At 40.8% G+C, this 57,671-nt stretch carries 47 protein-coding genes (2 of these 47 running past the window's edge); 31 read left to right on the top strand and 16 right to left on the bottom strand.

Translation table 11 applies throughout. The annotated features are described in order from the left end of the window. From MFF31_RS08525 to MFF31_RS08500, 6 genes are all read right to left on the bottom strand, one after another. A protein-coding gene (locus MFF31_RS08525; protein WP_238187606.1) for a glycoside hydrolase family 3 N-terminal domain-containing protein crosses the window boundary here: on the bottom strand, positions 1-1,107 show its 5' portion. 1,659 nt of this gene lie to the left of the window's left edge; only the first 1,107 of its 2,766 coding nucleotides appear in the window; it begins with the start codon at positions 1,105-1,107; its stop codon lies beyond the left edge, outside the window. Between the two features lie 142 nt (positions 1,108-1,249). Further along, positions 1,250-3,523, bottom strand: a complete 2,274-nt coding sequence (locus tag MFF31_RS08520; protein ID WP_238187605.1) for a helix-turn-helix transcriptional regulator — start codon at positions 3,521-3,523, stop codon at positions 1,250-1,252. A gap of 71 nt (positions 3,524-3,594) precedes the next feature. Further along, positions 3,595-5,472, bottom strand: coding sequence for an FtsX-like permease family protein (locus tag MFF31_RS08515; protein ID WP_238187604.1), 1,878 nt, complete (start codon positions 5,470-5,472; stop codon positions 3,595-3,597). Continuing rightward, entirely contained in the window at positions 5,447-6,217 is a 771-nt protein-coding gene (locus MFF31_RS08510) for an ABC transporter ATP-binding protein (RefSeq protein WP_238187603.1), read from the bottom strand. The genes MFF31_RS08515 and MFF31_RS08510 overlap by 26 nt, the downstream gene beginning before the upstream one ends. 111 nt (positions 6,218-6,328) lie before the next feature. After that, positions 6,329-7,330 carry a sensor histidine kinase gene (locus MFF31_RS08505; protein WP_238187602.1) on the bottom strand — a complete coding sequence of 334 codons (1,002 nt, stop codon included), beginning with the start codon at positions 7,328-7,330 and terminating at the stop codon, positions 6,329-6,331. Beyond that, positions 7,327-8,037: a response regulator transcription factor gene (locus tag MFF31_RS08500; protein WP_238187601.1), complete on the bottom strand. Its 711-nt coding sequence runs from the start codon at positions 8,035-8,037 to the stop codon at positions 7,327-7,329. The genes MFF31_RS08505 and MFF31_RS08500 overlap by 4 nt, the downstream gene beginning before the upstream one ends. 234 nt (positions 8,038-8,271) lie before the next feature. Here MFF31_RS08500 and MFF31_RS08495 point away from each other — a divergent pair, with 234 nt between their 5' ends. After that, the gene (locus MFF31_RS08495; RefSeq protein WP_238187600.1) at positions 8,272-9,210 is read left to right on the top strand and encodes a YndJ family transporter; all 939 of its coding nucleotides are present in this window, start codon (positions 8,272-8,274) and stop codon (positions 9,208-9,210) included. A 383-nt stretch (positions 9,211-9,593) separates the two neighbouring features. Here the strand turns inward: MFF31_RS08495 and MFF31_RS08490 are convergent, their stop codons facing one another. The 3 genes from MFF31_RS08490 to MFF31_RS08480 all read right to left on the bottom strand — a co-directional run bounded on the left by MFF31_RS08490 (position 9,594) and on the right by MFF31_RS08480 (position 14,644). Further along, positions 9,594-13,481 carry a metallophosphoesterase gene (locus MFF31_RS08490; RefSeq protein WP_238187599.1) on the bottom strand — a complete coding sequence of 1,296 codons (3,888 nt, stop codon included), beginning with the start codon at positions 13,479-13,481 and terminating at the stop codon, positions 9,594-9,596. 323 nt (positions 13,482-13,804) lie between these two features. Beyond that, positions 13,805-14,032 (bottom strand): integrase core domain-containing protein, encoded by a 228-nt coding sequence (locus MFF31_RS25380; protein ID WP_375541306.1) that lies wholly within the window; start codon positions 14,030-14,032, stop codon positions 13,805-13,807. Positions 14,033-14,326: 294 nt separating this feature from the next. Continuing rightward, positions 14,327-14,644 (bottom strand): transposase, encoded by a 318-nt coding sequence (locus MFF31_RS08480; RefSeq protein ID WP_238187597.1) that lies wholly within the window; start codon positions 14,642-14,644, stop codon positions 14,327-14,329. 646 nt (positions 14,645-15,290) lie between these two features. On the opposite strand from MFF31_RS08480, the gene MFF31_RS08475 reads away from it, so the two are divergent. After that, complete coding sequence (locus MFF31_RS08475) at positions 15,291-17,645, top strand: M13-type metalloendopeptidase (protein WP_238187596.1); 2,355 nt, start codon at positions 15,291-15,293, stop codon at positions 17,643-17,645. A gap of 140 nt (positions 17,646-17,785) precedes the next feature. On the opposite strand, the gene MFF31_RS08470 is transcribed toward MFF31_RS08475, so the two are convergent. The 3 genes from MFF31_RS08470 to MFF31_RS08460 all read right to left on the bottom strand — a co-directional run bounded on the left by MFF31_RS08470 (position 17,786) and on the right by MFF31_RS08460 (position 19,776). Continuing rightward, positions 17,786-18,256 carry an ABA4-like family protein gene (locus MFF31_RS08470; protein ID WP_238187595.1) on the bottom strand — a complete coding sequence of 157 codons (471 nt, stop codon included), beginning with the start codon at positions 18,254-18,256 and terminating at the stop codon, positions 17,786-17,788. Next, positions 18,253-19,155, bottom strand: a complete 903-nt coding sequence (locus MFF31_RS08465; protein ID WP_238187594.1) for a hypothetical protein — start codon at positions 19,153-19,155, stop codon at positions 18,253-18,255. The genes MFF31_RS08470 and MFF31_RS08465 overlap by 4 nt, the downstream gene beginning before the upstream one ends. A 114-nt stretch (positions 19,156-19,269) precedes the next feature. Continuing rightward, a complete protein-coding gene (locus tag MFF31_RS08460; RefSeq protein ID WP_238187593.1) occupies positions 19,270-19,776 on the bottom strand; it encodes a TetR/AcrR family transcriptional regulator in 507 nt (168 codons plus the stop codon). 200 nt (positions 19,777-19,976) lie between these two features. Here MFF31_RS08460 and MFF31_RS08455 point away from each other — a divergent pair, with 200 nt between their 5' ends. Next, entirely contained in the window at positions 19,977-20,357 is a 381-nt protein-coding gene (locus tag MFF31_RS08455) for a hypothetical protein (RefSeq protein WP_238187592.1), read from the top strand. Between the two features lie 89 nt (positions 20,358-20,446). Here MFF31_RS08455 and MFF31_RS08450 read toward each other — a convergent pair whose 3' ends face one another. After that, positions 20,447-21,154: a DNA alkylation repair protein gene (locus MFF31_RS08450; protein ID WP_238187591.1), complete on the bottom strand. Its 708-nt coding sequence runs from the start codon at positions 21,152-21,154 to the stop codon at positions 20,447-20,449. 608 nt (positions 21,155-21,762) lie between these two features. Between MFF31_RS08450 and MFF31_RS08445 the strand changes: the two genes are divergently transcribed. From MFF31_RS08445 to MFF31_RS08375, 15 genes are all read left to right on the top strand, one after another. After that, positions 21,763-22,572: a class I fructose-bisphosphate aldolase gene (locus tag MFF31_RS08445; RefSeq protein WP_238187590.1), complete on the top strand. Its 810-nt coding sequence runs from the start codon at positions 21,763-21,765 to the stop codon at positions 22,570-22,572. 19 nt (positions 22,573-22,591) lie between these two features. Continuing rightward, positions 22,592-23,965: a phenylacetate--CoA ligase family protein gene (locus MFF31_RS08440; RefSeq protein ID WP_238187589.1), complete on the top strand. Its 1,374-nt coding sequence runs from the start codon at positions 22,592-22,594 to the stop codon at positions 23,963-23,965. Between the two features lie 28 nt (positions 23,966-23,993). Then, positions 23,994-24,755, top strand: coding sequence for an amidohydrolase family protein (locus MFF31_RS08435; RefSeq protein ID WP_238187588.1), 762 nt, complete (start codon positions 23,994-23,996; stop codon positions 24,753-24,755). A gap of 22 nt (positions 24,756-24,777) precedes the next feature. Continuing rightward, a complete protein-coding gene (locus MFF31_RS08430) occupies positions 24,778-26,109 on the top strand; it encodes a phenylacetate--CoA ligase family protein (protein WP_238187587.1) in 1,332 nt (443 codons plus the stop codon). A gap of 31 nt (positions 26,110-26,140) precedes the next feature. Next, on the top strand, positions 26,141-27,259 hold the full coding sequence (locus MFF31_RS08425) for a 3-dehydroquinate synthase II (protein ID WP_238187586.1): 1,119 nt from the start codon (positions 26,141-26,143) through the stop codon (positions 27,257-27,259). A gap of 35 nt (positions 27,260-27,294) precedes the next feature. Further along, on the top strand, positions 27,295-28,521 hold the full coding sequence (locus tag MFF31_RS08420; protein WP_238187585.1) for a phenylacetate--CoA ligase family protein: 1,227 nt from the start codon (positions 27,295-27,297) through the stop codon (positions 28,519-28,521). 33 nt (positions 28,522-28,554) lie between these two features. Then, complete coding sequence (locus tag MFF31_RS08415) at positions 28,555-29,496, top strand: ABC transporter ATP-binding protein (RefSeq protein WP_238187584.1); 942 nt, start codon at positions 28,555-28,557, stop codon at positions 29,494-29,496. A 10-nt stretch (positions 29,497-29,506) separates the two neighbouring features. Further along, on the top strand, positions 29,507-30,682 hold the full coding sequence (locus MFF31_RS08410) for an ABC transporter permease (protein WP_238187583.1): 1,176 nt from the start codon (positions 29,507-29,509) through the stop codon (positions 30,680-30,682). 24 nt (positions 30,683-30,706) lie between these two features. Beyond that, positions 30,707-31,282 carry a hypothetical protein gene (locus tag MFF31_RS08405; RefSeq protein WP_238187582.1) on the top strand — a complete coding sequence of 192 codons (576 nt, stop codon included), beginning with the start codon at positions 30,707-30,709 and terminating at the stop codon, positions 31,280-31,282. Next, a complete protein-coding gene (locus tag MFF31_RS08400; RefSeq protein ID WP_238187581.1) occupies positions 31,279-32,106 on the top strand; it encodes a CPBP family intramembrane glutamic endopeptidase in 828 nt (275 codons plus the stop codon). Before MFF31_RS08405 ends, MFF31_RS08400 begins: the two co-directional genes overlap by 4 nt. A gap of 14 nt (positions 32,107-32,120) precedes the next feature. Continuing rightward, on the top strand, positions 32,121-33,422 hold the full coding sequence (locus tag MFF31_RS08395) for an amino acid racemase (protein ID WP_238187580.1): 1,302 nt from the start codon (positions 32,121-32,123) through the stop codon (positions 33,420-33,422). Positions 33,423-33,444: 22 nt separating this feature from the next. Then, on the top strand, positions 33,445-34,941 hold the full coding sequence (locus MFF31_RS08390; RefSeq protein ID WP_238187579.1) for a class I adenylate-forming enzyme family protein: 1,497 nt from the start codon (positions 33,445-33,447) through the stop codon (positions 34,939-34,941). 570 nt (positions 34,942-35,511) lie between these two features. Next, on the top strand, positions 35,512-35,973 hold the full coding sequence (locus MFF31_RS08385; RefSeq protein ID WP_238187578.1) for a DUF4386 family protein: 462 nt from the start codon (positions 35,512-35,514) through the stop codon (positions 35,971-35,973). A 158-nt stretch (positions 35,974-36,131) separates the two neighbouring features. Next, positions 36,132-36,950 (top strand): MerR family transcriptional regulator, encoded by an 819-nt coding sequence (locus MFF31_RS08380; RefSeq protein ID WP_238187577.1) that lies wholly within the window; start codon positions 36,132-36,134, stop codon positions 36,948-36,950. Between the two features lie 74 nt (positions 36,951-37,024). Then, positions 37,025-38,164: an agmatine deiminase family protein gene (locus MFF31_RS08375; RefSeq protein WP_375541281.1), complete on the top strand. Its 1,140-nt coding sequence runs from the start codon at positions 37,025-37,027 to the stop codon at positions 38,162-38,164. A 589-nt stretch (positions 38,165-38,753) separates the two neighbouring features. Here the strand turns inward: MFF31_RS08375 and MFF31_RS08370 are convergent. Further along, on the bottom strand, positions 38,754-38,972 hold the full coding sequence (locus tag MFF31_RS08370) for a GyrI-like domain-containing protein (protein ID WP_248565427.1): 219 nt from the start codon (positions 38,970-38,972) through the stop codon (positions 38,754-38,756). A 482-nt stretch (positions 38,973-39,454) separates the two neighbouring features. Between MFF31_RS08370 and MFF31_RS08365 the strand changes: the two genes are divergently transcribed. The 11 genes from MFF31_RS08365 to MFF31_RS08315 all read left to right on the top strand — a co-directional run bounded on the left by MFF31_RS08365 (position 39,455) and on the right by MFF31_RS08315 (position 51,672). Further along, a complete protein-coding gene (locus MFF31_RS08365; protein ID WP_238187576.1) occupies positions 39,455-41,641 on the top strand; it encodes an S-layer homology domain-containing protein in 2,187 nt (728 codons plus the stop codon). A gap of 547 nt (positions 41,642-42,188) precedes the next feature. Further along, positions 42,189-42,527, top strand: coding sequence for a DMT family transporter (locus MFF31_RS08360; protein WP_238187575.1), 339 nt, complete (start codon positions 42,189-42,191; stop codon positions 42,525-42,527). Between the two features lie 2 nt (positions 42,528-42,529). Beyond that, positions 42,530-42,844, top strand: coding sequence for a DMT family transporter (locus tag MFF31_RS08355; RefSeq protein WP_238187574.1), 315 nt, complete (start codon positions 42,530-42,532; stop codon positions 42,842-42,844). Between the two features lie 435 nt (positions 42,845-43,279). Further along, a complete protein-coding gene (locus MFF31_RS08350) occupies positions 43,280-44,107 on the top strand; it encodes a helix-turn-helix transcriptional regulator (protein ID WP_238187573.1) in 828 nt (275 codons plus the stop codon). Positions 44,108-44,193: 86 nt separating this feature from the next. Continuing rightward, a complete protein-coding gene (locus MFF31_RS08345; protein WP_238187572.1) occupies positions 44,194-45,177 on the top strand; it encodes an ABC transporter substrate-binding protein in 984 nt (327 codons plus the stop codon). An 84-nt stretch (positions 45,178-45,261) separates the two neighbouring features. After that, on the top strand, positions 45,262-45,627 hold the full coding sequence (locus tag MFF31_RS08340; protein ID WP_238188529.1) for a cupin domain-containing protein: 366 nt from the start codon (positions 45,262-45,264) through the stop codon (positions 45,625-45,627). Positions 45,628-46,163: 536 nt separating this feature from the next. Then, positions 46,164-47,558, top strand: coding sequence for a hypothetical protein (locus tag MFF31_RS08335; RefSeq protein ID WP_238187571.1), 1,395 nt, complete (start codon positions 46,164-46,166; stop codon positions 47,556-47,558). A gap of 123 nt (positions 47,559-47,681) precedes the next feature. Then, positions 47,682-48,890 (top strand): hypothetical protein, encoded by a 1,209-nt coding sequence (locus tag MFF31_RS08330; protein WP_238187570.1) that lies wholly within the window; start codon positions 47,682-47,684, stop codon positions 48,888-48,890. A 41-nt stretch (positions 48,891-48,931) separates the two neighbouring features. After that, positions 48,932-49,375 (top strand): SMI1/KNR4 family protein, encoded by a 444-nt coding sequence (locus MFF31_RS08325; protein WP_238187569.1) that lies wholly within the window; start codon positions 48,932-48,934, stop codon positions 49,373-49,375. A gap of 131 nt (positions 49,376-49,506) precedes the next feature. Further along, positions 49,507-50,535 carry a leucine-rich repeat domain-containing protein gene (locus tag MFF31_RS08320; RefSeq protein WP_238187568.1) on the top strand — a complete coding sequence of 343 codons (1,029 nt, stop codon included), beginning with the start codon at positions 49,507-49,509 and terminating at the stop codon, positions 50,533-50,535. Positions 50,536-50,592: 57 nt separating this feature from the next. Continuing rightward, the gene (locus MFF31_RS08315; protein WP_238187567.1) at positions 50,593-51,672 is read left to right on the top strand and encodes an ankyrin repeat domain-containing protein; all 1,080 of its coding nucleotides are present in this window, start codon (positions 50,593-50,595) and stop codon (positions 51,670-51,672) included. Positions 51,673-51,863: 191 nt separating this feature from the next. Here the strand turns inward: MFF31_RS08315 and MFF31_RS08310 are convergent, their stop codons facing one another. After that, positions 51,864-52,196, bottom strand: coding sequence for a DUF1904 family protein (locus MFF31_RS08310; RefSeq protein WP_238187566.1), 333 nt, complete (start codon positions 52,194-52,196; stop codon positions 51,864-51,866). A gap of 299 nt (positions 52,197-52,495) precedes the next feature. On the opposite strand from MFF31_RS08310, the gene MFF31_RS08305 reads away from it, so the two are divergent. Next, positions 52,496-53,314 carry a polysaccharide deacetylase family protein gene (locus MFF31_RS08305; RefSeq protein WP_238187565.1) on the top strand — a complete coding sequence of 273 codons (819 nt, stop codon included), beginning with the start codon at positions 52,496-52,498 and terminating at the stop codon, positions 53,312-53,314. 115 nt (positions 53,315-53,429) lie between these two features. Here MFF31_RS08305 and MFF31_RS08300 read toward each other — a convergent pair whose 3' ends face one another. Further along, positions 53,430-56,120 carry an S-layer homology domain-containing protein gene (locus MFF31_RS08300; protein ID WP_238187564.1) on the bottom strand — a complete coding sequence of 897 codons (2,691 nt, stop codon included), beginning with the start codon at positions 56,118-56,120 and terminating at the stop codon, positions 53,430-53,432. Between the two features lie 293 nt (positions 56,121-56,413). On the opposite strand from MFF31_RS08300, the gene MFF31_RS08295 reads away from it, so the two are divergent. Beyond that, a protein-coding gene (locus tag MFF31_RS08295) for an AraC family transcriptional regulator (protein WP_248565426.1) crosses the window boundary here: on the top strand, positions 56,414-57,671 show its 5' portion. It continues 338 nt past the right edge of the window; the window shows 1,258 of its 1,596 coding nt (coding positions 1-1,258); it begins with the start codon at positions 56,414-56,416; its stop codon lies beyond the right edge, outside the window.

Below are 57,671 nucleotides of genomic sequence, written 5' to 3'. Positions count from 1 at the left end.
TGAATTGTCATACACATACGTATCTGTAATACGACCCGATGGATTGATGTTACCTGCAAGAATGTTGCCTAATGCATTAGCCCCGTAAGGACCAGGCGTTCCAATCCACAATACAGATTTAATGGATTCGAATTCTTCCACAAAACCTAGTTCCAGCGCATTCCCTGCATTAACAACAATCGTCACATTTTCAAAGCTTTTTGAAACTTTCTCAATTAAAGCGCGTTTGTTTGCTGTCAATTCCAATTGTTCAGCAGTCGCATCGCTAGCTTCTGTGCTCTCACTTGCAATAACAATTACCGCATTTTCCGAATAAGCTTTCGATTGCGCTATCGCTTCGTCCGTCAAATAATCGATTTTTGGCTCATCGCTTGAGTTTTTGCCTAACATGCCTTTTACAACTTGAATGATGCCTGTTTTTGCTTCGGCGCCCACTCCTGCTTCTGCTCCAACTTTTTGGTACAGATCATGAAGCTCCGTATTGTAAGCAATGCCGGCATTCTCCAAACCTTTGAATAGATCAATCGCGCGAGAAGTATCGCCCGCACCCGATCCGCCGCCTCCATAACGAAGCTCCAATGCCGCTACGCCGAAGACGTTAACTTTTTTATCCTGCAATGGCAGTTGTTTATCTTCATTCTTCAATAGAACAATGCCTTCATTTGCAATTTCTTCTGCTACCTTTCCACCACGTTCACGTGCTGCAATTCCCTCAGGTGTATCTGTTACCGCTGTAATATGTTTTCCTGTCAAAGCATCGATCAGACCAGAAGCGATTGGTCCAAATTGCACGAACAACATAACGGCAATAACCGCCACAATCGACCAGCCCGCAAAACGCCTTGGTCTATTTTTAATTTTTTTGTATCGTTTTGCTTCCTTTTTTATAGCTCTACGATCTTTACGGCTCAACGCTTTCAATTCCATTTTTGTTTGTTGCTTTTGCTCTTTTAAAAACTGTTTTTCCTTTTCTATCGCAGCTTTGCGTTCCGCTTCAGGCATAGCCATAATTGCTTGTTTGCGCGCTCGCAGCTTCGCTTTATCTTCTTTTACTTTCTGCACGATTTCTTTTTTTCTTGCTTGTTTCGCTTTAAAATAGTTCAACACGGCGATCCCCTCCGGTTTCGACTTTCGTTTTTTTCAAGTGTAATACAGCGCTTACATTTTAACTATGAGGATCTTGCCGAAAAAAAAGCTAAATATTGCGTTCATCCGATTTTTCACAAAATCAGAAGAGCAACATTTAGCATTAATCATTCGTTTTTTCAAGGTCAATCATAACGATTCCGAATATCGGAACTTCGAAGTCAAGTATATGGGTTCCCTTTATTTTCAGGTGTTCGATGCTTCTCGAAGGTCGATTGATTGCATTCCAATATGCAATATCTTCAAAAGACAACTTTTTGCATTTCCTTAATTCAGCTAAGTCCAATCGTTGATCTACCTGCTCAGGTGTTAATCGTTGCTTGATCAATCGATACGTGCCTTCCACATTTTCTAGTTCCAGCTTTACAGAAATATGTGGACTTTTCGCCTTATGCCAAGCTAATTCCGTTTGTTCATTTTTTTGATTGATAATCTGATGAACCTCTTCCTCTGGATAAACGGTCAAAATACGGTAATTATCTTGTTGTTTTGTTACGATACATGAATCATTTTGGAAGACAAGCTCGTCAAACAAGCGACTCACGAACTCTGTTGCGTACCAATTGTCCTTGTAACGGCCATCCAATGTACATAATGACAACTTACTCGCCAGCTCATCTGGAAAATATTCAAACAACTTAGCCGTATCGAGCGACAACGGAGGAAAGTAGTGGTTCGCAATTTCGTTTTGATTCATTAGGCTTATGTATTGCCATATATTTGCATTTGCATGCGCTAGATCCGAATAAGCATGTAAATAATCATCGTGTTCATAAACCAGCATTCGGTCCAAAATAAGATCTTGGGCTTTCATATTCGTATTTTCACTAATGACCCGAATGTAGGCTTCGTCAAATAGTTGATCAAGTGCAGCCTCAAGTGGGATCTTGCGCATACGCGTCCTATCATCAATGCAATAAACAGCCCTGTGGCAATCCAAATCGAGCGACACCGCATCTTCAGGCGACATGGGGAAATGAATGACAATGTTCTTATATCCCTTAAAGATCGATATGGCATTCACTAGCGGCAGGCATAACTCCCCGCCATTTTGCAGTTCATAGTAACAGCGGAACTCGTACATCCAATCTTGGCTTGTCCTATAATTTTGCTGGAAATGGAGATGTATTTCAGTCATTACGTTCTGAAACCATTCCTTGTTCGGAAATCCCCGCTCCAGCCAATCATCATAATCGATGAATTGGAATTGGAGATAAGGAGACATGCCAGCAGACACAATCTGCTGCAACACGCGATCCAACTCTCTAAATGAACAAACTAGCTTGCCCTCACTCAACTCTATATTGATCCCTTTAATTATATGGGCAACTGATACCCATTTCACTCCAAGTCGCTCACGCACTTCCAACAAACGCTCATCCTTAAGTTCGCCTTTTACTTTCAGTACATGATTGGCCTTTGAATGTTTGCCGATCGTTTTATGCAAATCAATCTGAACCTCGATGCGATCAGGAACTACAGGTGCAACAGCTGGTAAATCGCCTATAGACACATAAGGAGATAGCAGCGCTAATACATCTTGAGGCAGTCCCCCATCATCATGATTCTGAACCACTCTCACTTGACGCTCTTCACGAAATTCAGCCGGTGTTAGCTTATATCTCAATCTAAATGCCTCGTTAAAGGAGCGTACATTGGGAAAACCACTCAGTAAAGCAATCGTGACAATCTTGTCGTTCGTACTTTCCAGCATTCGCAAGCTATGAAACAATCGTACTTCTTTGATGTAGTTTCCGATTGAAATGCCTAACTGATTTTTAAAAGAATGCGCCAGGTAGTATTTGCTGCTATAAAAGTGTTCTGCAATCTCATCCAAGCTGAGTTTCTCGGCATAATTGGCATTAATATGCGATACAATTTCTTTCACCTTGTCAGAAGCAGCGTGTGCTTGCTCCAGTTCGTCTACTGATCCAAGATATCGGTATAACAACCCGATTAATCGTTTTGCATATCCTTCAATGATATATTCGGAACCGTCCCCCCGATAAATCATTTCTACATACAAATACGCCATATCATTTTTAACGAGCTCATAACCATCTTTTTTGTACACCATCGATAGTGGAATGTTTAGCTTAAATGGCGGGAACTCCTCTTGATACTCATTGGTCAGAAACTTTACTGTGAGTGTCGCATTATCTTCACTGCCAATCACACGAACAATGTCACCTTTATTCAAAACAAAAATGTCGCCAGTCCGCATCAAAATATCCGAGCCGTTCCGCATAATTTCCAGATAACCAGTAAGAACAAACCATACCGTTAACTGCGTCATAAGCAGAAAATCGACTTCTTCAATTTTTTCGATGGAGGCCAGTACGACATGATCAGTTCCACTTTTCTTCGTATTCAACATCAAACCATCACCTCTTCCGATGCAAAAATCTATGTTGGTCTTGTTAGGGCAAATATTCGATTTGAACCTGATTAAGCCTCTTCCAATAGACTTCTCATATAGCGAGAACGCAGAAGCAGGAAGTATATGGACAATGCTGCAAAAAAGAAGATCAAAATAATCGATGCGGAACTGCCCAAGGAAGCAGACATTCTTGCTTGTAACGTTTGCAGTGCAAATACTGAATGTAGTGCTGCGATCAGGAACGGGATAAAGAAAAGGATTGCCAACTGTACCGTGACAATCTTCTTCACCTCGCGAATAGTCATACCTATTTTACGTAGGTTACGGTACTTCACTTTCTCCTCTTGAACATCGGTATAAAAGCGGAAGTAAATAAAACTTCCAGCCGCTATAAAAAACACGATACTGATAAACGACCCCACAAAGAGAATTAACTTGTAAGTTAATTGATCCGTCTTATACCAATCCGGTGATGAACGATACATAAACGCTGTAAAATCGGTTCCCATTTGGGCATCGATTTTTTCAGCTGCTGTAGATGCCTCCGTCCAATCCGGAACTGCATAACCATAATAGACCCCTTTGTTTAATATAGAACCCTGTTTCTCGAAATCCAAATCATTCAATATATACAAATTTCCAAACGAACCCTCAGGAAATATGTTGTCTTGGACGACACCAATAATCCGAAGTGTATCGCTACCCAAGTTTACTGTTTCGTTCTCCTTGATTGTTATATGGGTATCAGCTTTGCTCGTCCAGATAGAAACTTCAATGACTTCTCCAGGTTTTAACTGCAATTGTTTTCGGTTCAATAATTGTGCAAGACGATTGTAATCTTGAGTGGATAGTGCTGCGGTTTTCTGTCTTGAACCGTTGTCGAACTCCAGAAACGGCACTGAGACTGTTTGATACGATAACTCTTCTTCATCTAGTTTTGAAGTAATGAGTGAAAGATTACTCTCACGCTGAACGTCTGAGGAATAGGAAAAATAACTAAACGGTATCGGGAAGCTCTTCGCGTATTCCTCGTCTACCGTCTGATAAATGGAAAAAAAAGCTGCCATTGTCGTGAATGATACCGTGCAGGTAAGCGTGACAACAAACAATAATCGAGCGTTATCCTTCATACGATAAACCAAGTCTGAAATCCAAATCAAATTCGTTTTTCTAAAAAATAATGTTGGAAGGGTTGCCAATCGCTTTAAGGCAAACACACTAAGCTGCGAATAGAACAGGTAGGTTCCTGCTGAAACCAATATAGCGATTACACCCAAGTCAAAAGGGATTGCCATTTGTAATACTACAATTATATAACCTGCCCCAATCAATATTAATGCCGCTATTGAGAGCCATATTGATGCTTTAGGTGGTTCTTTCGGTTTTCGATTCCCTTTAAGGAGTTCAATAATCTCCTTGGATCTCACTGCAAACGGAGCGAGGCTAGAGATCAACACGAATATAATTAGAAAGCAGATTATCGTAAATAAAATGGCTTTTACTGGTATATAAAATTCGAGTTCTGGAACTTCCAAAATCATCGAAGCAAACATTAAAAAATATTTCGATAAAAAAAGTCCAGTCGTGATTCCCGTCACCATTGCTGCAAGTCCTATTATAATATTCTCCAACGAAATCAGTCGATTCAATTGCTTACGTGTAGCACCCAACATTGTCAGCAAACCAAATTCGCCTGATCTCGTCTTCAAAAAAGTTCCCACTGAGTAAAGGATAAACAGCAAAGAAAATATAGATATCGCAACTTCTCCTGCAGACAGAACAGAATGGACGGGTCCAGATGTGAAACTCTCTCCAATCATAGGATGAAACAAGTTCACAGCAAACAGGAAAAAGACTAGTATGGACAAGGTGCTGCTGAGAAAATAAGCCAAGTATGCTTTATAATTTCTTTGCACGTTTTTAATTGCGAATTGTCGAAACGTCACGAGAATCGCCTCCCATAATGGACAACACATCCATAATGTTGCCATAGAAGTCGTTCTGATGTTCACCGCGATAAACCTCGTTATAAACTGAACCATCTCGAATGAAAATAACTCGGTCGCAATAACTTGCAGCTGTTGGGTCATGGGTAACCATTAATATCGTTGCTCCAATTTCACGATTAATATCGCGAAACAACTCCATTACATCACGAGACGATTTGGTGTCCAAGTTTCCCGTCGGTTCGTCCGCAAGCAGTAGTGCCGGTTCATGAATGATGGCTCTTGCAATGGCTGCGCGTTGGGATTGTCCTCCAGATATCTCATAAGTACGCTTGTCGAGAATGTCAGTAATACCTAGAATAGGAGCAATAGAGTTTAACCGTCCATTCATTTTACTTACAGCTACTCCGTCCAGAGCTAGTGGTAGGAAAATATTTTCCCTTACTGTCAACGTATGCAATAAATTGAAGTCCTGAAACACAAAACCTAGTTGGCGGCGCCGAAATACAGCCAATTGCTCCGATGGCAGTTGATGCGGTTCTTTTCCATTGATGACAACCTCTCCAGTTGTCGGGTGGTCAATTGTCGAGATGACATTCAACAGTGTTGTCTTTCCACTCCCCGATGGACCCATAACCCCAACAAATTGGCCTTTCGGTACGATAAAATCGACATGTCTCAATGCCTGATAAGAAACTTTCCCATCATATATTTTTGATACCTTACTAATTTCCAGCATATTCATGTGTGACTTCACTCCTTTCTTTCCTTGCTCTTAGGTTATAAGAAAGGAAGGGATGTCGCTATCGTTCTAAATAACATCAACATTACATATCTGTCACCTGGTCAACGTCAACTACGGATGATTGTATGATGAAAAACGAATCTCTATCTCCGTTCCCACTCCCAAAAATGATTTGATCGAAACCCTGTGACTAAGCTCATCACAAATTTTGCGAACGAGATATAATCCGATACCCGTGGATTCACCAAATTTGCGTCCATTGGCACCAGTAAAATATAAATCAAATACTCTAGGAAGGTCTTGAGGGGAGATGCCTACGCCTTCATCTTTCACGGTTAATGTAATATACTCTCCCTCCCGACCCGCAAATATCTTTATATGTCGGTTTCCACCATCGGAATAACGGATGGCATTGGTAAGCAACTGCACCACTACAAACTTCAACCATTTGCGATCCGAAAGCACGGCGACATCTCCATGTACATCTGCTGAGGGGAATAAATGATGGTGGATAAAGTGGCTTTTTAATTCGTTAATGACTTCAAACACCAAAGGCTTCATAGATACCTTTTGAATATAGAAATCCTGTCGGAAAGAGGACAATCTTGACAGCGTCAGAATCATATTCAACTGGTATTCCATACGAACGATTTCAACTTGCATTTCCTCCGCCCCATCCGAGTCCTCACGATCCTGAACAATTAGGTGCAAAGCGGAAAGCGGTGTTTTCAGCAAATGGACAAAACGGTTCATAAAATCAATCAGTTCCTGTTTTTCCTGTATGGATCTTTCTCTTTCGCTCTGCATTAACTGATATTGCCTTCCTAGTCCTTTCTTGAAAGCATAAAGCAACGGTGAGGCAACGTCCATTTGCAAGAACGTTTTTGCATCTTTTAAATCGGGAATTTTGCTTAACCATTTATAGCCGCTGTGTCCAGCCACATAACGAAATGTAAGATAAATGATCAGCATAAAAAGACTCACTAGAAAGAGATACACGATATTGCCTTCAACAACATCTGCATCCAACCAGCGGAAAGTCGAATATAAAAATATAAACTGCATGACATGAAGTACAATATAGGGGATATTATCCTTAACAAATAATTTCATTCTTTGTCCACCTCGTTCCAAGATGCGTTCAGACGGTAGCCCATGCCCTTAACGGTTTCGATGGCATTTTCAATTCCGAGTTCTGTAAACTTCTTGCGTAACCGAGCTACATTGACATTCAGCGTATTCTCGTTGATAAATTCTTTTTCGTCCCACATCCGTTCAAATATTTTCTCCCGCTTTACCGTACGTGGATATTTGTTAATGAGCAGGTCGAGTAGATCAGCTTCTTTTTTCATAAGCGTTAATTTCTGCTGTCCGTAATGTAGTTCTGGACGTTCTGGGAAAAATGTTACTCCATGAAAATGAACTTTTCGTTCTGCAGTAGCTCCGATTGATAATTCCCCATACGAACGGCGAATTTGACTTTTCACTTTTGCAACGATGACATCATAGTAAAAAGGTTTGGTTACAAAGTCATCTCCGCCATACTCCATTGCCATCACCTGATCCAATTCCCCTATTCGAGCAGAAATAAAAATAATGGGACAAGATGAAATTCTTCGTATCTGTTTGCACCAATAATATCCATCAAATTTAGGTAGGTTCACATCCAACAACACTAGATGAGGCATGACTTGCTCAAAGGCTTGATCTATGGCATCAAACTGTTGTGTCACAACGGGTTCGTATCCGTATTTATCCAAATGATTGGATAAAAGCTCGGCAATTTGCTGATCATCTTCTACAATGAGAATCCGGTACATTAATCCTCCCTCTGCACACTTGGGTCATTTTGAATCCATAATAATTGCTGGTTATTCATTACCATTATAGATGAAAATCAGCAGGATACATCTGTATATAAAGACAATATCTATATTTAATTAAATTCAATCTATATCTGTTAAGTAGATTAGCTTTTTTCGAACGATAGCCTTCACAAAATGTGTTAAACTGTTAAAACTGAACATTCATGAATAACATCTTGGGGGCAAGTGATGAAAACATCGATATTACCGACCATATTTGGCGGAATCATAACAATTGTTATCTTTTTTCTGGATTTCTTAGCATTTGATCTTATCGATAAATTTCTCCTGTTTGCGGCTTTCGTTATTGTACCTCTTGTCATTTTACTTTTGAACGGTGATGAAAGGAATAAACATCAACGGATTATTTATAAGGCTATAAAGCTGCTCCATTTTCCCACAGCGCTCCTAACCTTAGCCTCTATAATGAGTAGCAAGACGTGGGAGCTAGGTGACACAGCAATTCCAGGAACACTCTCCTTAGGGTGGCTACTCTTCACATTGCTACTCTGCATTTATGGCATAACCATTATTGTTAATCACAAGGGCAGAGTTGGGGAGATAGCAATCGGTGCGGGGCTCGTTTACTTTTTTATCGGAGGCATTTGGTTCGCCCTGTATCAGTATGAGATTCATATTTACCAAGTTGCTCCTGCAACACATGCTCTAAATTCGGTCCACTTTCACTTCTCATCTGCAATCGTTCCGATTTTTATAGGTATGCTCGGACGGATCATGGCGAAAAAAAGCTGGTATCCGTGGATCGTCGCCATCGATATTATTGGACCTATTCTGATCGCTGTCGGCATTATTTTCTCAAAGCCGATTGAGTACATTGGTGTTACTTTGTTCGCCTGTAACATTGCGATTTACACCACTTATTTGCTTACTTACTTAAGGAAAAGTTCTTTACGCAACAAGTCATCCTTGTTTTTAGTCATTTCTTGCTTATCCTTCTACACGATTGTCGTTATATCCATTTGTTATCCGTTACTAAAAAGACTCTTTTCCTTAACCATACTCGATTTCATCCCGATTTACGGATCGCTACACGCTTTTGGTTTTGTTTTATGCGGACTGATCGGGTGGGTGTATATGGTGAACTCTCTTAAGAAAAACACTTACTAACGGACATAGATGTCGATCTGCTAAGTTCCTTTATCCTATCGTTAAGAAATCTAGAACATAGAGCAACATGAGTGATTATCACTACATGTTGCTCGTTCTCCCGTAATTCGTTAAACAGCGAAGGAGCCCCATCGATTGGCGCTCCCTAAAGTTAATACATAAATTGATTCTAGTATTCTGTTATCTCAATGAATTCCTTATACTTTTTCTTTATCTGAAATAGAAAACAATACTATAACAAAATCATCCTATATTTTCTTAACCTTAGGAAGTTTAGTTTGCGTCACTTGTGGTACGTTTCGCCGTATCATAAGTGACGCAAATTCTGTTAGATAACTTTATAGCATATTTATGTTACTAACCAAATCTTAGATTCATCGCTATCAGTAATTTTCAGCTTTTTTATATTTATAGATCACTTTATCAATGAGTAAATCATGTGGCAACTCATACTTTGATTCATCATATACTTCTTCAATGCCACTAATTAAACAATCAAATTTATGAGTTAATAACCTGTAATGATTTTCGTGTGATAATAGCAACCCCTTTTCTATCCACACATTTTTGTCTTCAAAGTTTTGGCTCACTAAATACTTAGCGTAAAAATAGATCGCTTCTGTATAGTAATACCTAATCGGTTGTAAATCATTTATAGCAGCTTCATAGTAAGTCCGTTTTTTCTCAATATCACTCTCGATGAATCCGAGCATCAGTAGCTTTAACCCTGAGGTATACGAACTGGTTACAACTAATTTATTAACAGTTTTTTTATCCAACCCATATTGCTTAGCTTTTATATAATTGGTTTGCATAATCTCTGCATATTGCTTTTTATATAAAGATCCAATATATTCTTCTAACATTTCTTTGTCTAAAGAATTTGTATTATATTTTACTTCAAAATAATAAAAATCAATTTCTCTTTTGCCAGCAACTAAATCAATATATTTTTTATATTCTCCTGCATCAAACAATATACCTTCAAGCCCAGCGTAACTAATAAAATTACTTTCAATGAAAAACCTTCTTATATCACTAGTATTTCTATATCTATACACTGATATTGCACTATGTAGAATATACTTTTGTACAATATCGCTACTATCAAGCGAATACATACTTTCAATTGGTAATAGTTTCTGTAGTTGAACGTAAGCTTCCTCAAAATTACCTTCATAATATTTTGATTTAATAATAATGATATCTAACATCAAATCAGCTTTCTCAATATCATTGAAGTGCTCCTTTATATCTGGGAGCTTCATATAAAATCGCATAGATTGCTCAAGCGCTCTGAACAAAATATCCAAATAACTTATAAGGATTAATTTTTCATTCTTATCTTTATCAAATAATGTAATATAATCAAGACACTTTAAACAATTTTCAACATTCTGATCAAAGACATATAAGCCCTGAGCTGTATTTTGAGTATAAACTGTCTCAACTTTATGAACTACATAGTAGATAAACTCAAATACTTTCTTATAAAAACCAACTTTATCCTCGTTTGTTCTTTTCGGAAACTGGTGCCCCGCAAATCGACCGATAATTGATTGTAATTCAATAAATCCTTTGTTTATTTCAATTAGTGATTTATTTTCAAGTGAATTTATTTCTCTGTCCGTAATTCTCATGGCGCCCCACTTATTATTGCCTTGAAGAAAAAAAGTTTTTATATTGTTCATATGAATTCCATCAGGGAAGAAGGATAATATCTCAAATAATAGTTTCTCATTTGGTAAAAGCCTTTTGTATGAATACGATATTGATTGATAAAGCGATTTTGATCGTTCTATGTTAGTATCAGCCTTTTCTTCAAAAATATCATCGTACCCTTCCGCAGTAATACTAAAGAAATCGACTTCAAGCTCATTTCTCAATAGTTCCATATTTTTTGACTTTGGAATATTTCTGGTAATAATTTTAATAGCTAACGGATTATTATTCAATAACTTCCCTAGTATATCCTCTTTCAGTATTCTAGTGTCTTTATCACTTATATTTGATTTGTAATACTTATTAAATAATTGTAGCGCCTCCTCATTTGTTAAAGCCCTAAGTTCGTGTCTCTCTTCAAACTCTAGGTTCACCCATTCTCTTGATGTAATAACCATACTTGAATATTCACAAATAAATGTTAATAGATTCTTAATCAATTCAACATCCTCAATGTATAAGAGCGGCTCAAAATTATCTAACATAATCAATCCGTCTATCTTCATATTATTTTGTACAATATGTTCTCTAAGATTAATAGAACTATCAATATCAAAACACTGAGCTATCTTATACTCAAATGACTGATAGTTGTGTATGAACTCGCAGTCTATAAAGAAAATACCATCATGATAATAGCCTCTTTCAAAAAACTCAATTGCGATCTTCTTTACAATCGATGTTTTTCCAATACCACCAGAGCCCTTTATAGTAAGTATTTGGTTATTGTTGTTAATTATCTTTCTTGTAATGTCTTCTAAGTCAGTCCTTCTACCTACAAAATTTATCAAATTTTTCACATCGATATTTTCAGATAATTTCAACCGTGAATGATCATACAACATAGTAACTTTCGAACTACCCTTTTCGAAGGGGATTAGTGTAAACTTTTCATTATTTAATATTATTGATTGACTTATTGATTTTAAAGATTCCTTTTGAAATAACTTGAAAATAAAACTGCTTAAATCATCTCCCCATATAATACCTAATGGAATTGACACATTTTGTGTATCTAGGTTTGACTCCTTATCAATGAATATAAAAAATCCTTTTAAATGTTCAGACATCAAATTCTCTTCAATTTCTTGAAGAGTAATAAGCTTACTTTTAAAATATTCATCCTCAATTATTAATTTATCCTTTATTACCTGAGTGAAAACAAAAATATAATCGAATCCCTTTAAATCTCGAAGTGTATCAATTGAAAAGTGATAGCAATTGATCTGAACTTTATATTTAACAAAGTTTTTGATAATATTTTCAAATGAATAAATAATTTCTCTATCCAGTGGCGTAGTTATTAACACTGCTATCGAAATTAGTGGTTTTTCTAAAGTTTTAATTTCCCTATCTACTATTTCCAATGTAGTACTCGTTTGGATTAAATTCTCTTTAATCTCTATTAATTGTTGATTAATAGTTTTGTCAAGTTGACCCAAATTATCTGTATTAATTAGTTTTGTATCTATTATCTCTACAACTGAGGAAATATCAATTTCACTTTGATTTGTATCAATAGCCTTTGCCGTCTCGATTATAAGAGGTACTTTATATTGCCGTTCAAAATAACCTGATTCTCCAGCAACTTTATATAGTAATGTATCTGCTACAAAGTCTCCGTTATCTCTAGAAATTCTCAGACATGTACTCAATTTACAGATTTCTGTATTAAAATTGTATATAGCATATCTGCAGCTACCATTTTTCAGTCTGCCTAAACCATAATTAGTTTTCTCAGGATATCCTATACCAGTAACTAAACTCATAATATTTTTATCTGCATTACCAAAATATTCAATTTTTCCATCATGAATATGTCCATGTAAAATCACTTCAGTAGGAATACACCGTTTATCTGTTAAATATTCGATTAATACCTTCCTCTCTGTGGCTGAGAACCAATCTAGAGGATGGTGCATAAGAGTCAAGGTAAGGTCTGCCTTCTCCGTAATTAATATATTATTCTTCAAGCGTTCTAGCTGCCATCTATTAATCATTAGCGAACCGAAATCTTTTTCACCAAGTGTGCTCCAAGAGGAATTTATAAGAAGGAACTTAATTACTCCATTTGGAGTTTTTATCAATACTGCACCACTACCGAAATCCTCCTCAACAAAATCTGATCTTCCAGTTACCTCACACACAAATTTATTAAATTTTTTAAACCTAGGATAAATAGTTTCCCAATATTCTGTCAATTTATTTTCGTCGTTAAATGAATCCGCTTTAGAATTTGTTATTAGATGCTCAATCGCTTCTCTCCTTGGCACATCATGATTCCCAGGGACAAATATTATGTTATCCTTCCTAATCTCACATTTTTCTGATAATTCATTAAAAAAGTCTTTAGCAATTTCAAACGCTCTATCATCTCCTCCTTTATCGACAACATCCCCAGTCATTGCAATTGCATTTATTTTAATGTTTCTATTCTCACTAACCCTCTTTATATCATCAATAAGAGACTCCCTCAGTCTAGAAGCGCTAGGATCTTCAGATGAGCTAATATGTAAATCTGACAAATGTAAAACACCTAAGTTACCCAAAAAAAACCACTCCAATAACTAGAATATTTAAATTTATATTACTATGAAAATAATACCAATAAACTCTTTAGGAGTATACTAGTTTTTCTGTTAATACCTAACAATATGTTTTGATGCATTTATTATTTTCAAAATTTTTATGTAGATAAAAAAATCCTTTATAACAGATTCGAAAGGTTGCACCTGTCCATAATCCTCCGAACGTATTCTCGAAATAATGTTATCTTAATTTCTTCATTTGATAAGTGGATAATGCACTTTTTCATAAGAGAATCCACGATTGGACCTCCGTCAAGAAAGTGGGCACTGAAATAAGAGAAAACTTAAGACACCTCATCCATCATAAATTGTTGAGTGAATCGAACGGGAGATAGATAGCCGAGTGATCCGTGGATTCGTTTGCGATTGTAGAAAAACTTAATGTATCGGTAGATTTCCGTATAGGCTTGTTCACTTGTTTTAAATTTCTTGCAATAGTCAAGTTCTTTCTTGAGAATGCTGTGAAAGGACTCTATGCAGGCGTTGTCGTAACAATTGCCTCTGCGACTCATACTGGCGTTCATATCGTAAGAAGCGAGTTTGCTACGATACGCTTTGGAGGCGTATTGGATTCCGCAATCGGAGTGATGAATAAGACCTTTGCTTGGTGATTTTGGGGCTACCATATCGTCTCTCCGAATCATGGAAATGAAAGAGAATGCGTTCCTGAACAGCTTCTTTTCTTATTTGTTGTGAACTAGCCCCTCTTGAGCACCAAGCATGAAAACCACTCCGAGATACACCAAGCACGTCGCACATCCTCTTTACTGAAAACTCGGAGCGATGGTTTTCAATAAAAGCAAACGTTACAGCTTTGGTTTGCTGAAGATGTGCACCGCCTTTTCTACGATGGCTAATTGCCCTTCTACATCTGCAATATGACGCTCTTTTTCTTGTAGTTCACGATCTTTATCTCGTAAGAGCTGTTCCAACTCACGAACACGATCGATGCTTGCTGCAGGTTCACTTTCAAACTCCCTATACTTCCCCATCCATTGGTGTAGCCTGCTTATAGGAATGTTCAACTCCTCTGCGATATCCGTAACCGTTTTCGTCTGTTCCTGTACAAACCTTACTGCCTGACGCTTAAACTCTTCATTGTATCTTTGCCGTTGTTCACCCATCTGAACTCCCCCTCATTAAGTTAATTACTCAATTTCTCTTAACGAGTGTCCACTTTTTATTCTAGCTTCAATTCATCTATAGTTACTCAATGCTAAAGCAACGTGCATAAAAACATCATCTTTTATAAATCAATAAAGATGTTCTTCAACCATCCTAATTATTAATTCTATTTTTTTGGGGGTTTGAATCTATTCCTTTACATTTTAAAAATCTACTCAGACCCTCTGATCTAATTTTATGATGATCTCTTCCTCCGTTATCCTTTTTAATAATTTGATCTATCTCTTCAGTTACTTCTCTAAGGAAAAAGATTATAAAAATATAAATAGAAAATATGAGGTATTTGCCTTCCGCGATAAAATGATGGATTTTATAACTATTACTAGAAAGGACTTACAGGAGCAATTAAATCTTTAGTATTCAGATATACTTTTATTGGGATATAAGCTTTTATAGATATTAAATTACAACTATGGTTGCACATGTAAAGATATTACGATTAATTCATTTACCAAAAAGAACGCAATAATTCTACTGGAATCATTGCAAAGTAAAGGTTTATACATATAATAAAAGGATATGTATGGAATATTCAGTACATATTCCCGTAATTATTCATATTATACACCACGAAGGAGTCCGAAGATGAAAAAGCATTATTTAGCCCTACCTGTAGCTATTGCAATGGCACTATCCGTAAGCGCATCAGCGTATGCTGGTGCAACTAAACCGCTAGCTTCGCGAGGAGAGATCGTTCAAACCTTGTTGACGTCAGCAGATGCTTATAACTCTGATCTTCAAAAAGGAACTATTATTCAAGGGTATGAAAATGGAGATTTAAAAGAAAATGAACCAGTTAAAAAAATTGAAGCTCTAGTTATGCTTAGTAGAGCATTCGGCGAGTTGCCTGAGCCAGTCGGAAACGATCTACGTGTTGGTACGTTTGGTGTGAAATTCACTGATATACCAGCTTGGGCTAAAGGCGATATCGATAAATTGCTGAAAGCAGGCGTTCTAGCGGGCAAACCTGATGGTACATTAGGTGCTAATGACACCATTACAATGTCCGATTTCCAAAAGATCATTTCCAGAGTATGGGCACTTGAAGGCTCCCATTTGAATGACGATTTTTATGAAGCAATTAATAAAAATTGGCTGAAAAAGTCTACGATCGCCCCAGGTGAGTTTTTCGGTGGTGATATCCCTGAGATACACAAACTTAATAACGATAAAATAACTGTAATGATAGATGCACTGGCAGGAAAGACGTATGCTGCAGGTACAAAAGAGCGTAAACTCGCTGATTTTTATGCAACGGCGTTAGATAGCGAAAGCAGAAACAAACAAGGGATCGAACCAATCAAAAAATATGTAACGGCGATTGATGGGGCTAAAACATTCGACGAGCTAGTTCAGGCTGACCTTGCCATCGAAAAAGATTTATCTTTTAGCACGCTGTTCAAGTTTACGATTATGGCTGATGCCAAAAACAGCAGTGATAATGTGTTGTATTATACAGGGTTTAAGACAGGATTAAGTAAATACAGCTATGCAACGGAAGATGCAAATGCGAAGGAATTATACATCGATCAAGTTACCAAACATCTCGTTCTGACAGGTGAGGAGAAATCAGCAGCCAAAGCTCTTTCTGAGAAAGTTTATGAGATGGAGAAGAGCCTCGCTGCCAGTTCGCTTGGGGACCATGAGCAAGGTGATGTGACTAAGTTCTACAACCCTTATACAATTGAACAATTTGACGACATGCTTAAAGAAGCCGATATGAAGCAGGCATTGGAATCGATGAAGCTCGACCATTCCAAAAAAGTGATTGTAACCGATGTGAAGCTAGCGCAAAAAGGCGCTGAGTTCATGAAAGACGATCATTTAGATGTACTTAAAGCTTACGCCAAAGCACAGCTACTCATGGAAACGGGCTGGCTCCTAACGGATGAAATTAGAAAAATATCAGATGATTTCTACGCTGGCTTATACGGTGTTGTCGGCACAAAAACCGATAAAGAAATTGCAATAAGTGCTACAAAGGGTGCACTCGGAGGATATGTGGAGCAAATGTTTGCTGAGAAACATTTCTCCGTAGAAGCCAAAAAAGATGTGGAGAAAATGGTAGAGAAATTAATTGCTACGTATGAAGAAAGAATCAAACAGCTTGATTGGATGTCTGAAGCGACCAAAGCTAAAGCTATCAATAAGCTGAAGAAGATGAACATTAAGGTCGGATATCCGGATAAGTGGGATACGACACTAGATCAGGTGGCAATCAAGTCATACGAGGAAGGCGGCTCTTTGCTCTCCAACTCCTATGCAGCTACTTCCGCTTATAGTGATGCAATGAAAGCTAGTATTGGAAAACCGATTGATAAAAATAATTGGTCGACTAGCGTCTATACCGTTAATGCTTTCTACAATACGGGTAATAACGACATGACGTTCCCTGCTGGTATTCTTCAAGCGCCTTTTTATGACATCAATGCCACGCCTGAAAAAAATCTCGGAGGCATCGGTACTTTGATTGGTCATGAAATCAGTCATGCATTCGATAATGAAGGAGCGGCATACGACGAGCATGGCAATGCGACTAACTGGTGGACGGACGAAGACTTTAAGAAATTCGAAGAGAAATGCCAGGAACTAATTGCATTCTACAATGGAATTGAAATCGTTCCGGGTGCGCACAACGACGGTCAGCTTACATTAAGCGAAAATGTGGCGGACTTAGCAGGAATGGCCGTTGCGCTACAAGTTGTAACTGGACTAGACAATCCAGATTACAAAGCGTTTTTTGAAAGCCATGCGATAACCAACAAGTACACGACAACAAAAGAGTTTGCTACGATTCTCAGCACGGGAAGCAACCATTCAGCCAACAAAGTCCGAGTGAATCGTACGGTTATGAACTTCGAGGAGTTTTATGAAGCTTATGGCATTAAGCATGGCGACGGCATGTATGTAGCACCTAAGGATCGCGTTTCGATCTGGTAAATATAGCTGTTGTGTAGTGGGGGTGTACCGAAAGTCATGAACCATGGCTTTTGGAACAGCCCCTTTTTTACGGAATCAGAAAATTAACAATTTTCACTACTCCTGAACTCTTTAAATGAACCCCCGTCGATGCTACATTATTATGATTTCGCAGTCGTTCTCTCAGTTCCGGCATGTTTCTCCCGACTGTTTTTGCTGAATGCCCTTATAGCGAGATAACACAAGAATCCAAGTGGACCAAACATGAGGATGGAGAACAACAGAATCGACTGTATCGGCAGTGCAACATAACGATGAGCCATATTATCACGGTACACGTAATGTCCGACCGCTTGGTCGAAGCAGAGTATATGAATCCACACAAGTAGAGCAAATTCAGGATTTGATAAAAGACGGATTACCCCTTCAGCAGAGCCGAAATCGTTTACGAAACCGAAGCCAGCCTCCACTATGACAGTAATGATTCCGATAGTATACAGCAATGCAAGATATATCGGGAAGACGGCCGTATTGGCCAGAAACTGTGTGAACCGCCACTTAGGCAACAAAATTAGGAGCAACCAGCTCAGTATCGCAATTCCAGTAGTAGAAAATAATGCTGCGATCATCATGAAAGCCCCCTATCTTTACCCTTGGAAGGTTTGAAAAGCGATTCTCCGCTCAGAAATTTGCGGGCAGATACCGCTGCGACAGAAAGCCATGCGAGCAGCATAACGAGGGATAGAATGGGGAGTAGTGTCAGTTCAAACAAAGTACGACCAAGAACCGTTTGGATAGCGACGAAAAGAATTGCCAATGTCCAAGAAATGCTGCCAATGTGAACCCACCTATGAGTAATCTTGGCGTCCATGTTTGACCGCATAAGAAGCCATCCAAGCAGTGGAAGTGCTTGCAGAGCGTGGAAACCTAAACCATGAAGGACGATTAAATTACCGGCATCCCCTGTATAGCGACTTTGCAGCGCAATCATCCATATACCTCCGGCAAAAGCCGCCATCGTCGACACAAATGCATAGCGGATACTCAGCACCAACGGTTTGAGTGCTTCATATCCACGTCTTCTGAAAAAAGAGATCGCAAGCAACACAGTGGCGATGATAAGCACAAATGATTCCAAACCGAATAAAGCGCCAAATATCGTATCTGCGGTCGTGCCGACTTCCGAAAATCGCGGATTAATACCACGAAAATGCTGAATCGTCTCCACCGCGTACGCGTAAAGTGCACTTTGAATAAACAGCCACCTAATAATTGCCCGGTTGCGAGAACTTAGGTTCGCCAAAGGCATAATTGCAGCAATAGACAAGGCGAACAATCCAAGTGCAGCATCGAAAGAAAACACGCTTTCTATATTCCCTTCCGGCAGAATAGTTGCACCATTGAATCCGATATAAAGAGCACTAATTGCAGCTAGCACTAAGCCTAATAAGCCTACCATGACAAGTAAACGTTCTCCCGCAAATAACTTCCCGACCATGTACCTAACAGTATTATGGTTCACTCCAGTCATTCTTGATCAATCCTTTCTTAATCGGGATGGACAGATTTATTTATCAATAAATAAATAAATTTCGAAATATATAGGCGACATTTTGCCGCCTTCTACATTTCCTTAAACAACTGCTTATTTGTAATACTTAAGCTGGGGCAAATTCAACACTTCCGACAACGTAATAAGCATACCCGTTCCGATGAATTTGCTTGCTGCTGCTTCCGGATTCGGAATATGAGCTTCATTGAACTTGGTAGTTATAGCCTTGTGAATAAGCTGAAAATTGTTACTGACATGCTCCCTAATGACAGGTTCAGCAATGGTGTACGACTGCATAAGGAGTAAAATTTCGTCACGATGTACGTTCATAATCGACGAAAACGCCTTACCCATCGTCACCCCCAGCTGATCAGCTGGCGCTTCAATTCCCTCGAATGTCTCACGAACACGTTGCGTTGCCCGGTCAACGACCGCTTTGAACAATTCTTCCTTACTAGCAAAAAAGTGAAACACATAAGGTTGCGTTACGCCTGCCGCCTTCGCTACCAAAGCCGTCGTCGCTTTGTAATATCCCTGTTCCGCGAATATCCCCACTGCTTTATCGATAATCTGTTCTTTCCGATCCTCGCGGACGACCACTCTCTTCACCCCCTCTCAATTTATTTATTAGTCAATAAATAAATTATTCCTCTTATTAACAAAGTTGTCAAGATGAAAGTAACCAGTGGGATTTAGGGACAGTGAATCGGAGAATTAGAGTTCTTTAATCAAGAGTGTTTTTTTATTCCAAAAAAATAGAAATATAACTTAAACTATCCTCAATGGGAGGAGGTGAAATAATGAACAAGTTTAAAAGATTGCTTTTACCAGTGACAATCGTTTTTGCCATGTCTGCTGCCGTTCCCTCTGTTTCAGCAGCGCCAGGGCAATGGGATTACATTGGCGAAGAATCTGTTAAAAAGTATGGAAACACCTGGGATTCTGGCGGAGGCAACTGGAAGGTATCAAGTGACCGATACAATACAGTCTGCGTAAACTTTGAGCTTTGGGAATATGATCCCTATGATCCAAACGACTATATCGGAAAGGGCACTATCTGCCCTGGCCAGAGTAAAGTATTTAATGTTAGCGGATTTACTGACGGTGGTGGCCAAGCCGAACTTTTCGTGAAAAAAACGAGTTATACAAGTACTCTTACAAGACTGATTTATCACGACTGATCAAAGACAAGCCGTTGCTTGAAATCAGAGCGGCAGTCCTAACATTTTAATGTTCCTTTCAGGGCTGCCGCTCCCTTCCCTTGCACTTTCTAACACCGCACATGCTTACGTTTAAAGCCTACTTTGCCTTTTTCCACTACCTTATTTATATTAACGGAAGCATTTATAAACTTGCTTTTTGCAGTACCTTGATGAACCTCTACAGGTCCTACTTCCGTCGCAACTGCGACTGCCTTATCATGAAGCGGCAGATAGGATGTCGCTACTGTATACATAAAATTGTTCATGGAGTATTTCGTCCGATCAGGAGCATCGTGAATCGTATTTTTTACAAGTTCCAACATATCAGCCATTTTCTCTTCAGAAAATTCCTTGTCTGGACGATTACCAAGAAGCCAGCAATAACAGCTCCAGCCTGCCGACATTTTCAGATCTATATCACTTGCAATCCATTTTTCAGCCACTTCTTGTGCAATATCAGATTCTGACAAAGTTACTGCCACCACGAAATCTGACAGCATATAAAAATAAGCTCCATCGATCCAACGCTCAAAATCCGCTTTAGACATTGCTTTCGGATCAGCAATAACACCGGCGAAATACATAGCGTCGTAATTGCCTGTGGCATAAAGTTGCTCAGCCAATGGTTGATTGAGCTTTATTTTTCTTAAAATGGGCTTCATCTCGCCTGTAGCCACACCAAAAAGCGGTTCGTGCGCGCCATTGGACAAATATATCTTCTTAGTACGTTCCTTGCCGAGAGATTCAAGTTCTTGCATAACTGCTTCTAGATCCATTATTCGCACTCCCTTTCGATTGCTTGTCCTTATAGATAAGCCTTCTTTACATGAATATATCATAAAACGGCCTTAATCCTAAAACCAGGATCAAGACCGTCTCATTTTAATCTTATATGATCTAAGGAAGTATTGAAGATAGCTCACTTGTTGCACTTGAGGCTCGATAGGCACTTGGCTAGTAACAATATTCTGACATAGAAAGTCGGATCTTCGTCTTCCCTTCGGAAAATATAATTAAAAGGACCTACTTTTTATGTGTCGTACGAACTATCTTTCAAATTGCTGAAATTATTCCTTTATTGCTACTTTAATTTCTTAAATGAATAGAAGTATTTAATTCATGATATAAGATAACGGATAAAAACCTTCTAATACAAAATTACATGTATTTATAAATTTTTGATTTTTAAAAAATGTGGTTTTCATGCAAATTTATTCAATTTAATTTTTATTCGATAATAATCGACAATTTCTTTCATAATCATACAGTTTCTCCCTCTTCCTTTCGACTCAAACATATTGTACCATTATATTTGTAATCTACTGGCATCAATGTAATCTAGTGGAATAAGAACAGAATTCCACTCTCCTAAAGGGGGCGAACTATGAACAAAATTATTCGAATGTCCAAGCTTCTTCATCCCAAAACAGGCAAAGCGGTCATGCTTCCAATTGACCATGGGACGACCTTAGGTCCTATAAGAGGACTGCGAAACATCCCGGATCTCGTCGAACAAGCATGTGAAAACCAAGTTCAAGCAATTATCGGCCACAAAGGTACTTTGTACTGGGCACTACGTTCGAGCTTGTCAGCCCCGCCTACCGAATTTATTCTCCACATGTCGGCTTCTACCTCAATGGGCAAGGACCAAACCTTCAAGCAAATGGTCTCCAGTATGGATCATGCGCTTTCACTTGGAGTCACTGCGGTTTCCGTTCACATCAATTTCGGTGTGTCAGAAGAATCCGCCATGCTTAGGGAATTCGGACAGCTCTCCGACCAAGCTTACAAATGGGGAATGCCGCTGCTCGCTATGGTGAACGTGCATGGTGAGGGAACCCGGCGCGCAGGCCATATTGCCCATGCCGTAAGAGTGGTAGGCGAAATGGGCGCAGATTTGGTCAAAGTTGAATATCCCGGAGATCAAAGCGCTCTGTTGGATGTTTTAGGTTCCTTCCCCATCCCAGTTCTCATCGCCGGAGGAAGTTCCACTACCGACAAACTGAAATGGTTTGAGGAAATCCATACGGCCATGTTAGCCGGCGCCAAGGGAATATGCCCGGGAAGAAATGTGTTCGAGGATGAAAATCCATCAAAAATGCTTCAGGCTATAAATATGCTGATTCATGAGCTGAAAAGGCCTGCCGAAGTGTTCGAGATGTATGAATCCAAAATCAGCTTAGCAGTAAATTAATACTATTCAGGAGGCTAACATGAATTCTATCGTCAGCACAAAGCCACTGCATACTCGGGTAATGGAAGCAGTTCTGCAAGGAGACAAGACCCATATTCAATCCCTATCTTCCTTTTTCGATGAATGGGATGATCGTCGCACCACGATCGAATATGTATCTCGAGAAGAGATAGAAAATTATCAGTTGCATGCTCTAAATTTGACTCTTGAGTATGTTTGGAACAACAACGCTTTTTATAGAGAACAGTTGACTCAAGCAGGATTCAACAAGCCTCAGATTGATACCTTACAGGATTTTAACCGAGTTCCGTTCTTACTCAAAGAATCTCTCAAAGGTGATAAGGACAAATTGCTCTGCTGCGACAGAAAAAAAATCGGACAAGTACATACGACTTCGGGCACAACGGGACGTCCGCTGTACATTTCATATACTTTGGCCGATCACTATATCCATGACGGTATTCCGAAGTACACTACCTTGTTTGACGATAGTGAAGACGATGTTGTCGGTATTGCTTTACCCTACGAATTTTCCCAACCAGGCTTAGGATTTCAGCGCTTGTACCAGTTCGTTTTCGGAGCTACTATTCTCTCTTTGGGTAAGGGAGGATACCTCTCTACTACGGATAGAACCATAGACATCATGAAAGAATTCAACTCGACAATTCTTGTCACGACCCCATCCTATGCCTCCATTTTGGCTGAAGAATGCGAGAGACTTGGCGTTCGACTCGGCGAAGATATCCGCCTGAAGAAAATGCTTATAACTGGTGAAGGTTGTTCCCCTCAATTCCGCAAACGACTTGAGGACTGGTGGAAATGCCCCGTACACTTCGTTTATGGATCAACGGAATGCGGAGTAGTCGGTGTAGAGTGCTCTGGACATCACGGTTATCACATTATGGAAGGGCATGTCAAGGTTGAGGTAGTCGATATTGAGTCTGGTGAACCTGTCGAATACGAGGAAATAGGCGAGATCGTCATTACGTCACTAGTAAGGGAAGGAATGCCTTTCATCCGTTACCGAACCGGCGACATTGGGTTTTTGAAAAAATCGGATTGCTCGCTTGGTATTCAGTTGGATACCCTGCACATTAGAGGAAGAATGGAAGGTCAGCTGAAGATTGACGGTACTCCAATATCACCATTTCTACTTGAGCATTTCTTAATGGAAGTGCCTGATATATCAATGTGGTATCACTTCGTACTGGATGCGGAAGGTATAACAATTGAAGTAGAGCCGTTTAAGACGGAATTGACGGAGAAAGAAATTATTCATAAAGTTCAGAGCCATATGAAGCAAAAAATCGGTATTGATTTCCGTGTGGAAATTAACACTCAGCTACCTCGTACATATGGAAAAGTAAATCGCATTATTAGAAAACAGGATTAATGATTCCTTTGAATAAGGAGGACTTGGAATGGTTATCGATGGACATGCCCATGTTTCCTCATCCAGCTTTTCCAGCCCTGAGGCACTTATGGAACAACTGAAAGCTGCTCAGGTGGACAAAGCCGTAATCGTTCCGGGAGGAATGCTGGATGTAAGAAAAATGAGTAGCTATGTTACGGGTAAGAGCAAGCCAGAAAGTACAGAACCATGCAATGATTTTATTCTAGAGACAATTCGCAAGTACCCGGACGTATTTTACGGCTTTTACTGCGTAAATCCGAATCAGCCTATCAACCGAGTATTGGAGGAGGTAGAGCAGGCTAGCCGTAATGGCTTCAAGGGTTTAAAGCTCTCTCCCATGGTTCATCAAATTTCATTTCTTGGGCAGGTATCCAAAGAACTGGCTGCTTTATGCGGAGAACTAAATCTGCCTTTCTACACACATGTCGTCGTCTTTCCCGGCGCCAATACATCGGCTTTGGGCATGTTGGCTAAGGAATTCCCAAAAACGAATTTTGTATTTGGACATATGGGCTTCGGCCCCTTAGACAACGAAGCAATTGAACTATCAGCCACAACGAACAACCTATTTCTGGAAACTTCCACAGCTACGCCGCTAGCTTTGCGAATGGCCGTAGAGCAAGCTGGCCCTGACAAAATGTTTTACGGCTCGGAATTTCCTCTGTCCGATCCAGTCATCGAAAAATTAAAAATTGAACGGCTTTCGATATCCTCCAACGACAAAGAAAAAATCTTATCTGGCACTTTATCCAGCTTGCTAGGATTATGAAATGTGAAGAGGAGGCCCGAGCATGTTGAAAAATGGAGCTCAAACTGTCCGTCCCAGAAATATGGAAAAGTACATGCAATGGTTCTCCGATCTGGATCAGCAAGGCAAATCAGTTGAAACTTTGAACAGAAGTGTAATGGAAAGTTATCAATTAGATATTCTTAATCATTTGATAGAGTATGTGTTTTCTTGCAATGATTTCTATTTTCAAAGATTAGCGGATTCTGGGTATAGCGGAGAAACTATCAATTGGGAGGGCTTCAAGACCATTCCCTTTGTTACAAAGGATGACTTGAGGGACAATTTCCGATCAGTAATCTGCAACGCACAATTGGCTCAATTGTACTGCTCAACAGGCACAACGGGGGGAAAACCGATCTATGTGGGTCATACCTTGAGGGAAATGTTCGATTACTACATAGCTCCTCAACATCCCTCGTTATTCGGTCATATCCGGAACACGATTGTTGCGAATTGCTTACCGTATGAAATGAGTTCTTCCGCTATGTCGTTTCACTCTGAGTTCCAGCATATGCTCCAGTGCACAGTGCTCCCACTTGGTAAAGGAGGAGCTTACTCTTCCCCCGAAAAGGCTTTGGAATTTATGATGACCATACAACCTTCCATACTAGTCACTACCCCATCCTATGCTATTTCCTTATTTGAAACTGCTCTTCGGATGGGCATCAATCCTTCAAGTGATCTTCAAATTGCGACGGTGCTGTTAACGGGGGAAGGTGTCTCACATGCACTCCGACAAAAGATTGAAAAATACTGGAACGCAAATGCCACTATCATTTATGGATCTCTGGAGACCATGTTGCTCGGAATTGAATGCATACACCAAAACGGCTTTCATGTTCCTGAAGGCCACGTTCATATGGAGATTATCGACCCCTTAAACGGTCGAACACTTGGTCCGGGGCATACCGGGGAGATTGTCATTACGACTTTGCTGCGGGAAGGCATGCCTTTAATCCGTTATCGAACTGGAGATTTAGGCTACATGGAATACGGGCTTTGCAAATGCGGAGTATCACTTCCCAAAGTTCATTTAAGAGGACGAAGCAACGATCAAATCAAATTGAAGTTCGGAAGTTACTCTCCATTTTATTTGGAAGATCTTCTAATGAGCATTGCTGGAACGGGAAATAACTATCGTTTCTTAACACGAGGCCATGAGTTGACCATCGAGTTACTGAAAGAAAAAGAATCAGTAGATGAAGAATCATTAATCCAAACTATCGTTAACCGCTTCGAATATTTCTTAAATCAGAGAGTAACCGTCAAAATCGTTGAAGCGATTCCTACCGTTCCGGGGAAAGTAGTACGGGTATGGAAGGAAACGGAATAAAATACACATGGATAAAGAGGGTACGTGAGCGATGAATAACAAAAAGGTCTGGTATGATGCAAGAACAGTTATCGACAACAATTTTGGAGACTGCATTGCGCTGGTGAATCAGCAAAGCTGCTTCCATGCCGTTTTGCTTAATCCTCACCAGGTGGAGAAATATCCGATTTCCGAGCGCCTTACAACTGCTGTCATGATTAAAGAAATCGATGAAATAGAGCAATTGGACGAACAAGTAAAAATGAAATGTATTTGGATATCAGAAAACCTATCCATACTCGAAACTATAAAAAGGATGGGTCTAAAGACCGGATGGTATGTAAAAATTAATGATCAAGAAACGATGAATAAAGCTTGCGATATGGGCAAGGACAATCCGTATCTGATTCTTGAATTCAAGGACGACACCAATATACCGCTCGAACTTGTCTTAGCCAAATTACAACGGGAAAATGTTGAAATACTCAAGCAGGTTCGTAACGCGGAGAACGGCCGTATTTCTTCCGATGTCATGGAAAGTGGATCAGATGGAGTGTTGCTTGCAAGTGAATCGATTGGAGAAATTGTATCTATGAATGAGATCGTGTCAAAGAGCCGTCTGGAAAAGCTCGAAATTGTAAAGGCAACAGTCAAAAAAGTCACACATATCGGAGCCGGCGAAAGGGCTTGTATCGATACGACCAGCTTACTTACGGAAAAGGAAAGCATGGTAATAGGATCGACATCGTCAGGAGGTCTGCTGGTATGTAGTGAAACTCACTATTTACCTTATATGAATACTCGACCATTCCGAGTTAATGCTGGAGCTGTTCACTCCTATGTATGGTGCCCAGGAGGGATGACGGAATATATTACAGACATGAAGGTTGGTACGCAAGTGCTCGCGGTTGACTATGATGGCAATGCTCGCACTGTGAACGTCGGACGAATGAAGATAGAGGTTAGACCATTGTTGCTAATTGAAGCGGAGTACGAAGGGCAAACAATTAACACAATCGTGCAGGACGACTGGCATATCCGCATATTTGATGGTGATCGCCAGCCAAAAAGCGCCACCACCTTCCAAGAAGGCGACTCTATTCTCGCTTATGTATGTGAACCAGGCAGGCATGTCGGCGTTAAAATTACGGAAACCATTACCGAACGTTGAATAGATCCTATCAACATCGGCAAGGAGAATATGGAATGATAGCTAACGAATACAGCGAAATTCATAGCAACCGGTTCCGACATCTCATGAAAAGAATTACGAATTCACCACTCTATCGAAACAAACTATGTGACATAGATCTGGAAGATATGACCCTTGAAGACATTCGCCGTCTACCTGTTACGACTAAAAGTGAACTCCGCGAAGCTGGGCAGTGGGGGATATTGGCTGCGAGTAAGGAAGAGATCGCTCAATATCATGAATCATCGGGTTCCTCAGGCATTCCAAGCATTGCATGGTTTACCCGAAATGACCTTGTCCAAGGCGGTTCGCAGCTTCGCCGTACGGGTAGTGGCTTGACTTCTCACGATTTGGTATTGAATCGATTCCCCTATGCGCTTGCTTTGCCCGCTTTTCTAATTCAGGAAGCGGCTTGGCAGGCAGGCGCAGGTATCGTTCCTTCAAGTAGTCGGAACACTATTACTCATTATCCGAAGGTACTTGAACTGATCGGACAGCTGGAATGCACAATAATCGCCGGGCTTCCGCGTGAAATGGAACTTCTTGCTGAGACGGCGAGACTTCTGGGATTCGATTGCGCCCAAGCCTTCCCTAATCTGCGCGCTATTTGGGTAGCCGGGGAGCTCTTCGCCGATGCGCGCAAGCGACATGTTGAGAAATTATGGGGAGTGCCCGTCTATAACTTCTTCGGATCCACGGAAACAGGAAATATTGCGACAATGTGCTCCCATGGTCGCTTGCATATCTCGGAGGAAGATTTCTATCTTGAATTGTTGGAGCTGAATTCGACCAATCCTATTAATCATTCCGAAATCGGCCAACTGTTAGTTACCACATTATCCCACGAGGGCTCTCCATTACTGCGTTATGTGAACGAAGATCTCGTCACCTTTAATGCTGAAGCTTGCTTGTGCGGTCATACTGGGAGAGTTCTGACTCACCATGGACGGGTCAAAGATATGATTCAAATTGATGACACTCGTTTGACCGCCAAAGACATTCACGAGGGTATATATTCCCTAACGAATGTTCCAGCTGCATGGAATTGCCGCCAACTCGGGGGTGGGCTTGAGATTCATATGGACATGTCGGATTCCTCTTGGAACAAGAAGGAGACGGAAGAACATCTTGCATCTTCTTGGGGATTAGGAGTAAGCGTTGTCGATCAGACAGGTATGCTATTAGATCGGACGCGGCTAGTGCAGCGGGATTCTAGCCTCAAACCTGTTTATATTATTTGAAATATTCACGTTCATTTGGGAGGGAGCGCGCAAGTGATAACGTTAAGATGCGAGAACCTGATCAAAAGCTTTAATCATACAATGGTCGTAAACGGCATCAGCTTTTCTCTCGAAAAAGGAGAAATATTTGGGTTGCTTGGGCCGAATGGAGCAGGGAAAAGCACGACAATTTCCATGCTTAGCTGCCAAATTCGTCCCACGAGCGGTCAAATTTTTATTTCTGGCGATGACATTCAAGAGAATGAAAAAGTAATCAAAGGGAAGATTGGCGTCGTACCTCAAGAAATTGCCCTGTATGACGGACTTAATGCTTACGAGAATCTACACTTCTTCGGATCTCTCTACTCTATGAGCAAACCGCGATTAACCCAAAAGGTAAAGGAAGTGCTAGAGCGCGTCGGATTAACCGAGCGGGCCAAGGAACCAGTCCGCAACTACTCGGGAGGAATGAAGCGACGACTAAATATAGCTGCCTCTATTCTACATGACCCTGAGGTGCTGTTCATGGACGAACCAACCGTGGGCATCGATCCCCAATCAAGAAACCATATCTACGAATTGATTCGGCAGATGAGTAATGAGGGCATGACCATTCTCTATACAACGCACTACATGGAAGAGGTAAATCTGCTATGTGATCGTGCAGCTATTATGGACAGTGGCCGTATTCTCGTGATGGATTCAATTAAGCAACTTGTATCGCAAGTTTATGATGGATTGTTGTCCTTCGAGCTCGAAGGTGATCAAGATCGTTTCGATACGGTGTTGCAGAAACTTCGTAATTTGAGTGACATTGCTGAAGCAGATTTGGACAAACAAGTGGTGACCATGTTAGTAAAGGATTCCAAAAATGCGCTTAAAAAGATATTAGATTGTCTTGAAGAACATCAATGTAAAATGGTTCAGCTAAATATTCTCCCGCCTACTTTGGAAACATTGTTTCTGAAGCTAACGGGGAAAAAACTTAGAGAATAGGAGGGCGAACGTGGTTTTATTCTCATTGGTTAAGAAGGACTTGCGACTGCTGTTCAAAGACCGTGGGGCTCTTGTTGTTCTCTTCCTGCTCCCTATTATGTTCATCAGCGTAATGAGCTTCGCACTAAAACCTATGTACGAGGATGATTCCGAGAAGGTCTTTGAAGTTCTGGTGATGGACAATGACATCTCGAAGGAATCTCAAGCATTGGTGCAACAGTTGCAGCTTAACGGTACGTTATCCATACTGACCGAAGTCGAAGGAAAAAAACTGACAGAGGAAGTTTTGGCGAAACGTGTACAAGATGGAGACTATCCTATAGGCTTCATCATTCCAGCAGGATTCGCCGCAAGCTTGCATGAGGGCAAGAACATCGCTCTTGCGGCATATCAGGACCAAGCGCAAAGTAGCGTAGTTGATATAATCGGACAAGCCCTTAAGGGGGCAATCTCCTCTTACTCGCTATCTTTCAGGGCAGCAAATGCTGCTCCCGACAAAAAGGAAATATTCATGCAAATACAGCAGGATATGTCCAAACCAATAGTAGCGCTCGATTTAACCGCATCAACCAACGGAATAGAAGCACCCAAACCAAATGCCTTAACACAGAATGTCCCCGGATATACAGTTATGTTTGCATTTTTTATCGTGATGTTTGCCGGACGTTCGTTCATTCAGGAGAAAAATGAAGGTACCTTCAGAAGGATACTAAGCTCGCCGATAAGCAGAACAACACTGTTTGTTGGCAAAATGATTCCTAATTTTCTCTTGGGACTGATTCAGGTGCTTTTGTTGTTTACCATAGGTTATGTAGTATTTGGTATGCAGCTAGGTTCGTCAATAGGAGGACTCATCTTCGTTTCGATTGCACTCGTATGGGCGAGTACTTGTATGGCTATGATGATTGCAGCTTTATTTAAGACTGAGGCTCAAATCTCCGGAGCATCCGTCATGATCATTCTCACATTGGCTGCACTCGGAGGTACAATGGTTCCCTTGTTTGTAATGCCCGATGTAATGCAAACAATTGCACTGATCACCCCCCATGCATGGGCATTAACTGGATATCAGGATGTGTTGGTAAGGGGGCTGGGAATCGAGGCTGTATGGCCTAATGTGCTGGCGTTACTGGGGTTTGGAGCTGCATTTTTAACAATAGGCATATGGAGAAACCGATTTAATTGATTGTTAACAAGGAGGTATGACATTATGGGGGATTTCGATCAAGCGCCCCGCGACTCCGTATCCGCATTGATCTTTGAGCTGGTTATGGTTTCTGATGGCAGAACAACTGATCTGTTGGAGACCATAGTCAATGACTCCTTGACTCCAATGATCATACGGCAGGAAGTTATGCAGCCGAGCATTGCGGACCTCAATATGATTTATAGAGAGTCCGTTCTTCTCGATTCATTCGGCACTGCCATTTCACATAATTTCGTATTCCTGAAGCCAGAGTTCATGCCTAAGGATTTGCTGGATGAACTGCTGCAAGAAAATAAACCGATAGGTAAAATCATAAAAAAGCTGAACGTATTTAGCCGAAGGACAGTTAAATCTTCCGGTTGGCGGTCGCCAGACGAAACAATTAACCTGAAGGGTACGCCTGTGGATACACAATTTTCTAAACAAAGCACCATGGTTCCCTATAAGACCTACTCGGTTCATTTCTCCGGTTATGAAGAATCAGGCATGGAATTGCTGGAGTACTTCAACCCCAAATTGGTAGAGTGCTATCTTCGCTCCAGAGACATGAGTTTGACTGAGTTGGAGAAGGTACGATGAGCAACCGTGCAGGTAATGCCAATAGCTTGTTAAACTTCACCTTCATCATGTTTCTCATCTTTGTCACGATAGGAAGCCTTTTGGCGGATATAAGATGGGGGGCAATGCTTGTCCTTGTACTGTCCGTCTCTGTTTTCGTCGTACCTCGTCGGTTCAAATCCATACTAGGCACAATTGCAGTAATATCAGCAGGTAATCTAGCGATGGTTGTTGGATATGAAAGCACTATATTAGAAAACTTCGGCCTTTCCCATGAGATGGTGCTAATACTAAATCGCCTCTACCTTCTTGTCTATGTGCTTGGCATGATTCTACTTATTGCAGGACTAAAAGAAAAGCTACCCCGCCCAGCGGTAGGCAATTTCCGGGCCATTATTAAGCTGCCATTTATTTGGTATGGTGATAACGTCCCGGTGTGGAAGTTCGTACTAATCGCCTCCTCGGCTAATATTATTGTCTTTCTCGCATTTATCGATTATTCAATCTTTATATCCGGCAATATCATGAAAGTCGTGATGTATTCCTTTTTGTTTGCTTTTGTGAACTCCGTTCTTGAAGAAACTGTTTGGCGCGGACTCATCATGCCGAGATATATCAAATTTTTTGGTGAAAAAACTGGACTTATCGTAATTAGTACGATTTTTGGCTTGTACCATTACTCCTTCGGCTTGCCATGGCTCGTATGTTTGGCGTATGCCGCAGGAGGAATGTATATGGGTGCATTGGTAATAAGAAGCGGTGGTTTACTGCCGATTCTAATTTTTCATTTTGTTTTGAACTTTTGGATGTTTTTTAGCTTTATTCATCGTCAATTTTTACCTTAGGAGGGTTATATACGTTGAACAAACCGAAGCATGTAGGAATTGTCGGGGTAACGGCCGTAGGAGCATCGCTCTGTTATAAACAAATTGCCGTAGAGTCAATGAATATGCACGGAATCCATCCGCAGATCTCCGTACATAATCATTCCTACTCTGACTATAATGTCGCGGACTTCGATATACTGGTCCATAATTTATTGGATTCAATTGGGAGAGTTCATGCCTCAGGGGCTGAATTTGCCGTTATTGCAGCCAATACTGTCCATTATGCATATGGAAAAGTCCTTGAGAAATCCCCCATCCCCTTATTAAATATTATTGATTTAACAGTCGAAGAATGCATCCTTCAGGGGAGAAAAAAACTTACTGTCTTTGGAACTTTCACCACCACGGAGTACGGCATATATAACGATGCATTCGATAAATTTGGCATCGATATCATCGAACCCACTACCGAACAGAATGAAAAAATTGATCATATTATTGCGAGTGAGTTGCTAAACGGTTTTGTCAGCAATGTATCCCAAGAGTATTTATTATCCGTCATTCGTGAGGTTAAGCAGCAGGGAAGTGAAGCTATTCTGCTAGGTTGTACCGAATTATCGATCGCACTCAACTCGGATAATTCGGACTTGCCCTGCATCGACTCAACGGCTGTTCTAGCATCCAAGGCACTTGAATATGCATTCGGACTAAGAGAGATAGAAAGCAAAACAAACGATACCGATTTAGCGACTATACGTCCAGATTCGGCAAGCAGCGATGCCTCTCTCAACACAATACTGCATCATGATCACCGATTCGAGGTTAACAATCCCGAGACTCGAACGCTGCTCGAAGAAAGCAGAATATGCATGGAGGCCAAGGATTTCAAGAAAGCACAGGCATTGTTACAAGAAGCCATCATTCTTGAACCCAATCATCCAGAAGCACGAGGCTTACTTGCTCTCTCTTACGGACTTATGCTTGAGAGCTCCAGCCTAATTCTAAAAATGAAGCTGTTGCCACGAATGGAGAAGGAAACGAAACTGGCTCTGAAATTAGCACCTAATTGGACACTCGTCCGCCGTATCAACGGTATGAAACTATTGAATACACCAGAACAATTTGGGGGCAATGTTCAACAAGGGGTACAAGAGCTTCTCTTCTGTATCGAAAACAACTTCGACGATTTTGATATCAATTTTGCCGTTGCACAAGGATATCTGAAGCTGGCTGATCGAATGAATACAAAGCATTACTTGGAGAGAGCATTATCCATTCATCCCGAAAATGCAAAGGCAGTTAAATTAATGGAAGAAATGTCAGTACGCTATTAACCGCGAGAGGTGATCGAGACGTATGCGGGCCTTTATCGAGAGGTTGGAAAAAAACGCAAAATATTTGCCGAATAGACAAGCTGTTGTAGACGAACAGCGAAGCGTAACCTATTCCGAATTATTTCGTCGTACAGATCAATGGGCTCATCTGCTTTCGCAAAAATTTGGAATCCAATCTGGCGACAAAGTAATGATTCTGATGAAAAACAGTACAGCTTATATGGAGACAATCATTGCCCTCATTAAACTAGATGCTGTAGCAATTCCTTTGAATTACCACAATTTGTTTGGGGTTCAAACGATTTATCAGAGAGCGGAATGCAAATTGCTAATTACGGAACGTGATATGGATTGTGGGACCATTCCGGGTTACGACCAGATGATGACAATGGAAGTCGAAGATATGGAACTGGAGTTATCCGAACATTCCACTCTACCAACCTGCTGGGGATCCTCCACTGGAGAAAGAGAGTTACTCTTCTTCACATCCGGGACAACGGGCACTCCAAAAGGAATTGTGGTCACTCACCGTAACTTTTTTATAGATGTGCCCGAAAATTACTTCAGCGAAAGTACCGTAAATTATTTGATGATAAGACCTCTTTTTTTCCGATCTCATTTGACGTTGGCTACCACCATTCTATCCGACGGCAATACTATCTTACTACTGCGCGATCCAGAGCCATCAGGCATATATGATATGACGAATCTTCATTCTGTGTCCCATATGATCTCCGGCCCAACCGATCTCATGGAAATGGTTACATGGCTAAATACCCATGGTAAGACTATGCCGAATTGTCTACAAGAAGTCATGACTACCGGCAGATCCACGTCGTATGAATTCAAAAAAAACGCGAGTCGTTACTTTCCAGAGGTGCTGTTTATAGACTTTTACGGTACCAGTGAGGCTGGTGGTATTTCCTCAACGGACAGCATGGAGTGGCTCGAAAAGGAACAATCGGCCGGCAGGCCAGATTTTTTTGTGACCGTTCAGATAATGGACGATGAAGGAAACTGTTTACAAGCTGGGTGCACTGGAGAAGTGTGTGTTCAATCGAAGCATTCGATGCGTGAGTATTATTCGGAACCGCAGCTAACTTCGGAAACATTTTACGGTACCTTTCTAAGAACAGGAGATATGGGCTACTTAGACGATGATGGTTATTTATTTTTGTTGGGCCGCAAGCAAGACGCTATTAACAGAAGCGGATTAATTTTTTATGCTTCCGAGGTTGAAAGCGTACTGGAACGGATTTCAGAAATTGAAGATGCCAAAGTATTGGGAATCCCCAATCTAGCAGAGGGAGAGGTTCCGGTCGCCTTCGTAAAAGCGAGGGACGGTTTGCAAGGCTCTGCTGATCTTCAAATGATCATTCATTCTATTTGTCAGGACAATTTACCTGCGTACAAAATACCGAAAGATATTATTATTTTGAGCGTCATGCCTTATAACAATGCGGGCAAAATCAATCGACATGATCTATTGAAACAATACCAGGAGCTACTTACGTTATAAAAATAAACAAACTAAGGCGGCATCTGGCATTCATAGACGGGACGCTATCCCTAGCACTGGCAATTTTGTCATTGCTTTCAGTTTCCATACGCTTTTCCATGTTGTCTGTAACGGCACATTTTAAGTCCATCCCTTTTTGGGGATGGCTTTCTTTTTGAGATACGGTTATTCTGCTCTCCTACTAACTGAACAAAAAACTTATTTTTTGTTCACTTTATAATACATGCAGTAGGATTGTGTATATTTTAATTGCTATCACTAAGATGCAACTCATAGTCTGTCTCAAGATGTGCTGTGGTTATATCTGAAAGTGTAAGCATAAACTAGATATAAGCCACCATCAGCAGCAATATACTCATCTACTCCCTTTACACTTTATAAGCGATAAATAATGCCGAAGAAGGCAGACAAAATTTCGCTTTATGTGTTTTTCTTCGGATATTTATTGCCCGTGATTCCTCTCGTTATTGAAATTCCAACTTACTTAACATTTCTTATATTAATCATCTACGGTTTTTTATCCGATCTTCTGGGACGTATCGTTCAATTACGCTTTTATAGAAAAGGAGTGTGTTATTAATAGTCGGGCTGGTTGCTGGTATATTTAGTGTAGTTCCTGTCATAGATGGAGTAGACTATCTTGTCAGGGCTTCTACAAATGAAAATCAGGTACTAATAGGAGCGTTTTTTCAGTTGTTAATGGTTGCTGCATATGTGGGTTATCCTATTTCAATATATCCGATTTTAAGTAAGTACTATAAAGGTTTAGCTCTTGGATCTGTTGCCTTCGGCATCATTGCTGGTGTGTTCATTATTATTGGTGTAATCATTCTTCTTCTGCTACTGACATTAAGCGACGAATTTGCAAGAGTTGGAACTTTGGATGTATCTCATTTCCAAATGCTAGGCGGATTGTTAAGAGAAGGACGTAATTTGGTGAACCATGTGGCTACGACACTGGCATTTGTTTTGGCTATATGGCTAATCATGAAAGGATTCAATCGGGTCGAACAAGATTCTGTACCCAATTAGTTATCGAAGGCGGACGGCAGTTCAGCAACTCCTTTCATCCAATCGCTGAGTATGCATAATTTCCGTGTATGGAAAGCTGAAATGATGCATACTTACGATAATAATGCCATTTGCCTACAATGCAATTAAACAAAGGAAGAACTGAGGAAGTGAGAACTATGTACACAATCAGCAGATTTTCTCAGCTTTGCAAAATGAGTACACGTATGTTGCGACACTACGACAAGGAACAACTTCTAAAACCCATACATGTAGATGCCACGAACGGTTACAGATACTATGAGAAAAATCAATTAGAAACGGCATTACGAATTAAGAAACTGAGGGAATATAAATTTTCCTTGCCGGAAATTAAAACGATGCTTCTAATCACAGATGAGAAATCAATGAACAAATTTTTGCACTTAAAGATACGTGAATTATCGAGCGAAATGAATCAATATAAAGGGATCATTGCTGAAATACAAGGGGTCATCGAACAGAAAGCGGATATGATTCTCGGAGAAAAAAGAACTTATGATGTATTGTTCGGCATAAGAAACGAGATAATGGTCATAAGCCAAAGATTACGGATTAACATTGTTGATATGGACAAATACATCGATTCCTTATACGAAAAAGCGGAAGAAAAACATATTCAGTTGCTCGGCTCTCCTTCCGCCACTTTTTGGGAAGAAGAATTCACCTCTGACGATTGTGACATTGAATTGATGATCCCGATCTTTCAGGGACTTGACCAAGATGCTCCAAAAGAATACCGAATCGAAAAGCTGCCCGAAAAAATTATTGCTACTACAATCCATATAGGGAGTTACGACTATATCGGATATGCACATATGGCACTTGAAGAGTGGATAGCAAACAACGGCTATCGTCTCGATGGGCCTCCTTACGAAACTTACTTAAAGGGACTAGAATGTGACTGCTCTCCAGAGGAGTTTGTAACACTGGTCTGTTTTCCTATCATCAAAAAATAACCCCTTGACCTTCACACAATGTCAACGTTTATTCTACTTCAAGAGCAAGCTATCCTACAAAGGGAGAACATCAGATGAAAAAAATAATCGCGTTGTGTTTAGGGGGAGTATTAATGACTGGAACCTTAATGGGATGTACTCAAAGCCATGCTACTGAGGCTCAGACTGTAAAGAAACAAATCGTTGGCAAATATACAATGCCCGAAGAAAGTAGCAAACATGAAGGCACTTGGTTGCAATGGCCTCATAACTACACGTATGGTGAAGGTCATAAAGAAAACCTCGAGATGATTTGGATCGAGATGACAGCCGCTTTAAGCGAAGGGGAAAATGTTCATATTATCGCCTATAATAAATATGAGCAGAACTATATTTATGATCTTCTATATGATGAAGGCATCGATATGGATAAAATCGACTTCTACATTGTCCCCACTGACGACGTATGGGCAAGAGATACCGCGCCTATTTTTGTATACGACAAAAACAACAATATGAAATTGATGGACTGGGGATTTAATGGCTGGGGCAAAAAGACGCCATATAAAAAAGACGCAGCAATTTCAAAAAAACTTAGCAAGCAATTAGGCATGGAGAATATTGATCTCAATAACGTTGTTCTTGAAGGCGGAGCATTTGAGCTAGATGGCAACGGAACATTCTTATCAACACGTAGTTCTGTTACGAATAAAAATCGAAATGCTAAGTTATCAGAAGCAGAAATTGAGAAGTACGTTGCAGAGAACCTTGGCGTTACTAACTTCATTTGGCTAGATGGTGTAGCAGGTTTGGATATTACAGACTTTCATATTGATGGAATCGCGAAGTTCTATAATCAATCGACATTGGTTACGATGAACAGGGCTGATTTAGAGGAGTCAGGTCTCACAAATAAGGATTTTACCACCCTAATGAACGCTAAAAATAGATCCAACAAACCTTATAAGTTTGAATATCTGCCGATTAGCAAAAACAATGTCGTTCTGGATAATGGAGAAAACCTGGGATACAAAGGCTCATATATCAATTATTATGTTGGCAATGCCGTAGTGCTCGTTCCAAACTATAATGATCCCCATGATAAAATAGCAAACGACGTAATCCAAAAGCTTTATCCTGACCGTGAAGTTGTTGGAATTGATATACGAGAGCTCTATAAAGACGGTGGTATGATACATTGTGTCACACAACAACAACCCATTAGTTTGAAATGATTTTGAGCCATCCTTTTGCGGGATGGCTTTTTTGATCTCAAATAATCACGAGTTTATCCTGCTTGACCGAAAACATGGTCGTGCCTTTTAATACGCCTAACGGAAGTGAAGACATAAGCGCCAATGCAACGCAACTGAATAGGTTTAGCGTGTCAGATCGATATGCTCCGATTGCAAGGATAATCCACCCATCCATCTGCTGTCACTAGTGATATTGCAATTCGATATAATGCCCACATTAGGACCCCCCTGAATGTCTATGCCGACCACGCTATTAAGATCTTTCTGTAGCCTTCCCAAATCTTGACGTTACTTATGATTTAGAGCTGAACCGGGAGGGTGATAAGACTCTCCGCACTGTCTGCAACGGCAAGTTTTAAGGCCACCCTCTGCTGGATGGCCTTTTACTTCTACACACGATTTATTCAACTATTGTTTACTGTTAAGCTACTTTTTCCTAATTGAAAAATGTAATGAGAAATGTACAACTCCTTGTTCTAAAGGAGCTTGTACTGCCGAATACATTTTGAACCCATAAGCACCTGCAAGCTCATAATCTGAATTATTATATATTCATTTGTATAATTCATTATAAGCAGCTCCACCATTCTCCCCTTGATATTCCCAAAACAGCGTAAGTTGCTTGCGGGAGTTTGTATGAAATCATACCTTCTGGCGGTACGGCATCAGCTGTAACTTCAACTCCAGCTATCCATGTAAACGTATCCGTATCGGGATTGTAATTGGGCGGGTCTATGAAAACGCCATATTGTAATCGGGGTAACTGAGTACCCGTCACCTCAGTCAATCGTTCATTAAACGATTGCTAATACTTAGGAATTATCTGTTGCTCTCTGGTCTCTTGCTATAAAGTTTCTACCTTTGTTCCAATGATACGAAATGGCTCTCTTTCAATAATTTTTATAGTCACCACATAGCCCCCCTAAACCATATTTTTGAGTAGTATTCTACATTTACCAAAAAAATCCTTTAAATTATCTGTGCAGGCGGCGGGCTGCTGGGAAGCTGCGTCGAAAGCGTAGAACTACCTACTTCCTTGGCGACTTCGACTGCATTATCATACTAATCTAATCTTCACTATTCATCTATTTTTAAAGGTTTACTAGCAGCATCCACTCCTGTTCCATTAATTTTTCGAATACAAGGTTTGCGTCGTTTACGATTTATTTATATAATGTGCGATCTGTGTTTACAAACTTCTATTAAGATACTCCTATTACTAGAAAATTATTTTCTGTGTTTAAAATGGAGAGCGAGGAAACTACTATCATGAAGAACAGATTCAAATCCTTAATCTGCGGCTCTATAGCCGTTCTGTTGCTATCCCAAACCGTTGCGATTCATTCCGTGAAAGCAGATGCCTATGCTCCATCTACAGGCAAATGGATGACTGGCGAATACCACACTCATACCGTTCAATCAAGCGATGCATCAGAACCATTCATGAAGCTGGAAAATGTGTTGAACGCTGCATTCCGCGAAGACCTTGATCAATTACCAGCTGAAACAATTACTTCCTTCACTTACGGCAAGCCGTTCAATTTCCTTATGCTTTCCGATCATTTACGTAATTCACCACGTGATCCAGACGGCAATAAAAAACCTACTGCTAGATGGGAGGCGATCCGTGATCAGCAAGCGAAGCTGGAACAGCTGCAGGCCTCAGGAAAATATGCAAATAAGATCATCTATCCTGGCTTTGAGTGGGATATGATGGGACTTGATCACGGTTCGGTCGCTATTGTTGATTCAAATGACGATGCCGTACCTGTCGAAGCAATCCGTCAATTCGAATGGCTGTACAGCTACGACACAAGTAATGATCAGTTTCATTCCAATGAGGAAAAACTTTTTGGACCCAGACTGGCTAAGGACGAGCTGAAGTTAAATAAAGATAAAACCTTTGAAGCCATCGCATGGCTTAAAAATAACTACCCCGAAAGCATCGTATTGCCGAACCATCCTTCCCGTCATAACGGTAGCGAGTCCGGCGTAGTTACCATTGAAGACCTTCGTAAGATGAACGATATTGCACCTGACATTGTATTCGGTATGGAAGGAATGCCTGGGGGACAAATGGCATCAAGTGGAAATAGAGCCGAGATGACTGACATTTACGGTGGAGCCGATGTAATGATCGCACAGGTCGGAGGAATGTGGGATGCATTGCTCGGTGAAGGCCGCCAATTCTGGAACTTTACGAACTCGGATCATCATTTTAAAGTAAGTAGCAATCGTAAATATTCAAGCGGCTATTGGCCAAGTGAATACTCTCGGAACTATACATGGGTTGATGGAAATAGCTTTAATGATGTCGTAGATGGCATGCGTTCTGGTAAATCCTTCTCCGTATATGGTGACCTTATTGATGCCCTCGACTTTAAAGCAAGCGGAAGTGGCGAACAAGCTGAAATGGGCGAACAATTGCAAGTTGCTGAAGGCGAAAACACGACCGTAAGCATTCGATTCAAGAGCCCGAAGAACAATAATTACGCTCCAATTAGCGAGCATGCTACTGCTGTAACGAATGACGTAAAAGTCGATCATATTGATCTTATTTCTGGAGAAGTAACTGGCAAACTCGACAAAAGCGAGTATGGAGATACAACAAATGAAACAACCAAAGTTATTAAACGTTTTACCGAAGCAGATTGGGGAAAACCTGATGCAGACGGCTATTATTCCATTACATTTACCGTACCTGCAGATAAGGACCGCTATTATCGTTTGCGTGGGACAAACCTTGATGTCAATGTCGAAGGTTACACAAAAAATGGAGAGCCGCTTCAAGATCAATCCTTTGACCATATCGAAGATAATGAAAAGCGCTTCAACATGATAAATGACCGTAACTATGCAGGTTTGTGGTTCTATTCGAACCCGATTTTCGTTGATGTTACGGAGCAGAATGATTTCACTGATGTGGGCAACCACTGGGCAGCTTCAGCGATCGACTTTGTTGTGAAAAATGAACTATTCACGGGCACATCAAGTACTACTTTTAGTCCTAACAGTACAATGACGCGGGGTATGTTTGCAACTGTGCTTCACCGACTAGCAGACAAGCCAACAGGAGACGACTCGATCGGCTTCAATGATGTAGCCACTGATGACTACTACTATGACGCTGTAGCGTGGGCGAGTAGTAATCGTATTGTGCAAGGGATTGGCGGCAACACCTTCGCTCCTAAGCAATCCATTACTCGCGAGCAGCTTGCATTAATCTGCTTTAACTTTGCCAAGACATTAAATCTTGATATCAGCACCAATCAATCGCTATCTAGCTTTACTGATCATCATCGTGTTTCCCCGTGGGCTATTGATGCTATGCAATGGGCAATTGACAGCAAGCTCTTGATAGGAAATGGAAATGGTAGAATTAATCCTACGGAATCAGTGACTCGTGCCGAAGTGGCAACGATCGTTGAACGTTTGTCTCATAACATCGCTCAATAAACAAAATGAATCTATAACTTGTTATCAGCCCCTTTAAGCAGTCGCTCAAAACCTTATGTCACGATAAGGAATGAGTGACCTTGGAGGGGCTGTTTTTATGGCTGTACATGGACCCGTATTTCAGTTCGCCATTTCATTCTGATGTGCGGAATGAGCAATGTTCCTCTTTTCACACTCCGAATGACTCTATTAGACATTGTGCATATTCACTTCTCATTCATTATTCATTCTTCTCACGGTTTTTCAACTTGATATGCAAGTTTGCGAACGTTCTTACCATAGGTTGGTCTCCTCACAATTAAATCTGACCCTATAATAATATTTATAATTGACACTACCATAGGGGTCAGAATGCGATTACAGTTATATCACTTCCAAATGAGTTTAAATTCGCTCTTATAGCAAAGGAGGCAGGACAGTGTGGAAATTCATCACCGCTAGATTTATTACATTCAAATAAGGTGGAGCCATAGTAGAGAGCTTGGTACGTTTACACACATAATTTGTATATTGGCATTGTATAAAAACAGAGTAAAGGGAGTTTGAGATGGGACGCAGCTGGGCTTTAGTGTTTATTGGAGCATTTATTGAAGTATTCTGGGTGATCGGTTTGAAACATTCTGATTCGTTGCTTCTATGGATAGCAACTATTATAGGTATTGGTGTATCCTTTCTATTCGCTGTTCTGGCATGCCTTAAATTGCCGGTGGGAACGGTCTATGCCGTCTTTACGGGACTCGGAACAACAGGAACTGTTTTGGTAGAAATGTTTGTATTCGGTGAACCTTTTCAAGCACTGAAGATCGGTCTAATTCTTTTACTATTAACAGGTGTGCTAGGACTTAAGATTGTCACTAAAGAACCTCATAAAAAGGGAGTTGCATAACAATGGGCTGGTTATTCCTTTTTATCGCGGGTTTGTCGGAGGTTGTTGGAGTTACAGGTATGAACCTTATCGTTAAAAATAAGAATGCAATGGCAGTTATCGTATTTATTACAGGTTTTTTAACGAGTTTCCTACTCCTAAGTCAAGCTATGTTAACTCTGCCAATGGGCACTGCTTACGCAGTTTGGACAGGAATTGGTACAGTAGGGGGAGCGCTCGTCGGTATGTTCTTCTACGGGGAGTCCAAGGACTGGAGACGTATTATGTTTATAGCGATGGTATTAACAGCAGCTATAGGCTTGAAAATGATCGCCTAAAACAGGCGTGATATAGATGGAAGAAGGACGTCATCCTTCGTCTCGAATTGTAGAGAAGCCCACGTTTTTGTAGAAGCGTGGGCTTTCCAAAGCTATCTATTACCGTAACATTCATAGTGCGAAATGACGGATAACTGATTGGATGTCCCTTTTCACCCGAGAAATTAAGTTCCTTTTAGTGAGCTCGATGAAGTGCTGGAACAATTCGCTCAAGGTAAAACCCACGGACGTATTTTCACCTGCCCTAATCAATAATATTCACATTTCATGCAAAAACACGCCACTACTTGGCGTGTTTTTTTGCTATGATTTCTATTTTATTGATCATATAAGTTGACAATGAGAACGGTTATCAATAATGTAAAAATAGACGATTACCCTCATGCTCACCTTTCCAGATTACCGTCAAATTACTATTGAAATGAGGTATGCAATGTGAACATCGACGTTAATAAGTTAGCAGAACATCTTGCACACACCCCTTTTCAGGTAAAAGGGGTCTATCGATATGCTAAAAATCCAGGTGTGCCTTACGCAGATTATACAGATTCTTTTCCTGGTTTTGTATTTCCACTTACAGGAAAGACACAATTTCAATTTAATGGAACGCCATATATCCTTTCGCCTGGAAAAGTTGTGCATGGGGGCGCAAATATGAAACTAGCCCAAAAACTGTTTGGTAACACCAATTGGGAGTATATTCTTGTTTTATACCGGATATGCAGCTCAGAACTAGAAGAGTCAAGCTTGTCTCATCAGCATTTTGAATTATTGACTGGACAATCCCCTCGTCTTATCGAATTAATTACGCGTCTTTGGCATGTATATAATCAGCGTGGAGGCATTTCAATGTTTCAGACCGAAATGCTCTTTCGCGATGTGCTGAATGAAGCCTTATTATGTGTTGATAATAGACAAAATAGTTGCGAATCGCATACTTTATTCGAACGGGTATCTACTTACATTCATGATTTCTATTATCAAAATCTTACAATTACATCGCTCGCAGAACAATATAACGTTAATCGAAATCGACTTTCTTACGTATTTAGAAGACATGTAGACATGGGACCCGCAGAATATATATTAAAATATCGTATAAATATGGCACAAGAAATGTTATTTACAAGTGATGCACCTGTGCAACAAATTGCACATACTGTTGGGATTGATGACCCCTTCTATTTTAGTAGAGTGTTCAAAAAACAATTTGGTATTTCTCCTACTGAATATCGAGAGAAGTTCATCAATAATCCATCCTAATTTCAACAGGCATCCATTCAAATCCAAAAATTACTTTACTATAATAATGGCTAATCGAAGAAAACATTATGGTGGAGGAATTTTGTATGCCAAAGATTAAAGGTCTGTTAATCTCAATGCTATTATTAGCAGGCATATTAGCAGGTTGTACTGAAACGCCTGCTGAAAATAAAGGATCAACTACAGAAGTTGCATCTACAGCAGCAGTTAGAGTTGAGACGACTGAATGGCCAAGAACATTTAAGGATGCCTTAGGTAAAGAAATTGTTATCGAGAAAAAACCAGAAAAGATAGCTGCGCTGTGGTTTTTTTATCCTGAAATATTAGTTGCATTAGGTGAGCCGCCTGCTGCTTCTACTGATAAGGAGTATCTATCCTCTTTATCTTATTTGAAAGGAAAAATGGATTCATCTGAAGAACTAGGAGATAAATCGTCTCCTAATTATGAAAAAATTTTATCTAGTGAGCCTGATTTTATTCTAGCAACAGAACATCATGAAAAATTGTATGATTCACTAGAAAAAATTGCACCAGTCATAACGATAAAATCCAAGGACATCCATGATGATTGGCAATATGGACTCCGTACAGTAGCCGAGATTATCGGAAAAGAAGACGAAGCGGAAAAAGTCATTGCTAAGATGATGAAAGAAATTATAAGTGGTCGTGAAGCATTTAAGTCGATTCAAGAAGAGACAGTAGCACTTATATTGTCTTGGGATGGAAAAACATTCAATCTTTTAGGTGAAGAAAATTCTGTTTATAGACTTGCTTTTGATAAAGAAAAGGGACTTGGGCTTACACCAGATGATGCAATCATAAGTGCTACTAATAATCTTACTACGTTTGAAGGAATTTCAACTGTTCAAGCAGACCATATTTTCCTTATAGGTGAAATTACAAAACAGGAACAATTAATGAATGACTTAAAACAAAGTAATATATGGAATAATCTGAATGCCGTAAAGAAAGAAAATGTCTATTTAATGGATACTTCCGCTATTACTGGTGGCCCATTAGCTATCGAATATGCTTTACAAAATATAATAAATGCCTTAAATAAGCGCTAAGAAGTCGAGAAAATTCCATCGACATCAATCTTGTGCAACATCCGAATAACAATTTTATTGAAGATCAAAAAAGGAGACGTTATTATCACTTACCAAGCTATTAATCTAAATGAAAAGCTATCTAAATTCAACGATCTTTGGTCTCCGAAAGTCATTGGTGAAATGAATAACTATCAATTTAAGCTCATTAAGATTGCTGGGGATTATGAGTGGCATGTTCATCAAGATACCGATAAAGTATTTATCGTGCACGAAGGGGAGATGATCCTAGATTTCCGTGATGGCCAGGTGAAAATTCCCAAGGGTGAGATGATTATTGTCCCGAAGGGAATCGAGATGAAGCCTTCCGCCGAAAAGGAATGTCACATTATGTTGATAGAACCAAGAAGCGAAGTAAACTCTGGCGGTACCGAATCCGAGGCAAACGCATCCAATGATACCTGGATCTAGTGTTTGTTACTAGTACGAATGCAATGTATGAGAAAATAGAAATATCGGTTTTAATCCCTGCCTCTACAATGAAGGACACCCAATCAGGGTGTCCTTCATCTTGTTCTATAGATGTTACAATGAGCCATATTACAAATAGCGCCTCTACTTGAGCTGGTTTAAGTAGCCGGGTCTACAGCCCTCCGATAACAAGTCATTGATTTGTTCAATCAACGCAGGCAGCTCGCTCATTGATGGAATCGTAAAATCTGCTCCGTACCGAAGATTCTACATCCTATTCGTTAAGAGGACGCCCGTATTTGTCCTTCCACACATCCGACACCCTCGGCATGGAAAGCATGGCACGGATATGGTCAATTTTTAAAATACCCATGGTTGCTTTTGCTTCATCCATCGTAACGACTATGCCGGCATTTTTGAAAATATTTACAAACGCATTAACGGGGGGGGGGGGAGTCAATAGAAAAGTTGAGATTGACCCTAATTTTTACATATGAGAAAATAATGGAAATTTTAATGTGAAGGGAAAACAATGTATGAGTATGGATTTCAAATTCATTCCTATTGCTCAACTTGCAGATAAGTTTCCGGAAGGCTCCTGGTGGGCGAAGTTTTACCAAGATTTTAGTGACGAGCAACTTGCTGCTTATTATGAAGGAGATTTGACACTGCCTTCTCTCAATCTGGATTGGGAGGAACATTTCCCGCATCACAAAGAGGTAATTATCATTTTTATTGATGGGAATTTTACTGTAGGCAATCTCTATAATAAAGAAACAGATGGCGCTATAGGACTTATGGTGATCGGTAATTTAAGTGCAAAAAATATAGCTGTAGGCGGTCAGGAAATATATGTTTCAGGCAATATGATGATTGAGGAAATATTGTGCGGCTCCTACAATCATGGGGAAACGATTGTTAAAGGTGATCTCAATGCTACGGTTTTAGTTCAGGATGATCAGTACAAAGTTAAAGTAGACGGAACGAAATCGATTGCATGCCTAGTAAATGTGTGGGAAGGGGACGGTATACTTCATGAACTGCCAGTGGATATTCATGAAGTGTTGATCGATGAAGTTTTTCTGGATATGGAAGAAGAGGATGTCGACTTTTCTTTCGACACGCTCGTGTCCGTTATTAAAGAAGGGCGCTCTGTAATAAAAAAATTAAATGACTCCCTCACAAGAGAGAAAATTGTTCATGTCTATTTTACCCATAACACGATCAATGAGGAAAATATATTGAAATTGACGCAGTCTATTTTAATGTCGAATGACAAGCCATCGTTTGATTTTCAGGAGCAGGACGTATTTTTCAAAGTTCAGCAAAAACATATTGACGCTGACGGAGATCAACGGGATCTCAGCGTTTATATAAACGATAGCCGGCATCACTATTATATTTGGGTAGAAGATGATCATTCCGTCGGTTTGTTGAGAAGAACCGTTGATGAAGGAGCTGAGTGGGAGAACATTACAGAAGAGTCTCAGGAGCAGCTAACAGAGCTTAGCGATTGCTGGACGATATTGCTCACCTGCGCTAATATGGCTGAGCTTTATTTACGCAACATTGAGGTACAGTATGTGCAAGATATTTTGCAGCACCCTGTAATTCAGGAATTATATTCGGAAGAGGAAGAGAATGACGGGTTCTGGGACGGATCAAAATGTTACAGCTTCCGTCAAGCGCACACGGACGAGGACGGAGACTACCTACATGCTCGAATTGAAATCCTGACTCCTGATGGAGCGTATTATTTTTATACACTGGACAATGAAACTTATATTTCTCGGCATTATCAGCCGCCTGATCAATATGGTAAGCAGGACATCTCCTATTTGAACCTTAGGCGCTGGGAGGCATCAGAGCGGTATTTTTCAAGATTTAAACAATTTATTACTCAGAAAATAGAAATAGGCGTAAATAGTTAGATTTATTTTGCAAGATGTATGCTCTGAAATGTGAACTCTGTCTTCAAGGGCCGTTTTTGACATAGACTAATGTCCGCACTTGCCGAAATAGCTTGATATGATTTAGTAGAAAGGATGATAGAAATGTCAGATGATAACCAAACTCGCCCCCCTACTGGATCTGTTAAAGAAACTGGTCGTTATCCCATCGACCTAACAGGTCCTCGCAGTCACACACTTGCCATTCAGCCTGGTGTGGGCAGTCTATCCATTGGACCATCGCAATTGGGGAAGAAAACAGACCTTCACGTCGCACCGGATGCGCACATCGATTGGACCGTGTTCGATGCTTTTGCTACTCCGGCAGGCTCGCCTTGGCCCCGATTTCTGCATTATGCAGGCAGTGACGTAAGTTTCTTTGACTGGGCACAGAAACGCCCCATTGAAGAGATGACGTGGACTCCAATCTTATCTACAGACACAGAGGTGGACGCTAGAAAGTCCAATTTGCATGGCTTGCATATCCAGTTGGACCAGTCTGGAGGACGTCTAAGCCTGAAGCTTCCGAAGCGAGATTATCGCCTGAGTGTGTCCGGAGATCTATCACGATTCTCGGGCACTGGCAATATGCCATATTCTCTGACATTAGCGCCACGTACTAGCCGACGCAGGAATGATGCTCCTTTCTTGCTACCCGACATGGGCGAGTTACAACAGGTGACGAGCCTGACGCTACACAACTCGCCGTTGGGACAGCCCATCTCGCTAGAATGTCTGGACCGGTTTCCAAACCTAAACTCATTGAGTTTGTGGGGGAACTTCTGCGATTTGGATATGTTGGCTCGCAATGGTCAATTAACGAATCTAGAGCTGCGCTTTATGCCTGATCTGGGTGACTTGCCACCCTTAAACACTTGGGCGTTGCTTGACGTATTTATCGCCTACAACGTGGAAGAGATTACGGGTAAGCGCCTAAGACAGCAAATAAAAACACGTGCTAAAACACGCCCTTGGACAGGACATGTTTCAGTAAGCCAATTGCGAAAGCCTGAGTGGTGGACGACGGAATTCGGCCGCCCTTTCTCATCCTGGCCTAAACGTCAGGCCAAGCTAGCTAACGAAGCTTATAGCATCACACAAGCAACCCTGGCCCAAGCCCGCAGCTTTGCCGATGCCGAGGCAGCCATTACCGCCTTCACCGTGCGCTTCAATACCCTCAAAGGCATCGAAACTACTGAACGTGAAGACCTTGCTGAAGCGGTATGGCAACTAAGTCAATGTGACAACCTGATCGACCAGCCTATAACGGAGGAGATGGCTCAACGCTGGTTCGATGCAGCTCGCGATTACTAATTAAAGTGAGAATATGAATTGGCATGGAGGTCGATTAAACTATGAAAGATGCGTTAATGGAGAGATTAAAGATTTTCCTTCATCGAGAGGATAATCACACACTAGTAGGCATTCCGGCGAGCCAAGAGGAAATTGCTGAGGCACAGCAACGGCTGAGTGTAAGCTTTCATGAGGACTACGTACATTTTATCCGGACGTTTGGTGGAGCGTATGCGGGACTTGCGGTATATGCATTTTCTAATGGCTCTAGCCTCGGAAAAGAAACGGTTGTCGATTTGACCCTGGGGTTCCGAGAGCAATTCAAGGAGCTTCCCTTTGCAGAGATTTTACGAACCGGTTATGTCATCTCTATGGATGGGTCTGGAGATCCGATTATAATCAATCAGGCAGGTAAGGTTTTCATCTTCTATCACGATACTGGGGAGTCCAAGTTATTAGCGGATTCATTCGAAGCGTTGATCGAGGAAAATTTTTATGAATGGTGAGTATTCCAATTCAGTATTTTCAGTTGGCCAACCCTGTGAGTCCAGCCGTATTGCGGTAAACCCGTTACCTTGGTGGAATATAGGAAACTGTAGAATTACTAGAGGAAAGTAGATGATAGGAGGAATTTCAAATGCGCAAAATGTGGAAAAGTAGGGTTTTGATCGATAATCCCGTTGTGCTGGACCGAAATCAGATCGAGCAGGATTTGCGCGGCGGTAAGCAAGTGATTATTCAGTTCTCTCACCCGGATTTTTATGGCTCCATCTTGGAGGAAGTGGATGAGCTTTGCGCGTTCTTTGATGAAAATTTCGGAGTACGTTTCTATGGTCACTATTCCCTCTCGTTCGATGGCCATACTCTCCGGCGGATTCCACATGTCAAAATGCTGCAACTCAATTGTCTCACCAATGCCCATAACACTGAAGCACTAGCCGCGCTGGAACACTTGCGCAATTTACATATCGGCATATTCGAGCTGGAGAATTCAGACATCCTGGGAATTGAGACGCTGCGCTCTCTAAGGGAATTAACGATTATCTCGGATAAAAAAGTGCTCAACTTACAACATTTTAAGGCATACACCCATTTAGAACACTTGCATATCGGGGGCAAGGTGAAAAACCTTGATGCTATAGGCCATCTGGAGGACTTGAATTATCTCGCACTGCATTCGATTAGCAAATTACCGCTACATTTTATTAATCGACTGAAGAAGCTGAAGCACCTTCGCATTTTGCTAGGAGGTCGTGAGCATATTCAAGAAATCGAAGAAAATGAAATTGACCATCTGGAGATTTGTAGAGTCCGCGGTTTTCATGACCTGACCAATATTACGAATTTCCAAGCGCTAACGAGTCTTATGATCGAGGATCAAATCCAACTGAATGAAATCTGCTTTGACCGGGAGATGAAGGCTTTGGAGGAGTTATCTATTTCGAATTGCAAAGCTTTAACTCGCATGACGGGATTGGAGCAATTGTCTTCTCTGCACACGCTTCGCATTTTTAAAACGGCAATTGATTTTGATTCCTTTATTAATCAAATCCTTTCAAGTTCTTTAACAACAGTTGAATTTGCGACTGCCAAAAGCAAAGTAGATCAAGAAATTCAACATTCATTATCAAAGCTGGGTTTTCAAAAATGGAGCAACTCCTTTTAAGGATAATAAGTAATTTCTATACTTGTTCATAAGACTTTGAGTAGGAGCGGTTAATGGATGATTAATCTAAAGGGTATCGGGAAGTTCGAGGAGCTGCCAGAAATTGCGATGTATATTTACAAAGGAAATATTCCTGCTTTGCAGGCTGCAATTGCAGCAGGCTGGGATTTTGAAGAGGGCATCGTACTTAGCAAGCACACCACGTTAAGTCCGCTAGATCTGGCGCTTATATCGCAGAGAATGGATGTCGTAAAGCTCCTGGTGGAGCACGGCGTCGACTTGAATGTCTATCATAATCCGGCATTTTTGCGAGCTGTTCGCTATTGCAAGGAAGATATCATTCGGTACGTTGTGGCGCAAGGAGCCAAGCTGGACAAGCGCAATCAAGTCGGGTCAGACGCATACTCGCAAGCCTACTATGGCAACAAAAACAATATACCGCTCATTCATGAGCTGGGATTAGATATAAAGCTGCATGGCGGTGCTGTATTGCGTCAAGCTGTGTCGGATCATGACTATAAGACACTCACTTATTTGCTCGAGCATGGCGTGGATATCAATTATAATAAACCGGATATGGTTTATCCTCATCAAGCAACTCCGTTAACTGTTGCCGCACGCATCGGTAATCTAGCCATGGTCAAATTATTGATTGAGCGCGGTGCAGACGTAACTTTAGCGGAAAAGGACGGCGAAAGGCCCTATACGATTGCGATCAGCAACAAAAATACAGTTTTGGCAGACTATTTGAAATCACTGGAGCCGGCTGAGTTTCATGATATGGAAAATAAAAAATATGAGCTGAAGAAATATAAATTGACCGATGAACTAGTCAACTTTCTAAGCGGAGACAAGCTGCGCCTTGAGCTAACGAAAAATGACTATGCAATCGATTATATCGATTTTTTCACATTGACCGATACGATCGAGATGAAAGTCGACCGGCAAAAGCTGTTGCGTCTGTCAGCTGATATCGACAATTACTCCGATCTGCAGCTAGTGTGGAATCCGAAGAAAAAAGGCTTGGTAGGCTGTTATGACGTGGAGCATCAGGAATATGCGGATTTGTGCAGCTTTACAGAGTTCCTCGCCCAGCCTGAAATGTACCTCATTAAGTTTCTTGAAGGAGAGTTGTAAATGAAAACCGCTACTGTACACCTGTAGAGAAACAGGTATACAGTAGCGGTTTTTTTCGCATGTTTGAATCATTTCATTATGATTCCTAATGAATTCAAAAGCCATCTCATAGCTGCACAAGATAAATAGCTACTTTTTAAAAACGTCCATAAATGGAACACGATTTTCGAAAGTAGTATTTATATCATCAGCTAGGAACTATAACGGCGGCCGTTCATATAAAAATTGTCCTCGCGACCAACCCGGAACGAAATTTCCAGATCAGGTATACCGAGCGACCGGACATGTCTATCGATCGCCTCGGCCATCTTATCACGTACTTCGTCCCCCCGCTCAAACCACCATACGTCGATGAAAGGGTATGAATCGGTATATTTCCCGTCAAATATAGCGGTAACGTGCAGGCACTCTAAGGTGAAATTATCCGTTCCGCATTGGCAGATTGAGGCCATCTCCTCTACGAGCGATACGCTAATTGCACGAATGCCCTCGGCTGGAATTCCTCTGAAAATTAATTGTGGCATTTAATATCCTCCTGGTCGACTCAAGTCTTATCCTTTTCTTATTGTATATGTACAGGTCTGTGTGAGGCAATCTGATGAGTTATATTTGAATACCTCCAGTGATGGATGCCTGCATTAAAAATTCTCTTCCCTCATATATCCCACTTGTCTTTGTGCGCTGCCCGTTAAATTAATCTTTTACAAGTTCTATACAAGTTTAACTCACTTATCATATATCCACTTGCTACACTAGCTGAATACTTGAAGTTATTAAGATTTTATCAATACACCAGATACTTCATAGAGGGGCTAGATGAATCATGCATACACTACAAAGTGTTAATAAAATAAGAAGGGTAAAAAAGAAAAGAAGAAGATTAATTTTTGTTCTAGCAGCTATCTTTCTATTGATCTTTTTAATAGGGAAACTCACTTCGTCCCCCGAAGAAAAAGTAGTAGCCAATGAACATATCATACAAAGTGACATACTACCGGCAAAAGAAACAGAACCTGTTGAAGAGTCCACAGGTAAAGTTGTTTATTTAACATTTGATGATGGCCCTACTGCATTGACTGATCAATTTTTAGATGCATTAAAAGAACACGATATACAAGCTACATTTTTTATGCAGGGAGTTTACTTACAAAAAACCGATTTACAAGCAAGTGTAAATCGAGCAACAGAAGAAGGCCATTATGTTGGAGCTCATAGTATGACACATGATTATAAAAGGTTATATGATGACGGACTGTTTGTATCAGAGATGAACGATACATTATCTCTTATTCAAGATATCACTGGTACAAATCCTAAGTTGGTTCGTCCGCCTTATGGTTCAGTACCAGGATTGAAGAATCAACAAATTCGCGATCAAATTGACGACGCTGAAATTAAAATTTGGGACTGGACTATCGATTCTCAGGACTGGATATTTAAAGATAATCCAAATCAAATTGTAGAAACGATTAAATTGCAAACGAAAAGAGACACAGAAGTCATTCTCATGCATGAAACACAACAAACCTTACAAGCACTTCCAGACATAATTGCATTTTATAAGCAGCAAGGATATGAATTTCGTGTCTATAATGACGTTGACCATTTTCATCTCAATTTCTATAATGACAAGCGGCTGTGATACCTATGGCATGTGTATGGTTACGGAATCTTCCGCTCACAGAAGAACTTGGCGACCACTCCTTCAGTGGATACCGAGAAGTGATCGCTTTAAGCTGTTGTTCGAGCCAGAGCGGTCAAAGCTGTAAATAAAGCCGGTACAGCATACGGGCTGCTTCTCCGCGCGTGACAGCCTCGCGAGCTCTTATCTGCCTATCTGCAGGAACATCGATCAAGCGCTGTTTCACAGCCAAAGCCATAGTTGGCTTTGCCCAATTCGATATCGTTTCTTTGTCCATGAATGGACTTAGATAGTCATCCGTATTCGAAGGGTAAAAATATCCTTTCTTTTCATGCAGTGATCTTGCGCCGATCGCGGTCATTTCTTGACGGGATATTGTATGATCCGGCCTGAACTTGCCATCGGGATACCCTTCAACGATATGCTTTTTTTCGGATGAAGCGATGAATGGAAGATGCCACTCAGGCGGGTTCACGTCTGAAAAACTCTCCACTGCTGTTTCATCCAAAGCATAAAAGGCTCTTACAAGCATAGCCGTAAACTCTGCACGGGTGAGCAAAGAATCAGGTTCAAAATTGCCGTTGTCTTTCCCGTTGACGATTCCTTTAGCGCTCAGAAATTGTACCGCTTGCTTTAGCTCCGGATCCTTATCTCCAACATCAGGGAACGATTTGAAGTTATCGTCTAAGACATATGTACCTGAACGGTTTATTTCAACCTCCACGCCATTTTTGTCCGAATTCAGCTTTCCGCCTATTGGCTGCTTTATTTTCCCGTTCGTGAAGAAGACGCTGTTACTCGTTGCATTCGTTTGATTTACAGGCAGGATCAGTCCGATATTACTTGATACGTTAGAAAGAACCTTCCCTTGTTCATCTAAAAATTGCACGCGATATCCGCCATTATTTTCTTTGGCCAGCCGAATAACGATAACCGATCGTGAATTGAACAGACGATCTGCGGTCGCAAGATTAACGATTAGTTTCGCGTCACCCGCTTGAACGGTAATATAGTCAAGATCTTTCCGATTGACTAGGCTATCCTTATATAGCTTAAACGTGTATTCATTCTGCTCCGGCAAGGTCGAAACTTCCCCATTAACAGTTAGCTTTCTAGCAAGAACAATCTCGTTGTCCAATAACGTCTGCTCCACCGTAGACTTTGCCTTTAATGCATGGCTAGCTATGCGATCAATTAACTCAGGTGTAATGACAAATTGGTCGTTCAGAAATACTGGCTTTTCGCTGCTTGATTTTGTAATAACAAGCTCTCCCGCTTGAGTCACTCCCTCCACAATAAAGTGATTTTGTTTGTCAGCGATAGGAATTGACTTGACGGCCGTAAGATAAGTATCGGGCAGCATTTTATTGTCAACGACATACAACAAAAAATAGACGGTCACATCCGGAAAACCAGCTCTAGTTGCAGTTGCCCTCACAATGGTCTGCCCGAATTTATTTGCTTTTACGACCTGAATGCCATTCACATTCGATAAGGTTGCAATGCTCGAATCGTCAACGGTATACGTTACTTTTGTCCCCGGCAAATTGTTTGCAGCAATGAACTGTTTCTCGCCAGGCTCAAGCATTGTGAGGAATGGATAAAGGCCGATTTCCGGCGAAGTCGGTAACGCAGGTTTGGCTTTTGTCTCAGAGCCATCATCTGTTGGTTTGTCAGATGTCCCAGGGCGCTTACTAGTTGCCGGGTCTTTCGTGAAAACAATAAGCTTCGGCAAAACAGAAGAAGAATAAGCCCAAGCCCGCAACGTGTGATCTTTTTTTAATACATAATGATACTTTGAAGCTGCATACGATCCTCTTTGGTGAACGGAAACGATCTCATCAAGCCCAGGGAGAACGTTATCGTTTTCCAATGACCAAAGCTGGCCGTCCCCTCGGAAAGCATACATTGAGTCGATATTCGGATCTTGCTTCCAGTGGAATTGAATAATCGATTGAGTATCTATTGCTGTGTGTAATTGTATAGGAATACTACCCGGGTCAGTCCTTGGCCAGATCCATACTGTGCCATCTTGCTTGTAAGCATAGTTGGTATAAATGTCCGGTTGTATGTTAACGATACCTGCAAGTCCTTCAATCTTCTCTGGACCTTCGTTTTTAGAAAGATTATAAGGAAGGTACGAAGCTGCATTCCAACTCCATACCGAACCGTCTGTTTTAACGACGTATACGTTACTACCCATGGACTTTATAGATATGACATCATCAAGCAGCCTTTTTTGGATCATTTGCTCGGGGTCGCCTATTTTACTTCCCCAATACCATACCGAACCATCTGATTTTAATGCGAACAAGGTCTTGTACCCATAGCTGACGTTAAAATTCGCTACAAGTGAAGTTACGTTATTCAAATCTTTAATACTCTTTGGGGTTTTCGAAGGACTGTTTGATAGAATCCTGTCAGGTTTAGCATCCCAATACCATACGGTTCCGTCTTTTTTTAGCGCAACGTAGTTAGTCGTAAAATTAAAATTACTACTCCCTTTCCTTTCAACTACGATTTGTTTCACATCTTGCAAGCCCGGAATTTGTACCAGATTAGCTTTATAGAAAGTATCTGAAGGATTAAGAGGATCTTCCACGGTTCCTATGATGTGCCAACCCCATACGGTTCCATCCTTTTTCGCTAGTAGTATATTCTCGTCAAGGCTGTCGAAATCATCCCCAATTCGTGTATATTCCCCTTCGTTAACGGCTCTTATGTCATTCCCACTTGCCTGAACCGTATCTGAATACGCCGTGAACATTAAAATAAAGCATAACAGTGTTGCTATTAATCGTTTCATTGTCTACCTCCGCCTAAAGTTTCCCATATATTTTCGTTATACTGTTTATCGGATCGCCGACGGCTAACCAATAGCCTTTCTCCTTGTTTTATGTTAATCAAATTAAGAGTAAGGAATGCACGAAATGGGATTCTCTTGGAGTGTCTATATGTGTAGAAATATCAGCTACTTTGGGGACCCCAATACCGTTCCCTTCCTCGTCCAACTGTGTAAATATTGAGTATTAACTTAAAAATTATTTCGCTATGCTATATTAGAAATATAGATAAGGTTACATAATACGCTGTATTAAGGTGGGCAACGAGTTGAGAGAATCTTGTATGTGGAGCGACACGGAAGTGTTGCACCTTCACGAATATGGACAGAGCCAACATCGAATGATCGAAGGTTATGGCATTATCGTGTTATCGAGTGGCAAGGGAGAAGTCCGAATTGGTAAGCAATGTTGGTTTGCCAAGTCCGGCTCGCTTCTGTTCGTCAATCCTGACAGGATTGCTCGAGTGACTTCCGTTTCCGGGGCTCCTCTTACCGGGTATCTCGTTACATTCGATATCGTACGAGAAACAGAAACGGACGGCAAACGTGCCGTCTATATGGACAGACAATCGGAATGGCTTACGGATGGTCCGATTGCGGTTAAAGCGATTCGACGAGCAGAATTCATTGCGAAAGAGCTTGCCATGGACGCCACCGAATCTTCCTACCGCAAGCAGATGAAATTAGGCGAGTTACTCGATTTACTTCCAATTAGGCATGAGGATAGCGGCGATAAATCTGAGCCCGATTGGCTTGAAGCGGTCCTCACGTATATGAAGGGAAATTACGAAGAAAAAATTAGCCGTGAAAGCTTAGCGCTACTGAGCGGATTTCATCCTGATTATTTTTCCAAACAGTTCAAAAAGGAAACAGGACTGAGCTATATGGAATATTTATCGAAAATTCGAATCGACAAGGCGAAGCAATATTTATTCTTAGGGGATCGTAACCTAAATGAAATTGCTCAGCGTATCGGCTATTCCGACGGTCTTTATTTAAGCCGGAAATTCAAACAAGTTGTCGGAATATCACCTTCGCGTTACGTGCACAAACCTGAAAGAATCGTCGTTGTCGAACTTGTAGGAGAGTTGCTTGCGCTAGGAGTAAAGCCCATAGCCGCTTCGCATAGCAATAGTCTAGGCAATTTAAAGTTGCTGCATCATGAGTTGGAAGACGTGATCGAAATCGATAATAGACTCGATCAATTGCACAGCTTTCAACCGGATCTCGTTATTATACCGGATTGTTGGGGGACGGCGGAAATCTATCGACACCTTTCAAGTTCCGTACAAATTAAAGTCATCCCATTCGACCATCCCGTCCGTCGGCTTCGAGAACTAGCGGAAACGTTCAACAAGCGGGAAGAAATGGAAAGCTTGATTGCCATCTACGAACGAAAGGCAAAGCTGATTAAAGAACAACTATCAGATGTTATCGGTCCGGACGAGACGGTAGGTGTATATGAAATATGGCAAGATGAGATATGGGTGTTCGGAAATCCCTCATTCGGAAGAG

Origin of the sequence: Paenibacillus sp. L3-i20, from assembly GCF_022180385.2 — a bacterium.
Classification (GTDB): Bacteria; Bacillota; Bacilli; order Paenibacillales; family Paenibacillaceae; genus Pristimantibacillus.
Note: the sequence above shows the minus strand (reverse complement) of the source record. Positions and strands in the feature narration are given on the sequence as shown.

Bases quoted from the DNA above. Each gene is read 5' to 3' on its own strand.
- MFF31_RS08305 (WP_238187565.1), top strand. From the start codon at position 52,496: ATGCATACACTACAAAGTGTTAATAAAATAAGAAGGGTAAAAAAGAAA.
- MFF31_RS08445 (WP_238187590.1), top strand. From the start codon at position 21,763: ATGAACAAAATTATTCGAATGTCCAAGCTTCTTCATCCCAAAACAGGC.
- MFF31_RS08390 (WP_238187579.1), top strand. From the start codon at position 33,445: ATGCGGGCCTTTATCGAGAGGTTGGAAAAAAACGCAAAATATTTGCCG.
- MFF31_RS08380 (WP_238187577.1), top strand. From the start codon at position 36,132: ATGTACACAATCAGCAGATTTTCTCAGCTTTGCAAAATGAGTACACGT.
- MFF31_RS08325 (WP_238187569.1), top strand. From the start codon at position 48,932: ATGAAAGATGCGTTAATGGAGAGATTAAAGATTTTCCTTCATCGAGAG.
- MFF31_RS08335 (WP_238187571.1), top strand. From the start codon at position 46,164: ATGAGTATGGATTTCAAATTCATTCCTATTGCTCAACTTGCAGATAAG.
- MFF31_RS08500 (WP_238187601.1), bottom strand. From the start codon at position 8,037: ATGTACCGGATTCTCATTGTAGAAGATGATCAGCAAATTGCCGAGCTT.
- MFF31_RS08355 (WP_238187574.1), top strand. From the start codon at position 42,530: ATGGGCTGGTTATTCCTTTTTATCGCGGGTTTGTCGGAGGTTGTTGGA.
- MFF31_RS08480 (WP_238187597.1), bottom strand. From the start codon at position 14,644: ATGGGTGAACAACGGCAAAGATACAATGAAGAGTTTAAGCGTCAGGCA.
- MFF31_RS08520 (WP_238187605.1), bottom strand. From the start codon at position 3,523: ATGTTGAATACGAAGAAAAGTGGAACTGATCATGTCGTACTGGCCTCC.
- MFF31_RS08455 (WP_238187592.1), top strand. From the start codon at position 19,977: ATGAACAAGTTTAAAAGATTGCTTTTACCAGTGACAATCGTTTTTGCC.
- MFF31_RS08345 (WP_238187572.1), top strand. From the start codon at position 44,194: ATGCCAAAGATTAAAGGTCTGTTAATCTCAATGCTATTATTAGCAGGC.
- MFF31_RS08400 (WP_238187581.1), top strand. From the start codon at position 31,279: ATGAGCAACCGTGCAGGTAATGCCAATAGCTTGTTAAACTTCACCTTC.
- MFF31_RS08495 (WP_238187600.1), top strand. From the start codon at position 8,272: ATGAAAACATCGATATTACCGACCATATTTGGCGGAATCATAACAATT.
- MFF31_RS08465 (WP_238187594.1), bottom strand. From the start codon at position 19,155: ATGACTGGAGTGAACCATAATACTGTTAGGTACATGGTCGGGAAGTTA.
- MFF31_RS08475 (WP_238187596.1), top strand. From the start codon at position 15,291: ATGAAAAAGCATTATTTAGCCCTACCTGTAGCTATTGCAATGGCACTA.
- MFF31_RS08450 (WP_238187591.1), bottom strand. From the start codon at position 21,154: ATGGATCTAGAAGCAGTTATGCAAGAACTTGAATCTCTCGGCAAGGAA.
- MFF31_RS08315 (WP_238187567.1), top strand. From the start codon at position 50,593: ATGATTAATCTAAAGGGTATCGGGAAGTTCGAGGAGCTGCCAGAAATT.
- MFF31_RS08365 (WP_238187576.1), top strand. From the start codon at position 39,455: ATGAAGAACAGATTCAAATCCTTAATCTGCGGCTCTATAGCCGTTCTG.
- MFF31_RS08420 (WP_238187585.1), top strand. From the start codon at position 27,295: ATGATAGCTAACGAATACAGCGAAATTCATAGCAACCGGTTCCGACAT.
- MFF31_RS08430 (WP_238187587.1), top strand. From the start codon at position 24,778: ATGTTGAAAAATGGAGCTCAAACTGTCCGTCCCAGAAATATGGAAAAG.
- MFF31_RS25380 (WP_375541306.1), bottom strand. From the start codon at position 14,032: ATGAGTCGCAGAGGCAATTGTTACGACAACGCCTGCATAGAGTCCTTT.
- MFF31_RS08375 (WP_375541281.1), top strand. From the start codon at position 37,025: ATGAAAAAAATAATCGCGTTGTGTTTAGGGGGAGTATTAATGACTGGA.
- MFF31_RS08505 (WP_238187602.1), bottom strand. From the start codon at position 7,330: ATGAAATTATTTGTTAAGGATAATATCCCCTATATTGTACTTCATGTC.
- MFF31_RS08510 (WP_238187603.1), bottom strand. From the start codon at position 6,217: ATGAATATGCTGGAAATTAGTAAGGTATCAAAAATATATGATGGGAAA.
- MFF31_RS08470 (WP_238187595.1), bottom strand. From the start codon at position 18,256: ATGATGATCGCAGCATTATTTTCTACTACTGGAATTGCGATACTGAGC.
- MFF31_RS08405 (WP_238187582.1), top strand. From the start codon at position 30,707: ATGGGGGATTTCGATCAAGCGCCCCGCGACTCCGTATCCGCATTGATC.
- MFF31_RS08440 (WP_238187589.1), top strand. From the start codon at position 22,592: ATGAATTCTATCGTCAGCACAAAGCCACTGCATACTCGGGTAATGGAA.
- MFF31_RS08330 (WP_238187570.1), top strand. From the start codon at position 47,682: ATGTCAGATGATAACCAAACTCGCCCCCCTACTGGATCTGTTAAAGAA.
- MFF31_RS08360 (WP_238187575.1), top strand. From the start codon at position 42,189: ATGGGACGCAGCTGGGCTTTAGTGTTTATTGGAGCATTTATTGAAGTA.
- MFF31_RS08300 (WP_238187564.1), bottom strand. From the start codon at position 56,120: ATGAAACGATTAATAGCAACACTGTTATGCTTTATTTTAATGTTCACG.
- MFF31_RS08435 (WP_238187588.1), top strand. From the start codon at position 23,994: ATGGTTATCGATGGACATGCCCATGTTTCCTCATCCAGCTTTTCCAGC.
- MFF31_RS08310 (WP_238187566.1), bottom strand. From the start codon at position 52,196: ATGCCACAATTAATTTTCAGAGGAATTCCAGCCGAGGGCATTCGTGCA.
- MFF31_RS08320 (WP_238187568.1), top strand. From the start codon at position 49,507: ATGCGCAAAATGTGGAAAAGTAGGGTTTTGATCGATAATCCCGTTGTG.
- MFF31_RS08425 (WP_238187586.1), top strand. From the start codon at position 26,141: ATGAATAACAAAAAGGTCTGGTATGATGCAAGAACAGTTATCGACAAC.